The sequence below is a fragment of the Martinezella tropici genome, from assembly GCF_008370325.1.
GTDB classification, from domain to species: domain Bacteria; phylum Pseudomonadota; class Alphaproteobacteria; order Rhizobiales; family Rhizobiaceae; genus Rhizobium; species Rhizobium tropici_B.
In genome coordinates this window covers 566,323-623,703 of sequence record NZ_VNIP01000006.1, presented here as the reverse complement: position 1 = coordinate 623,703, position 57,381 = coordinate 566,323, and the positions used below count along the sequence as shown (strand labels likewise).

Below are 57,381 nucleotides of genomic sequence, written 5' to 3'. Positions count from 1 at the left end.
ATGATCCGATATTCTCATAAGATCGGAATTATATTCCGCAATTGGAGCGACGATGGATAAGCTTGGAACGCTCGGCATCTTTGTGCAGACAGCGGAAGGCGGCAGCTTCGTTGCAGGCGCGCGACGGCTTGGCCTCTCCAGCTCCGCCGTCGGAAAGGCCATCGCCCGTCTGGAACAGGAGATGGGGGTCCGCCTCTTTCACCGCTCGACCCGAAGCATGACCTTGACCGAAGAAGGCAGCTACTTTCTCAACACTTGCCGGCGCATTATCTCCGAGCTGGATACGGCTCAGGCGGAGCTTTCGAAATCACATGCGGCTCCCCGCGGCCATCTGCGCGTCAGCCTCCCCTTGGCCGGAATGCTGTTGATGCCGGCGATATCGGCCTTCATGCGCACCTATCCCGATATCACGCTGGATCTGGATTTTACCGACCGGCTGGTCGATGTGATCGAGGAGGGATTCGATGCGGTCATCCGCACCGGCGACGTCAGGGATACGAGGCTGATGAGCCGCAAGCTCGGCACATTCCGCTTTCAAATCGTCGCCGCACCCAACTATCTGAAAGCGGAAGGAACCCCGCTTGCACCCGAAGACCTGCTTCAGCACAAATGCCTGCATCACCGCTATCCCAGCACGGGCAAGCTGGAGCCGTGGCCTCTGGTGCGCAATGGGGAGGAGTTGCGGCTCGCCTTGCCGACGACGACGATCGCCAGCACCATCGAGCCGCTCATCCATCTCGCCGAGAACGGCTTCGGCATAACATGCTTGCCGCCCTTTGCCGTCAGCGCACAAATCGCCGACGGCAGGCTTCTGCCGTTGCTCGAAGAGCATATCGCGAAGACAGGCATCTTCCGCATATTGTGGCCCACAAGCCGCTATCTCTCTCCAAAAATACGGGTCTTCGTGGATTTCATGGCCGCCAATCTGTTTTCGGGTCAGTTGGCCGCCTGAAGATTCCGTCCTCGTCTACACTTGCGCTCTGGCGGCTTCGAAGAACTCCTCGGGACCATCCACTTCGACCAGCCGCTTCCGGTCGATCAGCCAGAAGCGATTGCCAATCGATCGCACGAAATTACGGTCGTGCGAGACGAGAAGGCAGCTTGCCTCATTTGCCGTCAGCTCGCCCTCCAGCGCCTCCTGGCCGTCGATATCCAGATGATTGGTCGGCTCGTCCAGCAGGTAGAAGTTGGGATTGGTCAGCCGCAGCGCCAGCATCGCCAACCGCGCCTTCTGCCCGCCCGACAGGCGGCTGATCTCTTTGTTCTGCATGTCGATGTTGATCCCGACACCGACCAGCAGCGTGCGGGCGCGCTGCTCTCCGAGTTCGAACAGGCGCGTGATCATGCCGAGCGGCGTGTCCTTCTGACCGAGATTGGAGAGCGCCTGATCGCTATAACCAAGCACCAGAGACGGCGTCGGCTTGATTGCGCCGCCGCCGGACGGATCGGCAATCGCCCTGCGGATCATCTCGACGAACCGCGTCTTGCCGGCGCCATTCTGCCCGAGCAGGACGATGCGATCGCCCTGGCAAATCCACTGCTGGCCCGTCTTGAACAGCAGCGTGCCATCAGGCGTCGCCACCGAGGCATCCTCCAGCGTCAGAAGCACCTTGGCGTGGATGCCGCGATTGGCGAGCTTGATCGAGCCGGAAGAATGCTCGCGGTAGCCCGGCCTCGCGCTATCCTCCAGCTTCTCGGCCCGAGCCTTCAATTGTTTCGTCTTCACCGTCAGGAGATCGCTGCCGGAATTGACGCCGAGATTGTGGAGCTTGGCCGCCTGCTTGCGCAATTGCTGCGCCGTCTTCATCTCCTTCTGGTAACGGCGCTCATCCGAGGCATCGACCTCGTCCAGCGCCGCACGCGCCCGACTATATGGCAAGGCGTAGGTCTGCGGCTGGTCCTGACGCAGGAACAGGGTCCGGCTGCAGACAGCATCGAGGAAGGCGCGGTCGTGGCTGGCGATGATGACGGGCACGTCCCGCGGCAAGGCGTTCAGCCAGTCCTCCAGCAGTGCGATCTTGGCGAGATCGAGATGGTTGGTTGGCTCGTCCAGCAGCAGCACGTCGGGCTCGGTCACCCAGACGCGGGCAAGCATGGCAAGCCGCTGCCAGCCGCCGCTGAGCTGAGCCAGCGTCCTCTCCCGCATCGCCGCCGGTACATCAAGCGAATCGAGAGTGACGTCGACGCGCCAGCTCTCGCTCTCCGTCTGCTCCTTGGGCAAGGCTTGAAGGACGGCCTCATAAAAGGAAACCTGGAGGAGGTTCGCCGGCACATTCTGTTCGACATAGCCGGCGCGCAAACCCCGGCTGCGGGTGATATCGCCCGTCGTCGGCTCCTGCCTGCCCGCGATGCAGTTGAGCAGCGTGGTTTTTCCGCGTCCGTTCGCGGCGACGATGCCGACGCGATCGCCGGCATCCACGGTGAAGTTGAGATTGGAAAACAATGGCGCACTCATAGTGACGCCAAGATTGCGGAGATTGATCAGAGTCATGGTCTTTTCCGGTCTCGATCGAGCATCTCAAGACATCGCCGGCGACTCCTTTTGCCGCGCTATACCGATGTCGATGGCCCGAAGCGGGCCAATGCTCGAAAACATGTCATGACGCGGCCGTGCAAATGCACAGGCTTACGTCGCCCAATGGGCAGACCAGAAGGAATGAGTGAGTAACAGCCTCTGATCAGCCCTGCAAACGCATCTGCAGGGCATGAGTCGGACCGAACTGGCGAATATGCCAGACTATTTTGGTCATACGGTCCTCCTCTCTTTTCTCTCGACGGTTAAAGACTGCGTTGCTCGAATAGCATCGAACGCTGCCATTTACAATTGCGCAGATCGTCCGATGCCACGCGAGAGAGCAAAAAAGAGGCGATACCGAAGCATCGCCCAAATTTGCTGCATCCAAGTTTGCGGCATCGACGTAGCGGCTCAGAACCTCTGCGTCAGTGTCAGCTTGAAGGTCCGGCCTGGCTCGGAATAATAGGAAGCAGGCTGGGTTAGCGTACCGCTGTAGGACGGCGCGTTGAGAGCGTCGTAATAGGTCTTGTTGAAGATGTTGTAGACGCCACCGCGAATGCTGAGGCCCTTCACCTGCTCCGGTTCCCACCAGGCGGTCAGATCGAAGATACCATAGGCAGGGGTCTGCAGGGTATCGCCCGTCTTCTTCGCCTCGCGCGCCGCGGTGATGAAGGTCAAGTCCGTTCCCCAGACTTCGGTCGCATAACCGATGGTGAAGGCGGCCTTGGCCGGAGCGACGGAATTGATCCATTGGCCGGTATCGGAGTCCTTGCCGTTTACATAAGCGACGGCCCCCTTGATATGGATACCGTTATCGAATTTCTTGTGCGCGTTGACCTCGACACCAAACATGCGGACGTTGGCGCGATTGAAGTATTCGGTAATCCCAAGCGGATAGGTGCCGGTCGGATCTCGATAGTTCAGCGTGTCGATAAAGTTCTTGTACTTATTGTAGAAGGCGCCGACATGGCCGCCGAAATCGTCATCGCCGAGATTGGTGCCGATCTCGATGCCATTGCTGGTCTCGGGCTTCAGGTTGGGATTGCCGATGTTGACGTAGCCGCCGGGCACGCCGTAGTTCACGTAGAGTTCGCTGACGTTAGGCGCACGGAAGGCCATCGCCCACTGCGCATAGAGTTCGACATTGTCCTGCGGCTGATAGGATGCGCGCAGCTTCGGCGAGAAGCGGCTGTCGGACTGGCCGGACGGCAGGCCATCGTAGTTGGCGCTGTCACGATAGGCAGCCGTGTTCTTCGGCGAGTAATCATACCAATCGAAGCGCAAGCCCGGCGTCAGATAGAAATTGCTGGAACCCAACTCGATCTTGTCGTCGATGAAGGCGCCGATGCGCTTGCCGTCGACATCGGGCATGTCGGACTGGTTGGTATGCAGGAATGCACACGTAGCGCGCCAACGCGGGTTGCTGCAACTATCCTTACCGGCTGAATACTGATGAACCTTGTCGAAGGCGACATCGAGACCGAAAGTGACCTGGTGATGCAGGCTGCCCGTGTCGAAAGACTTCGACGCGTTGCCGCTAAAGCCGATGCTGCGGTCTTCCATTTCATTGAGGCGGGAATAGTCGCCGATAACCGAAGTGTACCTGTAACCTGCGGTACCGGTTTCACGCACGAGATTCTGCCAGTAGAAAACGGCATTGGCAGTATCAAGCAGCGAATCGGCGCTATCGGCTTCATATTTGTAATCGAGCGACACGCGATTGCGCTCGATATTGTCTGTCCCATTGTAGTTGCCGGGCCGGAAGTTTCCGGTCGGGCTCTGCAGGGTCATCAAATCCGTGTCTTTATCCTTGTTGTAGTGCTCTGCCGTAATGCCGAAGGTGCCGATGTCGGTATATTGGCGGATCTTGAACAGGCCGCTTCTCTGATTGTAGTCGGCCGGATTGGCCTCGCTACGCTTGGTCGAATAGCCGCCGACATCGCCATTGTTCTCAAGCTCATGACCGTGCGTGTAGCCGCCCTGGAAGAGAACAGCCGTATTGTCGATGCGCTTGGCAACGGCTGCTGCACCGCCGACGCTCCGATCGTCGCCGTTATAACCGAACTTGAAGACGCCGCCCCAGGTGGAGCCGGGAGTGATCAGATCTTCCGGCTCCAGCGTGCGCAGCACGAAGGCTCCGCCGAGAGCCCCGGAACCGGCACGGCTGGAATCGGCGCCGCGCACGACATCGACGCTGGAAAGCGCGTTGAAATCGAAGCTGTTAATGCCACCATCGGAGTCGCGGGACGCATCGAGAAGAAAAGGAATCTGGATGCCGTCGACCGTCGTCAGCACGCGGTCGTCACCGAGACCGCGAATGTTGACGCCGCCAGTGGTGCGGTTAAAGCCGACGCCAACCTCCGTGCTGCGGCCGAGATCCTCGATGCGCGTGATCTGCTTGTCGTCGATCTCCTTCGCCGTCGTCTCGCTGGCGGTCGGGGAGTCGGCGAGCACGTCCTTGTTCGCCTTGCCCTTCCCCTTCACCACGATCGGTTTCAGGTTGGTAACGCGATCGCCCTTGGCGGCTTCACCCGCCGCGTCTTCATTTTGAGCGGCTGTTTGAGCAAGAGATGTCGTCGCCAACCCGAGGGCGACAAATGCGGTGCATGCCAAAAGAGCCGAGCGAGAGCGCGGGACAACCATAACCATTCCTTTCGAAGGCTTCACCGGGCTGGCTGGTTGCTGCGTCGAATGCAGGCAAGGGGCTGGCTAGGTCAGTTTTGTTAATGAGACGGAAATATTCCGCCTTCTTTCTGCCGCATAAAAAACATGACTATTATTGTCAATATATCCCGCCAGCAGAATCATGAATAAAATTGTCATGTTTAAAGACAGGGAACAAACGTTGCTGAATTGCAACGAAATGGCGACATCAAGCGTTCTAATGACATCATCATTAGGATTGGCTGATTTACTTGATGTTGTTTAGAACCATTTCACTAACCTCTGCCGTCATTGTACTCATGGCCGCTTCTCTTCCCCAGACTGGCCCGATACCAGAACAAAAGCCGGATCAGGAACAGGCTCAGCCGGGCGGCACACCGCCGATCCCGGCGGAGAAGCCCGCAACATCTCCGGACAAACCTGTTGTTCCGGCGGAAAAACCAAGTGCCCAACCGGAGGAAAACCCGGCAACTCCGCCAGAGGAGCAGACGACGGGCGAAATGCAAGGCCCCCCTCGCCCGCCCCTGACCGTCGCTTCCGAGCCGGACGAGGAACATCAGGCATGCGTGAAGGAACTGACCGCAATGGGAGCGATCTTCAAGGAAATCCCCCGCATTGACGACGGCAACGGCTGCGGCATCGACAAGCCGATCTCGCTTGCTTCGCCGCTGCCGGGAATCGAGTTCAAGCCTCAAGGGACGATGCGCTGCGAAGCGGCCCTGGCCCTGGCCCAATGGATGAAGGATAGCGTCATTCCATCAGCCGCCGCATTGGACAACGGCAAGATCGCCACCATCAATCAGGCCTCGACCTATATCTGCCGCCTGCGCAACAATGCCTCCACCGGCAAGATCTCGGAACATGCCCGCGGCAACGCCATCGATGTCGCAAGCTTTACCTTCGAAAACGGCAAAACCATCGCAATCGAGCCTCGGCGCGAAGATCCGACGCTGACGGGCGCGTTCCAGCGCGCAGCCAGCGCCTCCGCCTGCCTCTATTTCACCACCGTCCTCGACCCGGAGAGCGATGCGGCGCACGAAACGCATTTCCATCTCGATGTCATTGAAAGGAGTGGCGGCTTCCGCTACTGCCACTAGAGCAATTTCAGGAAAGTGCGGAGCGGTTTTCCGTCCGGAATGCGTTGGGAAATAAGGAGATAGAGCGTTTTCGCGATTCGAAGAAAAGCGGAAATGCTCTAGAAACACACCGATCAATCGATGGTTCGACCATCGTCAAAATCCCGGCCCGATCATGCTCCGATGCCGGCATTCGAGAACCAGACGTCCCGGTAGATCGCAATCGCTGTTTCATCGGGCGCGCGCTGCTCGGTCAGCCAAATAGACTGGATGGACCGAGCCTCACCGCCATTCGGGATTCTAATGGATCGGGCCGGATCCGATGCACCGATGCATGGAATGAAATAAGCGGGCATCAAAGCGCGAGCGCTGAACCCGATATCCTCTCGCGTAATCAGAACGGCAAGCCCGACTTTCTCGTTCGCCTGCCAGGGCACGATAAGCCGGCCTCCGGGTCGCAACGCCTGCAGCCATGACTTCGGCGGCGCCACCACGCCGGCACTCACATAGATCAGATCCGTATCCGGAAGCTCGAACGAAGTCGCATCGGCGCAGATGACGGAAACGTCTTTATAGGAGGCGAGGTTGTCTCGCGTGCGGCCGGCCAATGCCTCATCGATCTCGATGGCATGGACGTGCCCGCCCGGTGTCACCAGCGTCGAGAGAATGGCGGTGTAGTATCCCGTCCCCGTACCGATCTGAACGACGGTTTCGCCGGGCTGGGGCGCCACGGCACCCAGGAAGGCGGCATGGAGAAACGGCTCGCCATTGTTGATGCCCTTCGATTTGTCCAGGGAGACCAAAACATTCTGATAGAGAAAGGCGGGATCACTGCTCGGAGTTTCGAGATAGCGTCCCTTGAGCACGATCTGCCAGGGCCCCGGCCCCATGAAGGCTTCGCGCGGCACCCGGCGGAAGGCCTGCTCCAGCCTTTCATCCGCCGAGTTGCTGGCGGCCGCCATCATTTTCGCATGGAAAGCGCGTATATCGTCCAAGCTGGCACGGCTGTCTGCAGTCACGATCTGACTCCGCTCTTCCATGCGATGACATCGATGCCTGTTGTCGATCCTGTTGCCTGTGGCGTCAAGCGAACACGCGGTTTTTCTCCCTCGAACGGCATCGCAATCTGCTGCAGGTGGTGTCGGAGCGGCAGAGATCCTTGGGTTCAAACGACCTCAGTTGAATCTGAGTCTGAACTTAAAACAGTCCCTCTATGTAGCCATGATCATTGAGGAAAATTCTTTCGGCCGAGGGTGATTTCGGCAGGCCGGGCATGGTCATGATCTCGCCGGTAATGACGACGACGAAGCCCGCACCGGCCGAGAGACGCACTTCGCGAACGGGTACTATGTGGCCTTCTGGGGCGCCGCGAATGTTCGGATCGGTCGTGAAGGAATATTGCGTCTTCGCCATGCAGACCGGGAGGTGTCCATAACCTTGGTCCTCCCAGGACCGGAGCTGATCGCGGACGGATTTGTCGGCCGTGACCTCGCCGGCATGATAAATCTTCGAGGCGACGATCTCGATCTTCTCCAACAGCGAGAGATTGTCCGGATAGAGCGGCTGGAATTTCGCCTGGCCGGATTCGGCGAGCTCCACCACCTTATGCGCGAGATCGACGATCCCCGCCGAGCCCTCGGCCCAATGCCGGCAGAGGATCGCCTCGGCGCCGAGCCGCGCGACATAATTTTTCAGTGCCTCGATTTCGGCCTCGGTGTCGGAGACGAAATGATTGATGGCCACGACGACAGGCACGCCGAATTTGCGGACATTGGCGACATGCCGGCCGAGGTTGGCGCAGCCCTTGACGAGGGCATCGACATTCTCCTTGCCGAGATCGTCCTTCTTGATGCCGCCGTTCATCTTCAGCGCCCGCACGGTCGCGACGATAACGGCCGCATCCGGCGAAAGACCGGCCTTCCGGCACTTGATGTCGAAGAATTTCTCGGCGCCAAGATCGGCGCCGAAGCCGGCTTCCGTCACCACATAATCGGCAAGCTTGAGCGCCGTGCGCGTCGCGATCACCGAATTACAGCCATGCGCGATATTGGCAAAAGGGCCACCATGCACGAGCGCCGGATTGTTCTCCAGCGTCTGTACGAGGTTCGGCTGCAGCGCATCCCTCAAAAGCACCGCCATGGCGCCATCGGCCTTCAGATCGCGAGCATAGACGGGCGTGCGGTCGCGGCGATAACCGATGATGATATTGCCGAGCCGCTTTTCTAGATCCTTGAGATCCGAGGAAAGACAGAGGATCGCCATGACCTCCGAAGCAACCGTGATGTCGAAGCCGCCCTCGCGCGGAAAACCGTTGGCGACACCACCCAGCGAGGACACGATATCGCGCAATGCGCGGTCGTTCATATCCATCGCGCGGCGCCAGGTGATGCGCCTGAGGTCGATATTCTGCTCGTTGCCCCAATAGATGTGGTTGTCGATCAGCGCCGCAAGCAGATTGTGGGCCGAGGTGATCGCATGAAAATCGCCAGTGAAATGAAGGTTGATGTCCTCCATCGGAATGACCTGCGCGTAACCGCCGCCGGCCGCCCCGCCCTTTACGCCGAAGCAGGGGCCGAGCGATGCCTCGCGCACGCAGACGACAGCCTTCTTGCCGATACGGTTCAGGCCATCGCCGAGGCCGACCGTCGTGGTGGTCTTTCCCTCGCCCGCCGGCGTCGGGTTGATCGCCGTGACGAGGATCAGCTTGCCATCCTTCTTGTCGGCTTGCGATGCGATAAACCCGGCACCGATTTTTGCCTTGTCGTAGCCGTAGGGCGCGAGATCTTCCGCGGGAATGCCGAGCTTGGCGCCGATCTCGATAATCGGCAGTTTCTTCGCCGCACGAGCGATTTCGATATCCGATGCCACCGCCGCCATTAGATTCGCCCCAAACACACGGTCATTTCCCTGTCGGGATAAACCAATACGTATCAAGTGTGAATAGCAACGGCATACTGTCCTCTGCGAAACACGCCGCCTTGTCGCGGGACAGGGACATGCCCATTTTCGGCTTCCAAATGCAATCGAGAAAGAAGGAAAAGATATGAAGTCCCTGGAATTGCTGGTCGAGCGCATCATTCTCTCCAGTCGCTGGCTTCTGCTGATCTTCTATCTCGGTCTTGCCGCTTCGCTCGCCGTCTACGCCGTGTCATTCGCCTATAAGTTCTGCAAGGTCGCGATCAACGTGCTGGTCTATGACGAAGCCGACATGATCCTGGCGATCCTCGGCCTTATCGACGCCGCCCTGGTGGCGAGCTTGATCGTCATGGTGATGATTTCCGGTTACGAGAATTTCGTCAGCCGCTTCGATGAAGCCGAAGACGAGGTTTCCTTCCTCGGCAAGCTTGATTCAGGCAGCCTCAAGATCAAGGTCGCCTCCTCGATCGTCGCCATTTCCTCGATCCATCTGCTGCAGATATTCCTGAACGCCACTCAATATGACAACGCCAAGCTGATGTGGTTCACCATCATCCATCTCGCCTTCGTCATTTCGGCGGTACTGCTGGGCCTTCTGGAAAGGATCATGGCGAAAAGCAAAGCCAAGGACGCCTGACGCTGAAAGCCGCGGCTATTTGCCGGCCATAGCCGAGGCGCTGGTCATCGGCGGCGGCGGTGCGGCACAATCGGAGATCGATTGCCCATCCCCGCAATTGCGCGCGGAAACCAGCGCGTCCGCATCTGCAAGCTCCGTCGTCAATTTCAGCCTCAGCGCCTCCATCTGCGACACCAGATGGATTCCGCTCGGCTCGGTTCCAAGCATCACATCGACAAGTCCCTCGTCGACGCCCATCTTGTCTAGGAAGCGGATCAGCCGTGTCCGCTGCGCCTTGTCGAGCTTCGTCGTGTCGTATTTGCCGACGAATTTTCGCCCGATCTCCTTCTTGGAAAGCACTTTGCGCTTGCCATCCACCATTTCATATTCGGTGCGATATTGAACTCGCACCTCGCTATAGGTCGTGGTGATCTGGTGAACGCCCAGCAATGCGAAGGGGCTGGAAACACGCTGGACACCGCCCGCGAAAAACAGCGGGCATGCCGAAAAGCAGATCGCGTCTGCGGAAAAGACCTGTCCCTTGATCGAGCCGTCCTCGGCAAGGGCTGCCGGGCAGATCGGTTCGGCATAGGGGCATGCCCGCGAGCGGGTGCGGCCGACAGCGATCGAAAACTTCTGTTTGCGGATGGCACGCGCCATCTCCATCGCCGCCTTGACATCGCCGCCCGGCGAACTGACGACGATCGGCAATCGCCGATTGCCGATCTGCTTCAGGAATTTCTGCAGCTTCCTCGGCGTGTCGGGCATGATCTGACCCTCGGCGGAGATCCAGTCCGGACACGTGTTTTCGGCGCGGCATTGGCCCATCTCGCCGTGGACAAGCAGGAAGCGCATCGGCGTGCCGCCGGTGGCACCCGCCGCTTCGGCAAAGGCGGGCGCAACGAGCAGAAGCGAAACGGCCGTGACAATCCACAACACCGTTCTGCAGCACCGCACCGCAAGCTGCGGGAAAAAACGAAAATTCATGAGGTATACGCCTGGAAGCGATTGCTTTGGCAAGACGGATAGCAACCGCTTTGGGCCTTCGCAAGGCATGCCGGCGCAATGCCGCATCATTTGCGAAAACGGCCAGTCCCGAGCGGCGAAAACCGCACGCCGGAGAACCGCTGCAAGATGGAAGCAGACGGCCATACATGCATATTGTGCAGGCGTCATTTCAATTTGCTCTTCCGTTCGTCGCAATACTTAGGCGGCAAATATCGCGATGCAGGACGCCACCTCCTGTATCAAATCGCGACCCTTAGGCGGGCGCCGTCGTGGCATCTGAAGCGTCGATACAGATGGATTTTTGCTATTCCGATACCCTCCTCGGGGCTCCATCCTTGACACCGTGACACCCGCATATGTACAGCGCCGTCGTAATACGGTCAGTGGAACGGCTTTTTTTGCGCTTAATGCTCATTTTGGGCGAAGATTTATGTAACTCCACACGTCTGAATATTAAAATATATGAAAATGAAATTATTTCTGGTCCTGTGGTATTTTTGCGTCTAGCATTCACTCATAAATCCGGTATTTGATAACGATAACACGCTGTGGGCGCTTCAACCTATATGTCCTATATCATCACCGCCGAGAGACAATTGCTGCTTTCTGCCGAGCTCGCTACTGCTCGGACACAAACAGCGTTTGCGCTGGCGCTGGAGCAGGCGGGGTTGGCTTTCGGCTTCAGCTACATGGCTTTCATGAATGCCCCGGTTCCAGACGATACCATGATGACGCCGCTGCTGATCGAAGGCACCGTGCCGGCGCAATTCGTGCGTGATTTCGATCGTCAGCAGCTGGTGCGGCGCTGCCCAATGCTGCTGCGCACGCGGGACTCGGTGCTGCCACGCTCCTGGCATCTGTTGGAAAAAGACATCGAGCTCGACAGCGATCTTCCGCGCGAGCTCCATACGCTTTTGCTCAACCACAATTGCCCGATGAGCGTGATCATTCCGGTCAATTCACCGGATGGACAGCGTCTTCTCTTCTGGTTCATGGGGAACCGCAACAGTCTCGGTCAGAGCGAAATCAATGAGCTCACCCTGATCATGCTGCAGGCGCTGGATTCCTATAATTGCCTGAAACGCAGCGATAGCGCCGTGCCGCATTCGCTCTCGGCCCGCGAACTCGAAGTGGTCCGCTGGACGGCCCAGGGCAAGACCTCGGTCGAAATCGGCCAGATCCTTTCCCTCTCCGACCATACGGTCAATGCCTATATGATGAACGCCATCAAGAAGCTCGATTGCGTCAATCGCACGCAGCTCGTCGCCAAGGCCATCCGCCTCAAGTTGATCAGCTAAAGCACTTTTGCTTTCTTCAGATCGCGCCAGCGTTCTATCTTCTTGTTTTACCCATTCCGGACGGAAGACCACTCCGCACTCAGCGGCCGCCCAGCACCGTGCGGATTTCGACGAGGTTCGAACGTACCCGCAGGATGTGGAAGCCCATCGTCGCAAGGTGGCTTGGCATGAATGAGCTGTCTTCGCGGCCGTTGGAGATGATCATCGGCTGAATGCGGAGCGCCGTCTGCAACATCCCGAGCGTATCGTTCCAGAGCCTGCCGACGTTGCGTTCCGCGATCACCTGCTGAAAATCCGCGCCGGCCGCGCTCAGAATGCCGTAATTGGCATAAAGCTGGCCATAGGCAAACCAGAACCGATCGTCCGCGCGCATGTCGAACCACCCATAGCTGTAGTTTTGCGATCGGTCCGCCAGGATATTTGCCGTGCTGCCAAGGTCGCCGGCGACATGGTCGAGAAACTGCAGGAGATTGTCCGCGCGTCCGTCGAAAACCGCCTTGCAGTTGCTGAGATCGGTATTGAAGTTGCGCAGATTGATGATCGCGGCGCGATAATAGCTCGGGGTTGGCGTTTTCGGCCCGAACGGATGCAGACCGAAATACCAGCTCGATTCGTCGAACTGCAGGTTGCCGCGCGCCTTTTGCAGATCGCCGTTGATCCCGGAAGTCCCGCGCACGCGGCCGATCGTATCGACCAATTCCGCCGAGGTGCGGCGAACCACCGAGTTTACGCCTCTCTGGAAGGACGCCTTGTTGTCGAGGAAAGGCGTATCGTCCCATGAAATGCTGAAGAACCCCAGCTTGTAGAGCAGCATCGAGGAGATCCAGGCATTCTGGTTGACGTTGAAATCGGTAAGATCGGCGGCGACATCCACGACTGCCGAGGTTTGGCACGCTTTTGGCGCCACAGCCGCAGCCTGCTGCCCTTGCGCCGCCGGCAATTCCTCTCCGGCGGAGAATTTGCGTTCGGAGAACTTATAGACCTCGGGATAGGACGGATTGAACCCGGACCAGATCTGCGTCTGCCAGATGAAATAGATGTAAAGCACCGCCAGCAGCGTTACGAAAGCGACGACCGGCAGCTTGATCAGCCAGTTGCCGTGGCGATACCAGCCGCGCGCGGCAAGAAACGGCCATGCGAGCCCGACGAAAACCAGGCCCAGCCATCGTGTGATGGCGGCCCAGATCCGCTTCAAGAACGCTGTGATCGAGTCAAGCATGGACACGCCTCCTAAACCGCAACCGCGCATCCTGCCCATACGCGAAGGACGCACCACACTGAACCTGCGCACCGGCCCTTCCGAAAATCGCTTTCGATTTTCATAGGATAGGGCCTTATCGCCATTCGCGTTCCAGCAAATATGTGTTCTTGAGAAAAACAACAACCGTCTGCACCGAATTTTCGATGCCGGACAGAATTCATCCCTCCGGTTGCGTGTCGTCGGCAGTTTCACCCGCATCTTCGGCCATGGGCGGCAGGTGAGGCTCCAGCCGCCTCGTGAACACGGCATCGACATGCGCCTTGCGCGCGGCCAAATCCTGCCCGGCCAGTACATTTGCCTCGAAGGCCCGGATCAAGTTCTCGACCGCGGCCGTTCGCGCAGCCACTGTTGCAGGCCTATCCGTGCTTGACGCCAACGCCTTGAGCAAGGCGATCCGTTGCTCGATATCAACAGCCGATTTGGCTGCCATGGCGCTGACGGCGGCAATCTGAACATTAAGGGAAGCGGCCAGGCCCTCATAGATATCGATCAGGCGCTGCCCGGCCATTCGCCCCGACTGAAGACCGGCCTCCTGTCGCCGAATATCGTCCTGCTCGGCGAGCAGATCGCCATAATCCGTCTCCAAATCGGATTGCAAAAAGTCGGATTGCAAATCGGCATGGCGCGAGGAAGGACGATTACGCCGCTGGTACATGAGTTTCGCCGTCAGGGCATCGGCCCGGCGCTGCACCTCCTCAATATCGAAATCGAGTTTCCGCCGATGCTCGATCACGCCTTCGAGATGGAGCTCGCAATCATGAAAGCATCGCGACAAGGCGGGCCTTGCCTGTTTGAAAAGGAGATCGAGTTCGGCCGAAACATCAAGAACCGCTTCGAGCTCGATGATGATAGTCTGAGGCTTCGCAGGCCCGCGCGCCAGCTTTCTGCCGAGTAGGCTCGCATTTTCAAGGCCGATCTTCTCGTCGAACAACCGTCGATGCTGCAGATCGGCCTCTTGCGTTGCGCGATCGAGCTCCTTCACCAGCGACGACGAGAGCGATTTCCAGCGGTCGAGCAGCTCGACCGCCTCGCGCACCAGCACTTCCTCCATGGGAAAGTTGATGGCGTCGTTGCGCCCCTCACCCCTGGCATGGCCGGCCAGCGTCGCGACGGCCGCGTTTGCGCCGTTGACGGCGTCATCAAGTGTCGCGCTTGCCTTGTCGAGCATGCCGTCGAAGGAATGAGGTCTGACCATGCATCTCTCCCCTAGTCTGGGAATGAGACTAACCTCTTCCACCGGCGAAGAAAATGCTCGAAAGAACTATTGCGCCGCGGCGGGATTTTTCAGATAGGCGATCAGATTGTCGAGATCTCTCTCGCTCTTGAGGCCCGGAAACGCCATCCTGACGCCCTTGACCAGGAATTGCGGCCCTTGCAGGTATTTCCGCAACAGGGCCTCGTCCCAAACCTTGCCATCGGCACCGAAGGCCTTCATCGCCGGCGAATAGGCATAGTCGAGCACCCTTGCGACGGGACGGTCGACAACACCCATTAATGAGGGCCCGACGCGGTTTTCAGGCGCGGTCGCCGTATGGCAGGCGCCGCATTTCCTGAAAACGGTGGCGCCCGCAACCGCATCTCCGTCAGCAAGCGCCGAGGACGCCGCGGCAAGCATGATGACGGCCGGCGCCAAGCAAAGCAGTTTCATCGTCCCCCCGATTAAACTCCCGCTCGTCATGCCGGCCACATGCCCGGCACATGGCGGAATGACGGCACGTCACTCGCAGATGATCGCGTCTTCCCAATGATGGCGGCAGAGCGAGACATATTTGTCGCTGCCGCCGATCTCGATCTGCGCGCCTTCGCGCACGACCTCGCCGGCGGCATCCAGCCGCACGACCATCGTCGCCTTGCGGCCGCAATGGCAAATCGTCCGCACCTCGCGCAATTCGTCCGCGATGGTCAGCAGCTCCTGCGATCCCGGAAACAAGCGTCCGTGGAAGTCCGTACGCAACCCATAGGCCATGACCGGCAGGTCGAGGCGATCGACGATATGGGCGAGCTGCCACACCTGCTCGCGCGTCAGGAACTGAGCTTCATCGACGAAGACGCAGTTCAGGGGCTCGCTGGCATGCATGTCTTCGACCAAGGCATAGAGATCATCGCCGGTCTCGAACGGTATAGCGTCCATCGTGAGGCCGATGCGGGAGGCGATCGTGCCGCGGCCGGCACGATCATCGAGAGCAGCAATGAAGGCGGCGGTGCGCATGCCGCGCTCCTGATAGTTATAGGCCGCCTGCAGCAGCATGGTCGATTTGCCGGCATTCATCGTCGAATAATGGAAATAGAGCTTGGCCATGACATTCTCCTTGAATGCTTCATGGGTGCTGCGAGATGATAAAGAAAGATATCCACGGCAAAAACCACAGGATTCAGGAGCGACAGGTTTGCGGCGAATGCTCTGAAAACGATCGGCTGAAAAATGCAGGCGTCGCAATCAGCCCCCTTAAACCGCCGCAAATACACTGTGGTCGCTTGAAAATGTCGGTTATTGATGGTTGCTTGGGAACGTTGGACTGGGAGTCACGCAATGATAAAAAAGACCCTTACTGCATTCGCTTTCGCATCAGCTCTTTCCGCACTGACACTCGGCGCCACAGCCGCTTCCGCCGCCGAGCCGGCAAGCTGTAGCACCGTGCATTTCGCCGATGTGGGCTGGACCGACATCACCTCCACCACGGCCACTGCCTCCATCCTCCTGAAGGCGCTTGGCTACGACACCGACGTCAAGGTGCTCGCCGTGCCGGTGACCTATCAATCCCTCAAGAACAAGGACATCGATGTCTTCCTCGGCAACTGGATGCCCTCCATGGCTGAGAACATCAAGCCGTTCGCCGCCGACAAGTCGGTAGAAACCGTCCGCCCCAACCTGGAAGGCGCCAAGTACACGCTGGCGACCAACGAAAAGGGTGCCGCGCTCGGCATCAAGGACTTCAAGGACATCGCCGCCCACAAGGATGATCTCGACGGCAAGATCTACGGCATTGAGCCGGGCAATGACGGCAACCGCCTGGTTATCGACATGGTCGACAAGAACACCTTCGGCCTCAAAGGCTTCGAAGTGGTTGAATCCTCCGAACAGGGCATGCTCGCGCAGGTTTCCCGTGCCGACAAGGAAGGCAAGCCGATCATCTTCCTGGGCTGGGCACCGCACCCGATGAACACCACCTACAAGATGACCTATCTCACCGGTGGGGACGACGTCTTCGGACCGAACTTCGGCGGCGCAACCGTCTACACCAATGTCCGGGCCGGCTACCTGCAGGAATGCCCGAACGTCGGCGCCTTCGTTAAGAATCTCGTCTTCTCGCTGCCTATGGAAAACGAAATCATGGGCAAGATCCTGAATGACGGCAAGGATCCGGAAGTGGCTGCCACGGAATGGCTGAAGGCCAATCCGGCCGCAGTCACACCCTGGCTTGCCGGCGTCACCACCAAGGACGGCGGTGACGCCCTGGCGGCGGTAAAGGCCAAGTTTGGCCTGTAACGGGTAGACGGAGGGGCGGCTAAACCGCCCCTTTCTCTTCCTTGGATGGACTGCTTGCTTCGCGTCCCGCCACTCCAGGACAGTCGTCCGCGTGGCGTGACAGACCGTTATTCTTCGGCGGCACCTCCGGCATCATACGTAACAATCGGAAACGCCGCCCCCAATCGTGGGCAAAGACGTGAACTGGTTAACCGATTACCGCATTCCCATCGGGCCGTGGGCCAAAGCCGCCGTCGATTGGCTGACGACCAACGTCACATGGTTCTTCGACGGTCTTTCCTTCGTCGTCGCACATGTGATCAAAGCTCTGCTGTTCCTGCTGCAGGTACCACACCCGCTGATCGTCGTTGTCGTCTTCGCCGCCATTGCCTATTGGATGCGCCGCAGCGTTGCGGTCACGGCCCTGACATTCATCGGCCTGCTCATTACCATCAACCAGGGTTATTGGAAGGAAACGACCGAAACGCTCGCGCTGGTGCTGGCCTCCACCTTCGTCAGCATGCTCGTCGGCGTGCCTCTCGGGATCGCGGCAGCACGGCGCCCCTGGCTTTATGCCTTCATGCGACCGATCCTTGACCTGATGCAGACCATTCCGACCTTCGTCTATCTGGTGCCGGCAATGATCCTGCTCGGCCTCGGCATGGTGCCGGGTCTGGTCGCCACCGTCGTCTTTGCCATTCCCGCTCCGATCCGCATGACACGCCTCGGCATCATTTCCACACCGCCTTCACTGGTGGAGGCGGCCGAATCCTTCGGCGCGACGCCACGGCAAGTGCTTCGCAAGGTTGAGCTACCCTTCGCCACGCCGCAGATCATGGCCGGCCTGACGCAGACCATCATGCTGTCACTCTCCATGGTCTCGATCGCCGCGCTCGTCGGCGCGCCGGGCCTTGGTGTGCCGGTTCTGCGCGCGCTGAACAGCGTCAACGTTGCCAAGAGCTTCGATTCCGGCGCCTGCATCGTCATTCTGGCGATTATTCTCGACCGCATGTTCCGTGCCCCCGGCGAAGGAGATCGCTCATGACCGTCGCTGTCGGCTTCAAGAATGTCAGCATCATCTTCGGCGATCGCCCCGATGCCGCGTTGAAACTCGTTGACGCGGGCAAATCCCGCGATGAGATCGGCAAGACAACCGGCATGGTGCTCGGCGTCGCCAACGCCTCGCTGGAGATCGAGGAAGGCGAAATCCTCGTGCTCATGGGTCTCTCGGGCTCGGGGAAATCGACGCTGCTGCGCGCCGTCAACGGCCTTGCGCCGGTCGTGCGCGGCGATGTCGTCGTCAATACCAAGAACGGCCCGATCAACCCTTACACCTGCAGCCCCAAGGCCCTGCGCGATCTGCGCATGCATACCGTCTCCATGGTGTTCCAGCAGTTCGCGCTTCTGCCCTGGCGCACGGTCGCCGACAATGTCGGCTTCGGGCTCGAGCTTGCCCGCGTGCCGGATGCTGAGCGTAAGAAGCGCGTCGACGAGCAGCTTCAGCTCGTCAATCTCACGCAATGGGCCAATCGCAAGGTCAACGAGCTCTCGGGCGGCATGCAGCAGCGCGTCGGCCTTGCCCGCGCCTTTGCGACCGGCGCACCGATCCTGCTCATGGACGAGCCGTTCTCCGCGCTCGACCCCTTGATCCGTACCCGCCTGCAGGACGAGCTTCTGGAGTTTCAGCGCCGCCTCAAACGCACCATCCTCTTCGTCAGCCATGACCTGGACGAGGCATTCCGCATCGGTAACCGCATCGCCATCATGGAAAGCGGGCACATCATCCAGTGCGGAACGCCGCAGGAGATCGTCAAGAATCCGGCCGATCAGTATGTTGCCGATTTCGTGCAGCATATGAACCCGATCAGCATGCTGACGGCACGTGACGTCATGCAGCAGGGCGTCGGCCATTCCGCCAACGGCGGCTCCGTCACCGCCACGGCAACCGCCGCCACGCCGCTGGTCGATATCCTCGACGCTCTGACGCGGCAGCCAGGTAATATCGGCGTCGTTGACAACGGCACGATTATCGGAACGATCTCGGCGCAAGATGTGGTGGCCGGCCTCACCAGCCACCGGCGTAAGGAGTAGCCGTTCACGGCTGCTCCCCGATCCACGGAGCAGTTCATGAGCGATAAGCCATCGGTGATCAGGGAAACGGACGGGGACGCGCGCAAACAGGCGCGCGATCTCATGCATACGGCGGCGCATGCGGCGCTTGCCGTCATCGACCCTGAAAACGGCTTTCCTTCGGTGAGCCGCGTTCTAATTGCGATGGATACCGACGGCGTTCCGGTCATTCTCGTCTCCGGCCTTTCCTCGCATACCAAGGCTTTGGGGAAGGACCCGCGTGCTTCGGTGCTTTTCGGTGAACCAGGCAAGGGCGATCCCCTCGCCCATCCTCGCTTGACCGTGCGATGCGCCACACAGCGCATCGACCGGCAAGGCGAAGCGCATGAACGCATTCGGGGCCGTTTCCTCGATCGTCACCCGAAGTCCCAGCTCTATATCGACTTTCCGGATTTCTGCTTCTTTCGCCTCGTTCCGCTCGACGCCAGCCTGAACGGCGGCTTCGGAAAGGCCTACATTTTGTCCTCGAATGACCTGATGATGCCTTGAGCCGAGAGCAAAATCGGCCGACGATAAAATCATACAATAGTGCGAGAATTAGTAGGTGGACGGCTCCGCATGCCATCGACCATTATTGGTAGAATGCAACCCGGTTGTGACCAAAATTGGCATATTTGCGATCCGGAACGACTATAATCGACCTATTTTGGGCTAATTCGGGCCGTGGAGGGCACGTCAAGCGCCTTTTGCGCTATCGCCGCGACGTCATACAGACATACCTAAAATAGCATACTCGATACCTTAAATTTAGGTATATACAATCTTCGACCCGTCTTGGTATTGTTAGATATCGGTTAGGTGCCGGTTTAAAAACAGCACAATTTCTGATGTACGCTCCGCATTGGGAAGATTAACACATGAAGACAAGAAATTTGGCCGAACACTCCAATGTTGCGGCAGCATTACTATCAGCAATGGCGAACCCAAAGCGTCTTTTGATCCTTTGCAGTCTTGTTAAAGGCGAAGTTCCTGTTGGCGTTTTGGCCAATCAGGTCGGACTAAGCCAGTCAGCGCTCTCCCAGCATCTTTCGAAGCTGCGCGCTCAGAAGCTGGTGAAGACGCGCCGTGATGCTCAAACGATTTACTACTCCAGCACATCGGAATCCGTCATTCGGGTTCTTGAAACGCTGGAAGACATTTATTGTGAGCCGGAAAAAAGTAGATCGGCTGCTTAAGGGCTTTCAAGAGCTCTGCGTCTGCCGACGAACGATCCGTGGGGACACTTAAAGACCCCGAAAGATCGACTTGCTTTCATTACCAGGTGTTTTAACATTTTTAGCTGGCAAGTCCTCGGACTTGCCAGCTTTTTTCGTATCTGCACCAAGGAAGCCGCGCCGGCGCGCTTCAGCCTGTCGGACAGGCTGCGCCTTCGCGTCCATCGATCCCGCCCTTGATCCGCAGCCTCTCCCCTCTTTCGGCGCCATCTTTACCTTGACGCAAAAAGGCCGGCTGATAATTTGACCAGGCAGTAAATATAATCACGTGGCGCAGCGCCGCGATCGGGAAAATGGCCCCCGAATGGCCGTTGGAGAACAGCATGTCGGACCGTTTGAATGCCACGCCTAATGATTTGCGCGCCTTCTGGATGCCGTTTACGGCCAACCGCCAGTTCAAGAAGGAACCGCGCCTGTTCGTCAGCGCCAAGGACATGTATTACACCACCCACGACGGCCGCCAGGTTCTGGATGGAACCGCCGGCCTGTGGTGCGTAAATGCCGGACACTGCCGCCCGAAGATCACCGAAGCGATCCGCCAGCAGGCGGGCGAGCTCGACTACGCCCCCGCTTTTCAGCTCGGCCACCCCAAGGCTTTCGAGCTCGCGAACCGCCTCGTCGACATCGCGCCTGAGGGGCTGGATCACGTCCTTTATACGAATTCCGGTTCGGAGTCGGTCGAGACGGCCCTGAAGGTAGCGCTCGCCTATCACCGCGTGAAGGGCAACGGCTCGCGCTTCCGCCTTATCGGCCGCGAGCGCGGCTACCACGGCGTCAATTTCGGCGGCATCTCCGTCGGCGGCATCGTCACCAACCGCAAGATGTTCGGCACGCTGCTGACCGGCGTCGACCACATGCCCCACACGCATGTTCCCGGCAAGAATGCCTTCACGCACGGCGAGCCCGAGCATGGCGGCGATATCGCAAGCGAGCTGGAGCGCATCGTCACGCTGCATGACGCCTCCACTATCGCCGCCGTCATCGTCGAGCCGGTTGCCGGCTCCACCGGCGTCCTCATTCCGCCGAAGGGCTACCTGCAGAAGCTGCGCGAAATCTGCACCAAGCACGGCATCCTCTTGATCTTCGACGAGGTCATCACCGGTTTCGGCCGCCTCGGCACCCCCTTCGCCGCGCAATATTACGACGTGAAGCCGGACATGATCACGGCCGCCAAGGGCCTGACCAACGGCGTCATCCCGATGGGTGCGGTCTTCGTCACCTCGGAGATCCATGACGCCTTCATGCAGGGACCCGAGCATATGATCGAGTTCTTCCACGGCTACACCTATTCCGGCAATCCGATCGCCTCTGCCGCGGCGCTTGCGACGCTCGACACCTACAAGGAAGAAGGCCTGCTCACCCGCGCGGCGGAACTTTCCGACTACTGGGCCGATGCCCTGCATTCCCTCAAGGACTGCCCGAACGTCATCGACATTAGAAACACCGGCCTGATCGGCGCGATCGAGCTCGACCCCATCGCCGGCGAACCCACCAAACGCGCCTTCACCGCCTTCCTGAAAGCCTATGAGAAGGGCCTACTGATCCGCACCACCGGCGACATCATCGCGCTTTCACCGCCACTGATCATCGAGAAGCATCACATCGACGAGCTCTTCGGCAAGCTGAGAGAGATCTTGCAGAATAATATCTGAGGCATAAGCTCGAATAAATATCTGCGCCCCTCACGCCCCCTTTTGCATCAGCAAAAGAACAGGCATGAGGGGCGATCCATATGCGAGGAATGAACATGACCACCAAACTCGAACGCTATATCGACCAGGGCGTCGGCCGGGAGCCTGCGGATATCGTTCTCAAGAACGGACGCTTCTTCGATCTGGTGACGGGAGAGCTGGTTGCCTCGGATATCGCCATCTGCGGCGACCGTATCGTCGGCACCTGCGGCGATTATCAGGGTCGGGAAGAGATCGATATTGCCGGCCGCATCGTCGTGCCGGGCTTCATCGACACGCACCTCCACATCGAATCCTCGCTGGTGACCCCGCTCGAATTCGACCGCTGCGTCCTGCCCTACGGCGTGACCACAGTCATCTGCGATCCGCATGAGATCGCCAATGTGCTCGGCACCGAAGGCATTCGCTACTTCCTCGACTGTTCGCTGGAAACCATCATGGATATCCGCGTCCAGCTTTCCTCCTGCGTGCCGGCAACGCATCTGGAAACCTCCGGCGCCGATCTGCCGATCGAGAAGCTCCTGCCCTTCCGCAACCATCCGCAGGTGATCGGCCTTGCCGAATTCATGAACTTTCCCGGGGTAATCCACAAGGATCCCGTCTGCATGGCGAAGCTCGAAGCCTTCCAGGGCAGCCATATCGACGGCCATGCGCCGCTGCTGCGCGGCAACGACCTCAACGGTTACCTCTCGGCCGGCATCCGCACGGAGCATGAATCGACCACGGCAGAAGAGGCGCTGGAAAAAATCCGCAAGGGCATGCATGTGCTGGTGCGAGAAGGCTCCGTCTCCAAGGACCTGCACGCGCTGATGCCTGTTATCACGGAGCGCCTGTCACCTTACCTGGCGCTGTGCACAGACGACCGCAATCCGCTCGATATCGCCGAACAGGGTCACCTCGATTACATGATCCGCACGGCGATCGCCCATGGTGTCGAGCCGCTGGCGATCTATCGCGCCGCGTCAATCTCCGCCGCCCACGCCTTCGGCCTGCGCGATCGCGGCCTGGTGGCGCCCGGCTGGCGCGCCGATCTCGTCGTCATCGACAGCCTCGAGAACTGCAAGGCCGAGATCGTCTTTTCCGCCGGCAGAAAGGTGACGGCCGAGCTCTTCGCAACCCGCAATTCCGTCGCCGCCGTCGGCCTCGACAGCGTCAAGGCCCGCCCGATCAACGCGGCCGACTTCGGCGTGCCGGTCAGCGAGGGTGAAAGTTCCGTCATCGGCGTGACACCAGGCAAGATCATCACCGAACATCGCCGCCATCACCTGCCCGCCAAGGGCAATCAGACCGATATCGACCTCGGCAACGATATCATCAAGGTCGCTGTCATTGAACGGCATGGCAAGAACGGCAACCACGCCAACGGCTTCGTCCAGGGTTTCGGGCTGAAGAAGGGCGCGATCGCCTCCACCGTCGGCCATGACAGCCACAATATCTGCGTCGTCGGCGTCAACGAGGACGACATGGCGCTTGCCGCCAATCGCCTGAGCGAGATCAATGGCGGCTTCGTCGTCGTCGAGGATGGCGCCGTCACCGGCGAGATCGCGCTCCCCATCGCCGGGCTGATGAGCCTGGAGCCCTATGAAAACGTGCGCGATACGCTGCACCATTTGCGCCAGGCGGCCTATGCCCTGGGCGCGACGCTGGAAGAGCCCTTCCTGCAGCTTGCCTTCCTGCCCCTGCCCGTCATCCCGCATCTGAAGATATCGGACCGGGGCCTTGTCGATGTCGACAAGTTCATGCTGATCGGGTGATCAGGCGAGCTTGCCGCAATAGACGTCCAGTGCTGCAAGCGCCACCGTCGATCCCGCATCGGCGGTGGTGAAACCCGGCATGGCGATGGTCTTGCCGAGCTTGATGTCCTGCGGCAAAGCGACCTTCACCGGCTTGCGGGAAAGATTGAAGACGAACAGCAGCGTCTCGTCGCCCTTGGAACGCGTGAAGGCAAGAACATCTTCCTTGGTGTCGAGGAAGATCATGTCGCCGTCGCGCAGGGCGGCATGCTCTGCGCGGAAGGCCAGCGTCTGCCGGTAGTGATGCAGCACGGAATCTTCGTCCGCCTCCTGCTTGTCGACGGCAAGCGCTGCATGCTGATAGGGAACCGGCAGCCACGATTTGTCGGCGGTGGTAAAGCCGGCATGGGCGCGGCTGGCTTCCCAGGGCATCGGCGTGCGGCAGCCGTCGCGTCCCTTGAAGGCCGGCCAGAAGCGAATGCCGTAAGGATCGCGCAGATCCTCAAAGGCGAGCTCCGCCTCGGGCAAGCCGAGCTCTTCGCCCTGATAGAGGCAGATCGAGCCGCGAAGGGTTGATAGCAGCGCGATCGCAAGCTTCGCAACGCGCGGCTGCTCTTCCTCCGTCTCGGCAAAGCGGCTGACATGGCGTTTGACGTCATGGTTGGAGAAAGCCCAGCAGACCCAGCCATCGACGACATTATCCTGAAAATCGCCGACACAGCGGCGGAAATGCGCCGGGGTGAAATCCGGCCCCAGCAGGTCGAAGGTATAGCACATATGCAGCTTGTCGCCGCCGCTGGTATAGGCGGCCACGGTCTGCAGCGAGCGCGCACCATCCCCCACTTCGCCGACGGTCGCGCGATCCTCATATTGGTCGAGCAATGCACGGAACCGCTTCAGGAAGCCGATATTCTCCGGCTGCGTCTTGTCATAGAGATGGTTCTGCATCCCATAAGGATTGCTCTCGGGGGCATCGAGCCCGCCCGTTGCGACGAGCGCCGGCGGATTGTCCCGAAGCTTCTTGTCGCAGAAATAGTAATTGACCGTGTCCAGGCGGAAGCCGTCGACGCCGCGGTCGAGCCAGAATTTCACCGCCGCCAGCACCGCATCCTGAACCTCCGGATTATGGAAGTTCAGGTCCGGCTGCGAGGTAAGGAAATTGTGCTGGTAATATTGCCGGCGCACGCCATCCCATTCCCAGCCAGGGCCGCCGAAGATCGACAGCCAGTTGTTCGGCGCCGTGCCGTCCGGCTTCGGATCGGCCCAGACATACCAGTCCGCCTTGGGATTGTCGCGGCTCGCCCGGCTCTCCACGAACCAGGAATGCCGGTCCGACGTATGCGAGATGACCTGGTCGATGATGACCTTTAGCCCCAACTCATGCGCTGCCGCCATCATCTCGTCGAAATCGGCAAGCGTGCCGAAGATCGGATCGACGTCGCAATAATCGGCGACGTCATAGCCCATATCGGCCATCGGCGAGGTGAAGAACGGCGCCAGCCAGATCGCATCGACACCCAGTGCGGCAATATGAGGCAGGCGGCGGGCAATTCCCTTGATGTCGCCGAGCCCGTTGGCATCCGTATCCTGAAACGACCGCGGGTAGACCTGATAAATCACGGCTCCGCGCCACCAGTCGGCTCCCGCCGCTTTATTCGTCGATTTCATCAAACAGCCTCGATATCGCACCAGCCTCCTCAGTTTGCACACTCCGCCGCAAGCGGCAAGCTGCAATCAGCCGTATGGCAAACTCGGCTACCTGGGCGGGTAAATTCGCGGTATCAATTTTAGAGAATTATCAATATGAAAGTTCACACACGAAGCTCCTGCGTCTTTTAGGGGCTTGAAAGCGACGTCGCTTTCGATAACTTCGCGCATTGACCTGCACGTACAGGTCACCTGCGGATCAAAAACACCCTTGTAAAACAAGGACAAGAACTCCAGAAAGTGGGAAAACACATGGCACATATCACCAGAAAATTTATCGCTGCGGCTTTTGTCAGCACGATATTGAGCGTTTCCGCGCATGCCGCGACCCTCAATATCCACAATGGTGGCGACCCGACTTCGCTCGATCCGCAAAAAATTTCCGGCGATTGGGAGAACCGCATCGACGGCGATATCTTCGAAGGGCTTGTGACCGAAGATCCCAAGGACAACCCAATTCCCGGCCAGGCTGCAAGCTGGACCATTTCGCCCGACCAGAAGGTTTATACCTTCAAGCTTCGCGACGGCATCAAGTGGTCCGATGGCCAACCGGTGACGGCTCAGGACTTCGTCTTTGCTTTCCAGCGCCTGATGGATCCGAAGACCGCCGCGCAATACGCCTATCTGCAATATACGATCAGGAACGCGGAAAAAATCAACAAGGGCGAGATCAAGGATCCGACCCAGCTGGGCGTCAAGGCGATCGACGACAAGACGCTGGAAATCACGCTTGAAAACCCGACGCCTTACTTCCTCAACGCCCTGATGCACTACACGGCCTATCCACTGCCGAAGCATGTCGTGGAAGCCAAGGGCGACCAATGGGTCAAGATCGGCAATATCGTCACCAACGGCCCGTACAAGCCGACCGAATGGGTGCCTGGTTCGCATGTCAGCATGGTCAAGAGTGACCAGTATTACGGCGCCAAGGACATCAAGATCGACAACGTCAACTACTACACGCTGGAAGACCAGGCCGCCGCCCTGAAGCGCTACCGTGCAGGCGAATTCGATATCCTGACCTCTTTCCCCGCCGATCAGTATGAGTGGATCCAGAAGAACCTTCCCGGCCAGGCGCATGTCGTGCCGTTCCTTGGCACCTACTATTACGTCATGAATGCCACCAAGCCGCCCTTCAACGACAAGCGCGTCCGCCAGGCTCTCTCCCTGGCCGTCAACCGCGAGGTCATCGGCCCGAAGATCCTCGGCACCGGCGAACTGCCGATGTATTCCTGGGTCCCGCCGGGCACGGCCAACTATGGCGAGCCGGCCTATGTCAGCTGGAAGGACGAGCCCTACAAGCAGAAGGTCGAAGAGGCCAAGAAGCTCTTGAAGGAAGCCGGCTTCGGCCCCGATCATCCGCTGAAGGCTCAGCTTCGTTACAACACCAATGACAACCACAAGCGCATCGCCGTCGCGATCGCCGCCATGTGGAAGCCGCTTGGCGTCGATATCGAGCTCTACAACACCGAAACCAAGGTGCATTACGATGAAATGCAGCGCGGCGAGGTACAGATCGGCCGTGCCGGCTGGCTTGCCGACTACAATGACCCGATCAACTTCCTGAACCTGCTCTCCACCGGCGTCGAAATGAACTACGGCCGTTGGAGCAACAAGGACTACGATGCTCTGATCAAGCAGGGCAACGAAGAAATTGATCTGAAGAAGCGCGCCGAAATCTACAAGAAGGCCGAACAGCTGGCCCTCGACGACAGCGCCGCGATCCCGATCTACTACTACGTTTCCCAGAACATCGTCGCCCCGAAGGTCCAGGGCTTCGTCGACAATATCCAGGACATCCATCGCACGCGCTGGCTGTCGGTCAAAGAATAATTGGGAACAGGCTCCCTCCCGGACACAACCGGGAGGGAGCCGTCTAAAATCATGTTTGGCTATGCTCTCCGTCGTTTGCTGTCGACAATTCCCGTTCTGTGGATTGCCGTGACAGTGTGTTTTTTCATTCTGCGCCTCGCTCCCGGCGGCCCCTTCGATGGCGAAAGGCCATTGCCGCCGGAAGTCAAAGCCAACCTTGCGGCTCACTACAACCTCGATAAGCCTCTGGTTGAGCAATACCTGATCTATGTCGGCGACGTCATGAAGGGCGACCTTGGCCCCTCCTTCGCCAACCAGGATTTCACCGTCACCCAACAAATCATGTCCGGCTTCCCTTACACGCTGACGATCGGCGGCTCCGCCTTCGTGCTTGCGACTGTCGTCGGCATCTTCATAGGCTGTCTTGGGGCGCTCTATCAGAATCGCGCGGCCGATTACTGGCTGGGCGGCGGCCTCCTTATCGGCCTTGTCATGCCTAGCTTCCTGATCGCCCCGATCCTTCAGCTCGTCTTCGGCAACACGCTCGGCTGGCTGCCGGTCGGCGGCTGGGGCGATGGCTCGTTCAAGTTCCTGATCCTGCCCATCATCGTCCTGACGCTGCCGCATGCGGCGCGCATCTCGCGCCTGATGCGCGGCTCCATGATCGAGGTGATGGGCCAGAACTTCATCCGCACCGCCAAGGCCAAGGGTATCGGCCCGCGGCTGACCGTGATGCGGCATGCGTTGAAGCCGGCGATGATGCCCGTCGTCTCCTATCTCGGACCGGCGGCCAGCTATCTCCTCACCGGTTCGCTGGTTGTCGAAAGCATTTTCGGCCTCCCCGGCGTCGGCCGCTACTTCGTCGGCGCTGCGCTCAACCGCGATTACGGCATGGTCCTCGGCACGGTCATTTTCTATATGGTCCTGATCGTGGTCCTCAACCTGCTGGTCGACATTGCCTATGCCTGGCTCGACCCGAAAGTGAGAATGCGATGATCCTCAATTCCGCCAAGAGAGAATTGCTGGAAGCGGAATTGCTTTCGGCAGAAGGGCTCGCACCCAAGGGGCGTTCCCTCACAGGTGACGCGATGCGTCGCCTGCTCCGCAACAAGGCCGCGGCACTTTCGCTGATCGTACTCTCAGTGCTGGTTCTGGTCGCCATATTCGGTCCGTATTTCCTGCCCTTCAACTACGAGGATCCGGACTGGACCTCCTTCCGCGGTCCTCCGGACTTCGCCGCCGGCCACTATTTCGGCACCGATGGCAATGGCCGCGACCTGCTGGCGCGTACGCTTTACGGCACCCGCGTTTCGCTGACCGTCGCGCTTGTCGCGACCCTCGTCTCGGTTGTCATCGGCGTGCTCTATGGCGCCGTCGCTGGCTATTTCGGCGGCCGTGTCGATGCGGTCATGATGCGCTTCGTCGATATCATGTACGCCCTGCCCTACGTCCTCTTCGTCATCCTGCTGATGGTGATCTTCGGCCGTAACGTCTATCTGCTGTTTGCGGCGATCGGCGCGCTCGAATGGCTGACGATGGCCCGTATCGTGCGCGGTCAGACCTTGTCGATCAAGCAACGGGAATTCATCGAGGCGGCGCGGGCCTCCGGCCAGCGGTCGTTCAAGATCATCCTCAAGCACATCGTGCCGAATCTCGTCGGTCCGGTGGTCATCTATGCGACGCTCACCATCCCGGAAATCATCGCGACGGAAAGCTTCCTCTCCTATCTCGGCTTCGGCGTTCAGGAGCCGCTGACATCTCTCGGCACGCTGATTGCCGAAGGTTCGGCCGGCATGGAGACGACGCCTTGGCTGCTGTTTTTCCCGGCCGGTTTCCTGGTCGCGCTGCTGATGAGCCTGCTCTTCATCGGCGATGGCCTGCGCGACGCTTTCGATCCGAAGGATCGCTGACATGACAGAAACACTTCTCGAACTGAAAGACTACTCCATCACCTTCCGCACGCCGGAAGGCGAGGTGGCGGCCGTCTCGAAAATGAACCTCAAGATCGGCCGTGGCGAGCGCGTTGCCATCGTCGGTGAATCCGGCTCCGGCAAGAGCCAGACCTTCCTTGGCCTGATGGGCCTGCTCGCCAAGAACGGCCGCACCAGCGGCCAGGCGCTGCTCGACGGCAAGGACCTGCTGACGCTGAAACCGCGCGAACTCGACCATGTGCGCGGCAAGGACATGGCCATGGTCTTCCAGGACCCGATGACAGCGCTCAATCCGTCGCTGCGCATATCGCGGCAGCTGACGGAGCAGCTCGAGGTCCATGGAGGGCTTTCGGCGCGCGCGGCTTCGGCCGCGGCGCTCGATATGTTGAAACGCGTCGGCATTCCTGACCCGACGCGCCGCTTCAACTTGTATCCGCATGAGCTTTCGGGCGGCATGCGCCAGCGCATCGTCATCGCCATGGCGCTGCTCACCAAGCCGAAGCTTCTCATCGCCGACGAGCCGACGACGGCCCTCGACGTGACGATCCAGGCGCAGATCCTTGATCTCTTCAACGAGTTGACGGCGGAAATGCACACGGCGCTCGTCATGATCACCCATGACCTCGGCGTCGTTGCCGGCCTCGCCGATCGCGTCGCCGTCATGTATGCCGGCCGCATCGTCGAGGAGGCGCCGGTCGAGGAGCTGTTCGAGAGCCCGGCCCATCCCTATACGGCAGCGCTCCACGCCGCGATCCCACGGCCCGACCAGGATGTCGACGATCTAACCGTCATCCCCGGGCGCCCGCCGAACCTGATGCACCTGCCGCGCGGCTGCTCCTTCTCGCCGCGCTGCGCGCATGTCCAGGACGACTGCCTGGACGCCGCGCCGCCGCTCGATCCGCTCGCGCCGCGTCGCTGCGCCGCCTGCTTCCATCCCCTTTCGGCTGACCAGGAACGGAGCCGCGTCCATGGCTGAACAAACCCTTCTGAAGGTCGAACATCTGACCACCGAATTCGAACTGCCGTCGAAATCCTTCTTCAAGCCGCCATTGGTGCTGACGGCGGTCAACGACGTCAGCTTCGAGCTGAAGACCGGCCGCACGCTCGGCATTGTCGGCGAGTCCGGCTGCGGCAAGTCAACGCTCGGCCGCTCCATCCTGCGGCTGATCAGGGCGCAGAAAGGCCGCATTCTCTGGCAGGGCGGCAATCTGCTCGATCTCACCGAGGAGGAGATGCGTGCCGCGCGCCGCGACATGCAGATCATCTTCCAGGACCCGATTGCCTCGCTCGATCCACGCATGACCGTCGGCGACATCATTGCCGAGCCGCTGACCGTCTTCGAACCGAAACTGACTCGCGCGCAGCGGCAGGAGCGTGTTCGCGAGATCATGGCCGCCGTCGGTCTCGTTCCCGAGATGATCAACCGCTATCCGCATGAGTTCTCAGGCGGACAGGCGCAGCGCATCGGTATCGCCCGTGCCGTCATCACCCGGCCGAAGCTCATCATCTGCGACGAACCGGTCTCGGCGCTCGATGTCTCGATCCAGGGACAGGTCATCACGCTGCTACGCCGCCTGCGCAAGGAGTTTGGCCTCACCTTGATCTTCATCAGCCACGATCTTTCCGTCGTGCGGCTGATCTCGGACGATGTGCTGGTGCTCTATCTCGGCAAGGTAGTGGAAGCAGGCGAAGCCGCGACGGTCTTCGACCATCCGGCTCATCCCTATACGCAGGCATTGTTCTCCGCCGCCCCCATCCCCGACCCGAAGCTGGCGCGCGGCCGCGAGCGCATCCGCCTGCAGGGAGACCCGCCCTCGCCGCTCAATCCACCGCCAGGCTGCGTCTTCTCGCCCCGCTGCTGGAAGGCGACGGATGTCTGCCGCACGAAGATGCCGCCGACCGAGCATGTGCGCCCTGGCCAGACGGCTGCCTGCTATCACATGGATCGGCCGTAAAGCAGATCCAGCAAAAGTGGACGGCGGCTGCCGCCGTCCGCCTTGCTCCGACCGCTGCTTGCGCGTATGCAGCACCAGGACAAATGCAGGAGGAAGTCTTGGGCGGACGTTTTCTATCGATCGGCGAATGCATGGTGGAACTGTCACAGGCCGATGACGGACACCTGCGCAAGGGCTTTGCCGGTGATACCTTCAACACTGCCTGGTATGCCCGCGCCTGTCTGCCGAAAGACTGGTCGATCGACTATTTTACCGCGCTCGGCGACGACGCCATGTCAGACGAAATGATCGCCTTCATGGCCGGCGCCGGCATCGGCACGGCAAGTATCCGCCGCCTTCGCGGCAAGACACCGGGCCTCTACATGATCAATCTGAAGGACGGCGAACGCTCTTTCAGCTATTGGCGCGACAGCTCCGCCGCCCGCCAGCTTGCCGCCGACGGCGACGCCTTGCGCATCGCAATCGAGGCATCCGACGTCCTCTATTTTTCCGGCATCACGCTGGCGATCCTGTCGCGCGAAGATGCCTTCACTTTGCTGGCGGAACTGCGTCGCGCCAAGGCGGCCGGCAAGCTCGTCGCCTTCGACCCGAACCTGCGTCCGCGCCTGTGGTCGAGCTTGGACGCCATGCACACCATGATCGCGGAAGGCGCACGCGCCGCAACACTGGTCATGCCGAGCTTTGACGACGAGGCCGTGCATTTCGGCGACGATTCCATTGCCACGACCATTCGCCGCTACCGGCAGCATGGCGCCAATATGGTCGTCGTCAAGAATGGTGCGGAAGGTGCGACCATCGGCGATGACACCGACGAGACGCTCGTTCCCGCGGTCAAGGTCGCCAAGGTCGTCGACACCACCAGTGCCGGCGATAGTTTCAACGGCGCATTTCTGGCGCATTATCTGCAGCGTCAGGACGCGGTTGCCGCAGCCGGCTTCGCCGCCGAAATCGCGGCGAAGGTCATTCGGGAATACGGCGCGCTCGTTTCTCCCCAGAAGCTGAAAGTCGCCAAATAGACACTGTAATATTTCCATCATGGACACCCTCCACAATAAGGTGGGCGCGGGAATCATGTTTGAAACACCGCAATCGCTGGCACCGTCATCATGAGGATGTGGTGCGGATGGACTGTTTTGGGCATGTTGCAACGCTTGTCGGACATCGATCAAACCACCTGGAACCAGGCGGCGACACCTGTCGCAGTACCTGAACGGCTGCTCATCGTCAGCGATGCCTGGCATCCGCAGGTCAACGGCGTCGTCCGTTCGATCGAGAACACCAATCGCGAACTGACCCGCATGGGGATCGAAGTCTCCATGATTACGCCGGACGGTTTTCGCAATATCCCCTGCCCCACTTACCCCGAAATCCGGCTCTCGATCGCCAGCTATCGCAAGGTCGCCTCGAGAATAGAGGCGATGCGGCCGACCTACGTGCACATTGCCACGGAAGGCCCGCTCGGGCTCACGGCGCGGCGCTGGTGCCTACGAAACGGCATGCCCTTTTCCACGAGCTATCATACCCGCTTTCCCGAATATGTGTCCGCCCGCCTGCCGATACCGCAAAACTGGCTCTATGCCTTCGTCAAATGGTTTCACAATGCCGGCTACGGCTGCATGGTGGCGACACCAAGTCTTGCAAACGAGCTCAGGCAGCGTGGCATCCACAATCTGCTGCCGTGGAGCCGTGGCATCGACTCCTCGCTGTTTCGGCCGCAGCCCCAGGAAGACAATCCCTTCGGCCTGCCCCGCCCGATCTTCATGACCGTCGGTCGCGTGGCGCTGGAGAAGAACCTCCCCGCCTTCCTCGATCTCGACCTGCCGGGATCCAAAGTAGTCGTTGGCGATGGGCCTGCACGCTCGGAACTGCAGAAGCTCTATCCCGATGTGCATTTTCTGGGAGCGAAGTTCGGCGAGGAGCTGGCGCATGCCTATTCCCAGGCTGACGTCTTCGTCTTCCCGTCCAAGACCGACACGTTCGGCAATGCCATTCTGGAAGCGCTGGCGAGCGGCGTCCCGGTCGCCGCCTATCCCGTCACCGGGCCTGCGGATATTCTCGCCGGCGACAGGGCAGCCGGCGTCGTGGATGCCGATCTGGCGACGGCCTGCCTTGCCGCCCTCTCCTGCTCGCGCGAGGCGGCCCGTTCCCTGGCGCTCAGTTATTCCTGGGAAGCCGCGACCATGCAGTTCATCGGCAACGTCCGGATCGCCAACCATCGAGGCCGGGCTCACAAGCACTAAGGCCTTGTTGCGCTTGAATCCGATATTGAATTCGTCGTCACCCTGCGCCAGATAACTGAGAGCGCCCAAACGTGATCGCAGCCTGACCGTCTGGCCGGTGGGTCTTATTGCACCTGCCACAGGGGTGGATGTCGCCGCCGGGCTGGAAACGCGCCGCCATCCGAAGCCGGCTTTTCAAACCCCGAAGAAATCCATAGCCCCGGCGCCTTTTTGGCTGTACAATTATTTATCGCACGATCTACATAAGACTTCTCAGGGAGGACTTGAGATGACCGACGACCTGTTAAAGCTGGATAACTTCATTTGCTTCGCGCTCTATTCGGCGAACCACGCTATGAATCGGCTATACAAGCCCATGCTTGATGCGCTCAACCTCACCTATCCGCAGTATCTCGTCATGGTGACGTTATGGGAAGAAGATGGCCAGACCGTCGGTGGCATCGGTGAAAAGCTGTTCCTGGAATCGAGCACGCTAACGCCGCTTTTGAAGCGCCTGGAAGCCGCCGGCTTCATTCATCGCATCCGCAGCAAGGAAGATGAGCGCCAAGTGCTGATCCACCTCACCGGCGAAGGCAAAGCGCTGAAAAAGAAGGCGGCGACCGTTCCCCCGTGCATTCTGGATGCTACAGAGCAAACGCCCGACGAACTGACACGTCTGAAGGCGGAAATCACGATGCTGCGCGAGGCGCTCAGCAGGAACGCAGCCTGAATTGAAACGCGCCATCTCCGATCGCGCGCTTGAAGCGAACTACCGCTTCTTCTTGTTTTCGTAAGGATTTTCCGACGTACGGAAATGGATGCGGATCGGCACGCCGGGCATGGCGAAATCTGCACGCAGGCCGTTGATCAGATAGCGGACATAGGATTCCGGCAGAGCATCCGAGCGCGTGCAGGAGATCATGAAGGCTGGAGGTCGCGCCTTCACCTGCGTCATGTACTTCAGCTTGATGCGGCGGCCGGAAACGGCCGGTGGCGGATGCTGAACCTGCTGCGTCTCGAGCCAGCGGTTGAGCCGGGCGGTCGAGACGCGCTTGTTCCAGACCTTGTCGGTATCGACGATCGCCTGCATCAGGCGGTCCAATCCCTCGCCCGTCTGGCCGGCAATCGGTATGGCGCGAATGCCGCGCGCCTGCGGCAACAGCCGGTCGGTCTTTTCGCGCAGATCGGCGAGCACGGCCTGGCGATCCTCGATCATGTCCCACTTGTTGAAGGCGAGCACGGCGGCGCGGCCTTCGCGGACGACGAGATCGACGATCTGGAGGTCCTGCTTCTCGAAGGGAATGGTCGCATCGAAAACGATGACGACGGTTTCGGCAAAACGAATGGCGCGCAGTGCATCGGCAACCGAGAGCTTCTCCAGCTTCTCAATCACCTTCGCCTTGCGGCGCATGCCAGCCGTGTCGAACATTTTTATGGTGCGACCGCGCCAGCTCCAGTCGACGGAGATGGAATCGCGGGTAATCCCAGCCTCGGGACCGGTCAACAGCCTGTCTTCGCCAAGGAAGCGATTGATGAGCGTCGACTTGCCGGCATTCGGACGGCCGACGATCGCAACGCGCAGCGGGCGCGTCTCGTCATAGACAGGCTCTTCGTCAATCTCCTCGCCATCTTCGCCGACGGCAGGACGCGGAATGCTGACATTCGTCTCCGCTTCGTCTTCCTCTTCAGGGAAGGCGCGCTCAGGCCCGATCGCCTCGACGATCGCGTCGCGCAGATCCATCATGCCCTGCCCATGCTCGGCCGAGATCGGGCAAGGCTCGCCAAGGCCGAGCGTATAGGCGTCATAGAAGCCGCTATCGGAGCCCCGCGCCTCGGATTTGTTGGCGACAAGCACGACAGGCCGGCCGCGCTTGCGCAGCATTTCGGCGAGCGTCTTGTCGACATGGGTCAGGCCCATCTTGGCGTCGACGACGAATAGCGTCAGATCCGCCTCGTCGATCGCAGCTTCCGTCTGCGCGCGCATGCGACCCTGAAGTGATTCATCCTGTGCCTCTTCAAGACCGGCGGTATCCACGATGCGGAAGCGCAGATCGATCAGTCTGGCGTCACCGGGGCGGCGGTCACGCGTGACGCCAGGCGTATCGTCGACGAGCGCCAGCTTCTTGCCAACCAGACGGTTGAACAGCGTGGACTTGCCGACATTCGGGCGACCGACGATCGCGACCGTGAAGCTCATTTAGCGATCCTTCAGCCTTTTGCGACCGGCGCCTTGCCGGATGCCGTGATGAGATCGAGCAGCATCTGGGCACGGTTGGCAACGTTGCGCGGGCTCTGCGGATCGTCGACGATCGCCTGGAACCATTGCCGGGCCTTGGCGAAATCGCCGGCCTTGTAGGCGGCAAGGCCAAGAACGTCGCGCGCCGAATGACGGAAGGCGTCGGCCGGCACAGCCAGTTCCTGCGCCTCGGCGGCAACCTGATCGTAAGTGCCGGTATCGACAAGAAGATAGGCAGCACGCAGGCGAGCCGCATCGCGGACAACGACGGGGACATCCGTCTGCTTGCCGATCGCGGAGAAAGCGGCGATAGCAGCCGCCTTATCGCCCTTCTGCACCTGCAGCGTCGCGGCGCGCAAGCGCGCCAGGACCGGATAGGAACCGGGGCCGTTCTTTTCGATCGCGGCCAGCGCGGCGAGCGCTTCGTCCGTCTTGTTCTGGTCGGCCAGCGTCAGGGCCGCGATAAACTGGTCGCCGCCGCTGCCGGCCTGGTTGCCTGCCCAGTAGCGATAGCCGCTATAGGCCGCGGTGCCAAGAACGACGAGTACGGCTCCGCCGATGATCAGCCTGCCAAAACGGCGCCATACGAACCGTAGCTGGTCCGAACGCAGTTCCTCGTTCACCTCGCGGATGAAGCTATCGTCATTGAATGCCATTCTCGTCTCCGGCCCGGGCCAAATAATTCCAACAAGCTTAGAGCATGATGTCAAAAAGTATCAGCGGTTTTCGCGCGACATCATGCTCTATCTATTAAATTCCGAGAGCGGATTCTGATTTCGGGTGGATCTGACCTGAAATCGTCGCCGGCTCTACCATTAGTGGGGCCTTCTACTCCATTTTACGGCTGATGTAAGGGGGAACGGCAGAAATCGTCACATAACGAGCGGCGAAACCCCGATAATCCACGCATGAAGCTTCCAAACGATCAAAGCCCAGACGATGGCGCCGATGACGATTGCATAGAGATCGTATTTCGCCGAGACGAACGGACGCAGGGTGATCTCGCCGGCGCGCTCGCGTCGCTTCAGCGAAATGCGAAGGATCACGCCCCAGGCGAGGAAAGCGGCGAAGAGCAGCATCGCCGCACCATCACCATTGGAGAGCAGGTGCGCCAAGGCCCAGATCTTCATGGACAGCACCATCGGATGCTTCGTCCTGACTGCGATATGCCCCGCCGGCAGCAGCGAGGCGACAAGACAGATCATCGCGAACAGCATCAGCAGGATGGTGATATGGCTCATCCAGAAAGGCGGCGACCAGATCGGTGTCATGTCGCGCGCCTGGCCGAAGCCATAAATGAGGATGATCAGGGTTACGATGCTTGCGATCGAATAGGCGATCTTCCAGCCGGATTCGCCGAGGCTTGCGATCATCGAGCTGCGCAAGCCTGGAGCGACGACGCGGACCAGATGGATGCCGAGAAAAAGAACAATGCCAAGAATAAGCAATGCCATGAATGAAGCCCCCTACGGTCTTGTAATGACATCCTTATCGGCTGTGGCAAAAAAATGCCAGCATCACCGCAGCTTCGCCGCATTTACGCGAAAGGAAGGAGGCCATCTGGAGCACGCCATCGATATCGCAAGTCGACCTTCGCAAAACCGTGCTCGATCAAATCAATATTCGGTGCCCATGCTTCGCTTAGCTACCTGTTTCTCCGTCGCGTTTTCTCTTGTTCTTCCCGCCGCGGCGCATGCGGACGGCAAGCCCAAGCAGCTCGTCATGATTTCCTTCGACGGGGCTCATGACAATGCGCTCTGGACCAGGAGCCGGGAGATCGCTTCGCGCAACGGCGCGCACTTCACCTACTTTCTTTCCTGCACTTTCCTGATGAACAAGGCGCAGGCCAAGGCCTATCAGGGGCCGAAACAGCGTCCAGGCAAATCGAATGTCGGCTTCGCCAAGAGCGAGGACGATGTGCGCACCCGTATTGCCAACATCTGGGGCGCCCATCTGGAGGGCCACGATATTTCCAGCCATGCCTGCGGCCATTTCGACGGCAAGGGCTGGAGTGCTGCCGACTGGAGCCAAGAATTCATGGATGCCCGCATCGCCCTTCGCGACGCCTGGAAGAATGTCGGCCTTGCCGACAAGGAACCGCAGGGCTGGGAAGATTTCGCCACGAACGACGTTAGAGGATTCCGCGCGCCCTATCTTTCCACCAGCGACGGCCTTGTGCCGGCGGAGAAGGAGGTGGGCTTCCAGTATGATGCAAGCCTCGTCACCAAGGGCCCCGCCCTGCCGCAGGTGGTCGACGGCATCTACCGCTTCGGCCTGCCCTTGATCCCCGAGGGTCCGGAACACCGTCCGGTCATTGGCATGGACTACAATCTCTATGTCCGCCACTCGAAAGGCGCCGAGGACAAGGCGAATGCCAAGACCTACGAGGACCGCACCTTCGACGCCTTCGAAGCCGCCTTCAACAAGCAATATGACGGCGAACGCATTCCGCTGCAGCTCGGCTTCCATTTCGTTGAGATGAACGACGGCGCCTATTGGCGGGCGCTCGACCGCTTCGTCAGCGACGTCTGCCACAAGCAGGACGTCGCCTGCGTCAGCTATTCCGAAGCCATCCCGCTGATCGCCGCCAGAGGCAAGTCCCAGCAAGGGTGAGGAGCGGTCGGGCAAAACCCGAGCAATCGACCCAGTGGGTCGATTGCAGCGACGAACGCCCTCGTGGTTCGAGACGGCCCTTCGGGCCTCCTCACCATGAGGGCCTCACCTCCAGCGGCTCAACTCTTTGGATTTGTTGCGGGATCCACTCCATTCTCACCCTGAGCTTGTCGAAAGGCGAGGATGGCCCGGATCTTCTGACCAATGAAAAGGTCAGAACCTTTTGCCATCAACCGTCCGCGTGGATGACACCCGCTTCGCGCTCGAGATAGGTCTGATCGATCTCCGGTAACGGCTCGTCGTCAATGGCAGCTTCGAAGGCTTTCAGACGCTTATGGATCGACAGCAGCTCGATGATCGTCGTCCAGGAGCTGACGAGATACTGGAAGGAATTGCTGACCTGGCCAAAGGCCGTGGCGATCTGCTGCCAGATGCCGAGCGTGATCTTATGCGCGACGAAAGTCGGCACCAGTACGAAATAGAGGAAGATCGCATCGAGCTGACCGTAGGAATAACGAGCGACGTTAAAATAGGCGTAGTGGAAGTACATGCGGAAATAGTTGCGTCGAACGTTCGAGAAGAGTTCCTTCACGGTAGGCGGCTGCGCGCGGTCTTCACGGTCCTCGCCGTAAACAAGCTCCTTTCGGTAGGCCGCCTCTACGCGCTGATTGCGGAAGTTCAGCCCCGGCAGCTTGATCCCGAAGAGTGCAAGCAGGAAGGTACCGAATACCGACCAAATCAGCGCCAACCAGACGAGCGAATACGGAATTACGCCGATAATCGGCAGGTCAGTCACGTATTTCGACAGTTCCAGCAAGATCGGCAGGAAGACGATAAGCGTCATGACGGAGCCGATAAGGCTGACGCCGAGCCCTTCGAGGTTCGTTGCAAAGCGCATCGTGTCTTCCTGAACACGCTGCGATGCGCCTTCGATGTGCCGAAGCTTCTCCCATTTCGACATGTAGAAATTGTTCATCGCCCAACGCCAGCGGAAGAGATAGTGGCTTAGGAAAAACGATGAAATGACGCTGACCGCAACGCCCACCAGACCAAGCTGCGTGAACGCCCACAGCAATCCGTAGAAATCCCCATCCGTAACACCGGGCTTTCCGCCGAGCGCATTTTGCAGGAGGTCAAAGAAAGGCCGGCGCCACACGTTTACCGCTACGTCGATCTGAACACCGAAATAGGTGATGAAGACGATGAAAGCTGAGCCCCACACGGACCATGCGATCCAGGGGTTGCTCTTCGAAACCACATGCCAAAACCCGCAAAAGATCGCGGCGCAGAGAATAAAATAGAGGTAAAACAAGAAATTAGTGGGAGCAACAAAGAACGCCGCCCCTACGGGCTGCTGATCCTCGGGCAACGGCGGATACCCCATCGAGGCGACCACATGCGTGCCGAGAAGGTACCAAACGAAAACGCAGACGAGCGCCCAGATGACCGATGAGGAAAAAAACAATCTCGGATTCGGGAAGAAAGAATGAAACACGACGGTTAGGCTTCCTGTTGGTTCGAACGACCACAAATGACGTCAATTTGAGGCGAGCCTAGGACAGTTCGCCTGGAGCGGCAACCGCCGGATGCCTATTCTTACGTAGATGTAATCGCTTATCCCACGATCGTGATGCAGTTGTTCAGCTGCGAATTTTCACCCATTGGATGAATTCCTTTCCCATATGGGCGTACTCCCTTTCGAACTATCCATTGGGAAATCCGCTCCCCCTTGCGCAAAGCTATCTTACGATATATATCTTACGACATGACGAACGATATAAACCCTCACACCCAACAAGGAGAAACGATATGAGAGGTTTCAGAGATCGCATGTTCGGAGATGGCTTTGACATCGTCGAGGCATATATCCTACGACATGGCCGAGGCCGTGAATCGCACGGCGAGCACAGGAGAGACTTCATGAGAGGCTTCAAGGGCGGCATGTTCGGCGGCGGATTCCGTACCGGACGCAAGTTCGATGCGGCCGATCTGCAGCTCATCATCCTCGCCCTGCTTTCCGAGCAGCCGCGCCACGGCTATGAACTGATCAAGACTTTTGAGGAGCGCTCCGGCGGCTTCTATGTGCCGAGCCCGGGCGTCATCTACCCAGCACTCACCTATCTTGAAGAGACGGGACAGGCCGAAGTCGAGGTGAGCGGCACGAAGAAACTCTACCGCATCACTGAAAGCGGCCAGAAGCGTGTCGACGACAACCGTGATCTGGTCGAGGTCACGCTCGCCAAGCTCACCTCCATCGGCGAGAAGATGGCGCGCGTCCGGCAGGTTTTCGGTGGCGAAGATGAGGACGAGCGCGACAACCCGTTCGATCGCCATGGCGCTGGCGATGTGCATCGCGCCCGCCACCTGCTGCGCTCCGCGCTTCGCTCGAAATTCCCGTGGAGCAAGGCCGAAGGCGCACGCATCGCGGCAATCCTCGAGCGGGCCGCCGCCGATATCATCCGCGGCGAAACGAAAGCCCAGGAAGAGCCGAAGTCCGGCGATTGAGCTGCAGCATGCCGCGCAAAAGTGCGCAGCGGTGTTGCGACAAAGGCATGCGCAAAATCAAAGACCTCAAGCGCGACAAGCGAATCTGAAAGATTCGCGACGCGCTTCAGGACGTCACTTGTCCGGCAATGTCAGGATGATCGGCCCATTGCGGGTGGCGATGATCGTGTGTTCGTACTGGACCGTTGGCGCCTGCGGTTCGGCATAGAGCGTCCATGCATCGTCGCCCCCCTCCGCCCAGCTCGCGCCGAGCGAGAGAAACGGCTCGACGGTGAAGACCAGGCCATCCTCTATGATCCGGGTCTCATCAGGGTCCGCCCAGGTGGAAACCTCGGCGGGCTCTTCATGCAAAGAGCGTCCGATGCCGTGGCTGGCGAGATTGGCGATCAGCGTGTAGCGGTTCTTCTGCGCAAAGGCGCCGACGGCCTGCCCGATCTTTGAAAGCGGCGCGCCACTGCGCACCTGATTGAGACCGACCCAGAGCGCTCGCTTGCCGTCGCGGCAGAGGCGCTCGATCTTAGGCTTGACCGGCGGCACGGCAAAGGATGCGCCGGTATCGGAAAAGAAGCCGTCTTTCTCGGCCGAAACATCGAGATTGACCAGATCGCCCGCCTGGATCACGCGTGCACCGGGGATGCCGTGGGCCACTTCCTCGTTGACGCTGATGCAGGTCGCACCGGGAAACTTGTAGACCAGCTCCGGCGCCGATTGCGCGCCGGCATCCTCCAGCACCTTGCGGCCGATCGCATCCAGCTCCAGCGTGGTGATGCCCGGCTCGAGCGCAGTCGCCATGGCCTGCAATGCATTGGCGCAGATGCGACCGATATCTTTCAGCTTGGTCAGTTCTTCTTCGGTCGAGACGATCATTTACAGCTTCCGGCACTCCCGCGCTCTGCGCAACGGTTCGGCGAGAGGCTCAAGGTCGCTTTCGCCCCTTCGCTTCGCGCAGTCAATATCTTTTTGGGCTTTCTGCCAGATAGCGCGCCTTTCGAATTCCGAAAGAGCTCAAGAGCGCGGATCGTCTGACAGCAATGCCCAGCGCTCGTGGTCACACCAGACCCCGCCGATCTTCAGATATTTGGGCGAAAACCCTTCCTTGCGGAAACCCAGCCGCTTGACCAGCGCTATCGACGGATGGTTGCCCGGCTGGATATTGGCCTCGAGCCGATGCAAGCCGATGGCATCGAAGCCATGCGCCACGGCCAGGCGAACCGCCTCCGTCATGAAGCCCTGGCCGGCAAAACCCACCATGCCGTGATAGCCGAGGAAGGCGCTGCGGAAGCCGCCCCAAACCATCTGGCTGATATTGACGACGCCGACGATAGCGCCGGAGCCGGGATCGCGCGCCACCAGACCCAAGTTCGGCCCCGTCACCGTCTGGCCGAACCATGTGTCGAAACCGTCGCGATCGAGAAAGGGATAGGCCCAGGGCACATGATGCGCGCGGCTGGCGATATTGGCGGCGATCAGCTCGTCCGCATCGGATTGCCTGACCGGCGCGATAATCACTTGCGGCATGGCTCACCCCTTTTTTCGAGAAGCGAGCCTTAGCAAATCGAATCTGAAATCAAAAGCTTCGATCAAAGAACGGAATCATTTTGCGAACCGCTTCATAACGAAGATAAAGCCCGCCCCAGGCGATAACGCCGAGATAAACGCCGAACAGCAGATGCGAGAAGATCGGACTGCCGATCCGCAGATGCGTCGCGATTGCGCCGCCGAGCAGGCCCGTCAACAGAATTGCGCCAAGGATTGACGTCCTCGGGATCGCATAGAGAATGGCGCAGCCGAGCGTGATGACACCGAGAAGCCGAGCCAGCGCCGGATCGGCGGAATAGCCGAGAGCCGCCATCGTCTCCGTGACGACTGGAAGCGGAACGAGCTTGATCACGCCATCGAACAGCAGGAAGGCAATGACCAGTCCGCTCAGGATCATGCCCGCCACGCGCTGAGCCCGCGTGACCGAAGGTGTGGATGAATCGACTGCATAAGACATGTTCGTATCCCCCGGAATTGATTAGGAATTCAGATTCTGGCCGCTAGCGCGGCAAGCTGATCGGCGCACTGCCCCCATCCCTGATGGAAGCCCATGTTCTCATGCGCTTCGCGATCCTCGGCCGACCAATGCAGGACAGTCGCGGTATAGCGCGTCTTGCCGCCGCCAAGATCGTCCAGCTGGATCGTCACGACCATGAAGGGCTTTGCCGATGGCACCCAGGCGCTGACGAAAGCGTCCGTGAAAACGATCCGCTCGTTCGGAACGACTTCGAGATAGACGCCGTTGCCTGGATAATCCTCGCCCTCCGGGCTGCGCATGGTGACCGAACTCGAGCCGCCCGCGCGAACGTCGACACTGGCGGCGGACACCGTCCACGGCCGCGGCGCGAACCACTGCTTCAGCAGCTCCTCCTCCGTCCAGCAGCGAAAGATCTTGTCGCGCGGTACGTCGATGATGCGGGTCAACGAAAGTTCATGGCGCGGGGCCTGCTCGGTCATGGTCCTCTTCCTCTTTCCATTTTGACGCGGCCTGCTCGGCCTATATCTTAACGACGTTCATAGCCGTCGCTTCCCGACATGGGAGACACAAATTTTCCGATTATTTTGCAGCCGCAAGAGCATCCGCGCTCAGACGATCGAGCTGATGGCGGATATGGGCGGCCTCGGCGGGCGAACGGGCAAGCGCGATAGCCCTGTCGAAGGCGACGCGTGCCTCCTGCGCGCGGCCAAGCTGTGCAAGCAGGCCGCCCCTCACCCCATGAAAATAGAAATAGCTGTCGAGCTGCGCTTCCAGCGGCGCAATCAGCGTCAGGGCCGCCTCCGGCCCCTTCCGTTTGGAGAGCGCGACCGAGCGATTGAGCGTGACGACCGGCGACGGCGTCAGTCTCTCCAGCATCTGATAGAGCAGATCGATCTCCTCCCAGTCCGTATCCTCAGCCCTCTTTGCTCGGGAATGCAGCGCCGCGATCGCCGCCTGCACCTGATAGGGACCGGGCTTGCGGTGGCGGATCGCCTTGTCGAGCAGCGCCAGCGCCTCGTCGATCAACGTGCGATCCCAGAGCGTACGATCTTGATCTTCCAGCAGGATGATCTGTCCACTGGTGTCGAACCGTGCCTCCTTGCGCGATTGCTGCAGGAGCATCAGCGCCAGCAGCGCCATGGTCTCCGGCTCGGAGGGAAATATCCGCAACAGCAGCCGGCAAAGCCGGATCGCCTCGTCGGCGAAGGCAGCAGCCTCGCGATGCGTTCCGCCGGCCGAATAGCCTTCGTTATAGATGAGGTAGATCATGGCGCTGACGAGCGCCAGCCGTTCGCTGCGCTCGACCGCACCCGGCGTCTCGAAGGGAACGCCTGCTGCGGCGACACGCGCCTTAGCCCTTGTAATGCGCTGCTCCATCGCGCTGTCGCTGACGAGGAAGGCACGGGCGATCTGCTGCACCGAAAGGCCGGAAACAATGCGCAAAGCCAGGGCGATCTGCTGCGTCGCCGGCAAATCCGGATGGCAGCAGATGAATAGCAACCTCAAAATATCATCGCGATATCCGGAGCCATCGAGCCGTTCGGCCAGATCGCTCTCCGCATCACTCGTATCGGAGATCGCCTCCTCATCCGGCAGGCTCTGCAATTTCGCCTGCTTGCGCACCGTATCGATGCCGCTGTTGCGGCCGACGAAGATCAGCCAGGCAATGGGATCGCGCGGCGGCCCCTTGTCGGGCCAGGTCTTCAAGGCCCTGAGGCAGGCCTCCTGAAAGGCCTCCTCGGCAATATCGAGATTGCGGAAATAGCGCAGCAGAGCGCCCATGACCTGCGGCCGGGCATTGGTAAGCGCGATGTCGATCCAGGCAATATCGGTCATGTCGCGACTGCTCCCGGCCGGAAAACGTAAAGCGGGCGGATTTCATAGGAGCCAACGCCAGGATTGGCCGCGGCAAGCTCCTTCGAAAAACCGATGGCTTCGTCGAGGGTTTCGAAATCGACCACATAGAAACCGAGCAACTGCTCCTTCGTTTCCGCAAAGGGACCGTCAATGACGATCGGCTCGTTCTTACCCTTGCGCAAGGTCGTCGCCGCCGTCGTTGGCATCAAGCGTGCCACCGGGCCGAGCTTGCCAGCCTCCCTGAGCGGCTCCTGCACGGCAATCAGCCGCGCCATGGTTGCCTCCTCCTGCTCCTTGGACCAGGCGAATACGGTATCTTCGTCGTTGTAGCATAGGATCGCATAAAGCATGAGGATTCCCTTCTCCCTTTAAAGACGAAGGAATATCATCTGCTCCGACAGGCCGCGTCAAAAAATTTGTTCTGGAAAGACATCAGGTTCGGTCACGCCGAACCACCAATGTTCCCGCTTTGGCGTCGAACTCCGCGACGGCACCTATCAAAGCGCTTGCCGGACGATCGCCGTGCCCAAGCGGCAAGCCGCCGAGGATCGGCACGTTCAACTCGGCCAGATGTTCGCGCAGAATATCGATTACCGAATAAGGACGATCGAACTCGAAATCGGTGAACTGTCCAATGGCGATCCCCGCCAGACCATCCAGATGCCTCGCCTTGCGCAGCATCGTCATCTGCCGGTCCACCTGACCGGGATACAGACCGATGGCCTCAAGCAGCAGGATGGCGCCGTGCATGTCCGGCAACGCCCAGCCGGCGGATGTCGCCACCATGTCGAGATTGCCGCCGATCAGCCGACCTCTGGCCGCACCGTTTGTCGTCAGCCGCGAGGTCGCTTCTTCCGGGCGCGCAGTGATGACGATATCCTCGGTCGTCATCAACGCCTGACGCAACGAGTCATGCGTATAGGGACTGATATTCTCTTCGTTCGGCCCGATAGAGAACGCGCCGTGAATGCCGACTTGATGACAATGTCTCAGCAAGCTCAAATGCAATGCGGTGATATCGCTGAAGCTGATGACGAATTTTGGGTCCCTTCGCGCCGCCGCGAAATCCAGCTGATCGGCAATACGATAAGATCCTTTACCGCCGCGCGTGGTGAAGATCGCACGAACATCCGGATCGCGAAGCGCAGCGTTGAGATCCGCCAGCCTCTCCTCGTCGGTCCCGGCAAGATAGCTCCACTTGCGAAAGACGTGTTCGCCGAAGTCGACCTTCAGCCCCCAACCTTTGAGGATTTCGGCGTTCCTCAGAACTCTATCCCTATCGGGCGAGCTTGCGGGCGATACAAAACGCACCTTATCGCCCGGCCGCAATGGCGGCGGCATCGATATCCGACTGGTCTCTGTGCGATCGAGTGATTCCATGCCGCGATCTTGGCACGGAATCACGACAAGCGTCAGCCGCAGATTGACCGTCGGTAAGCCCCTAGCTCAAGGGTTGATGACAGCCGCAGCCGTTATCGGTGCCGGCCGCTTGGCCTTGGCATCGGCCTCCACGGTCCGGCCGGCCTTCGCCTTGCCCGCCCATAGCGGCAGCCCGACAGATTGCGAGACGCCGGGATCGGTGGTGAACACAGGGTAGCCGCGTTCGAGAAGCCGCTCGAGAACCTCACGGTCCTTGCGCACATGCAGTCGCGCGAGGTTTTCCGTGTTGTAGACATGCCCGCCGGAATCGGGGTTGATGCCGGTGATGATCACTTCGGTTGCGCCATTATAGAGCGCGAACAGGACGGCGTTAATGCCGTTGGAGCATTTGTCGTCCGCGCCGAGCTCGCTGCACTTTACCCCGCCGACCCGGTCCAGCAGCGCCATGCGCTTGTAGCGGTCGACGATTTCAAGCCTGTCGTAGCCGTAGTTGAAGGCTTTCAATCCGTCTTCCAGCCGTTGAAGTTCCTTCCGCCACAGCAGCACATAGAGCATCTTCGTCCGCTCGCCGTTCAGAACGCGACGCACCTCGACGGCATTGGTGTTCGTGCCTTCGATCTGGTTGAACTGAACGAGCGTCACGTCGGGCGTCTCTATTCCCCAGTCTTTCGTTACGACCTGCGATCCATTGATGGTGATCACCCGGAAAGTTCTGTCGAAATCCGCCGGCTTGTTCGACACTGGCGCCGATCCGACGACGAGAACAGGCCCATCGAACCGTTCGGCCAGCATCGGTGGCTTCGGTCGGGTCAGATGATACTTGATCTGCCGGTAAACGTGTTTCTTCACTTCGCTAAATTGAGCAGCCATTATCCCCGTCGTCGTCTCTCAGAAGGCATTCATTCCAAAGGAAAAAACTTTCGAAGATGGCTCGGAACATCCCCTCCGAACCAATGACGGCGTGAGTATCGCTGCGTGCCCTTATATAAGCAAAATAAAGAAATCTTACACAGCATAACCTAAGGTGAGCCGTGGCATCATGGCCATCGCCTCTACCGTGTACTCAAGGTGCGCGACACCGCGTTCTTCCACCCCTTCATTTTCGCGTTTCGCGTCTTGTCATCCATCTTAGGCTCGAACCGCCGGTCCCGCGCCCAGGCCTTGGCAAAGCCGGCGCGATCCGGCCAGACGCCGGCGCGGCTACCGGCAAGCCAGGCGGCGCCGAGGGCCGTCGTTTCCAGAATGGTCGGACGATCGACCGGTGCATTGAGCAGATCGGCAAGCCGCTGCATCGTCCAGTCGGAAGCGACCATGCCGCCATCGACGCGCAGCACCGTGTCCTGTCCACTCCCATTGCGCCAATCCTTGTGCATGGCATCCAGGAGATCGCGAGACTGATAGCAAACGGCCTCCAGCGCCGCCCGCACGATTTCTTCCGGCCCGGTGTTGCGCGTGAGGCCGAAGATCGCGCCACGGGCATCCGGATCCCAGTAGGGCGCGCCGAGACCGGTGAAGGCCGGCACGAGATAGATCTCCTGCAACGGATCGGCCTTGGCCGCCAGTTCGCCGGAGTCCGAAGCGCGCTGGATGGCCTTCAGCCCATCGCGCAGCCATTGCACCGCGGCGCCTGCAATGAAGATTGAGCCTTCTAGCGCATAAGTCGTCTCGCCGTTCAGCCGGTAGGCGATAGTGGTCAGCAGGCGGTTCTTCGAGCGCACCATGTCCGCGCCGGTATTGAGCAGCGCGAAGCAGCCGGTGCCATAAGTGGATTTCATCATGCCGCGCTCGAAGCAGGCTTGGCCGATCGTCGCCGCCTGCTGATCGCCGGCAACGCCGAGGATCGGGATTTCCGCGCCGAAATGCGTGGCATCCGCGACGCCGAAATCCGCAGCACAATCCTTCACCTCGGGCAGCATCGCGGCCGGCACGCGCAGGATATCCAGCAGCGCATCATCCCATTCGTTCGCGTCGATATTGTACATCAGCGTCCGCGAAGCATTGGTGGCATCGGTGACGAAGCTCTTGCCGCCAGTCAGCCGCCAGATCAGGAAGGTATCGATGGTGCCGAAGCAGAGGCCACCCCTGGCGGCGCGGGCGCGGGCGCCCTTCACGTTGGTGAGCAGCCAGGAGAGCTTGGTGCCAGAGAAATAGGGATCGAGCAGCAGGCCGGTACTGCGGGTGAAGAGCTTTTCCAGATCCTGACGCTTCAGCTTCTCGCAATAGCCTGCCGTGCGGCGATCCTGCCAGACGATGGTATTGTGGATAGGCTTGCCCGTCTCGCGATCCCAGACGACGACGGTTTCACGCTGATTGGTAATGCCGAGAGCGGCAATATCCTTGGCGGTGATGCCGGCGGCCTCGATCGCCCTGCGGACGGTGACGAGGACAGACGACCAGATCTCCTCCGGATCGTGCTCTACCCAGCCGGGTTTCGGATAATGCTGGGTGAATTCTTTCTGTCCGACACCGGCAACCTTCATCTTGCCGTCGAAAACGATAGCCCGCGTCGACGTCGTTCCCTGATCGATCGCCAAGACATAACCGCTCATGCGTTCCTCCCGCCTGTTGCATCCCGAAGCAACAGATACGCGAGCAAAACGAATGTGAAAAGAAAGCAAAACGAAATTTTTCGCTGAAATATGCGCTTTCCTGTTCACGGCATCGTGGGTCAAGGTGCCGCAAAAGGGACTGGCAGCAATGTGATTGCCATATCCGCAGGTTTGGGACTACAGCACCGCGCGTCACATGTGACGGGCAAAGGTCGCTGTAGCACTTTAAAGCTGCTGCATAATTTTATCCCTAAAATCGATCCCGATTTAAGGAATTATGCAGTAAGCTCAAGCCGTTTTGCACTGCAGCAGGAAGCTGCGCTGTCCAAGGAGAAGATCATGGCAAGAACAGTTGTCGTCACCGGTTCCACGAGCGGTATCGGCCTCGCCATCGCGGCCGCCTTCGCCGCCAAGGGCGATAACGTCGTCATCAACGGCTTCGGAAAGCCCGAGGAAATCGACACGATCAAGACCAAGCTCGAAGCCTCCGGCGGCGGCAAAGTGATCTATCATCCGGCCGACATGACGAAGCCCGCCGAGATCGCCGATCTGATCGCGACCGCCAACTCCACCTTCGGCAGCGTCGATGTCCTCGTCAACAATGCCGGCATCCAGCATGTCGAGAAGATCGAGGATTTCCCGATCGAGAAGTGGGACCAGATCATCGCGATCAATCTTTCCAGCTCCTTCCACACCATCCGCGCCGCCATTCCGCTGATGAAGGCCAGGAAATACGGCCGCATCATCAACATCGCTTCGGCGCATGGTCTGGTCGCCTCGCCCTTCAAATCCGCCTATGTCGCGGCAAAACATGGTATATTAGGCCTCACAAAGACGGCAGGACTCGAGCTTGCCGAATTCGGCGTGACGGTAAACGCCATTTGCCCCGGCTACGTCCTGACCCCGCTTGTCGAAAAGCAGATCCCGGATACCGCCAAGGCGCGCGGGATGACCGAGGAGCAGGTCAAGAACGAAGTCATCCTCAAGGCCCAGCCCACGCATGAGTTCGTCAAGGCTGAGGAGATCGGCGCCCTGTCGCTCTACCTTGCAAGCGACGAGGCACGCCAGGTAACCGGCACGCACGTCTCGATTGACGGTGGCTGGACCGCGGAATAACCATAGACGGTTAGGGCCGGATTCGTCTGCGCATCCGGCCCCACCAAGAAATTATAAACGGGAACGACATGAGCGACAGCATCCGCTTTATCCTCAACGGCGAGGATATTACCCTATCCAGCCTGCGCCCAACTGAGACGCTGCTCGACTTCCTGCGCCTCCAACGGCGCCTGACGGGAACGAAGGAAGGGTGCGCGGAAGGGGATTGCGGCGCCTGCACGGTACTTGTGGGACGGCTGATCGATGGCGGGCTGCACTATGAATCCGTCAATGCCTGCATCCGCTTCGTCGGCTCGCTGCACGCGACCCATGTCGTGACAGTCGAGCATCTGGCCGCCCAGAATGGCACGCTTCATCCGGTGCAGCAGGCGATGGTCGATTGCCATGGCTCGCAATGCGGTTTCTGCACGCCGGGCTTCGTCATGTCGCTCTATGGTCTTTGGCTTTCGACGGAGAAGCCGAGCCGGGCGCAGATCGAGAAGTCGCTCCAGGGCAATCTCTGTCGATGCACGGGCTATGAGCCCATCGTCAAGGCGGCCGAGCAGGTCAGCCAGAAGCGGCCGAGCGCGCTCTTCGACCCGCTCGAAAAGACCAGGGCCGATATCATCGCCCGCCTCTGGGCAATGCAGGGCGGCGACACCATCGAGATTGCCGAGGGCGAGGATCGCCTTATCGTGCCCGGTTCCGTCTCGGCGCTGGTACAGGTGCTCGCCGGCGAGCCGCAGGCGACCATCGTTGCCGGCTCGACCGATGTCGGCCTCTGGGTCACCAAGCAGATGCGCCGGCTCAATCCGGCCGTCTTCATCAACCATCTGACCGATCTGCAGAAAATTACCGTTGAAGATGCGGGCCTGACCATCGGCGCCGGCGTCACCTATAGCCGTGCCTTTGCTGTGATCAGTGAAAAGATCCCGGCTTTTGCCAACCTGATCAATCGCATCGGCGGTGAGCAGGTGCGCAATATGGGCACCATCGGCGGCAATATCGCCAACGGCTCGCCGATCGGCGACATGCCGCCGCCGCTGATCGCGCTCGGCGCGACGGTAAAGCTACGCTCGACGGCGGGCACGCGCAGCCTGCCGCTGGAGGATTTCTTCATCGAATACGGCAAGCAAGATCGCAATCCGGGGGAGTTCGTGGAAGATATCTTCGTGCCATACCCAGCCGAAGATGCGCATTTCGCCGTCTACAAGATCTCCAAGCGCCGCGATGAGGATATTTCAGCCGCTTGCGGCGCCTTCCATCTATCCTTGGATGCAGACTGCAAGGTCGCCGATATCCGCATCGCCTTTGGCGGCATGGCCGGCACGCCGAAACGCGCCCGCACCGTCGAGGCGGAATTGATCGGCAAGCCCTGGACGGAGGCGACAGTTACCGCCGCGCGCGATGCCTTCGACAGCGATTACACGCCGCTCTCCGACTGGCGCGCTAGTGCTGAATACCGGCAGCTGACCGCCAAGAACCTTCTCATCCGTTTCTACCTGGAAACATCGGGTGCGCCGCAGGAATTGAGCCGCTTCGAGGTGCTGGCATGATGAGGGCTACAGAATATGCCGCATTGCCCCTCACCCTAACCCTCTCCCCGTTAAAACGGGGAGAGGGAACAACCTCTGTACCCTCGCGAGCTGATAGGCTGGAAGGAAGGCTGCGAGCTCGCCTATCTCCTTCTCCCCGTCAAAACGGGGAGAAGGTGCCCGACAGGGCGGATGAGGGGCTAGTCGCGATCGGTTTTGCCATCACGAACATTCTCGAAGAAGGAGGACAATAAATGGACAAATCCACCTTCGAAGAGCGCAAGGTCATCAACGGCTCAATGCATGGCTCGCTGCGTCATGACTCCGCCCATAAGCATGTGACCGGAACCGCCGATTACATCGACGATATTCCCGAACCCGCCGGCCTGCTGCACGGCGCGCTCGGCCTTTCCGACCGTGCCCATGCCGAGATCGCCAGCATCGACCTCTCGGCCGTTCGGGCTTATCCGGGCGTCGTCGGGGTCTTCACCGCCGCCGATATCCCCGGCGTCAACGACACCAGCTCCAACGGCATGCATGACGAACCGTTGCTTACCGAGATTAAGGTCGAATTCCACGGACAGCCGATCTTCGCCGTCATCGCCGAAACCCGCGATGCCGCCCGGCGTGCCGCACGCCTTGCCAAGATCAACTACCGCGATCTGCCGCATTGGAGCGATATCGACGGTGCGCTCGCCAATGGAGCACCGCTCGTCTACGAGCCGATGACGCTGAAGCGCGGCGAGCCCGAAACCGAGATGGCGAATGCCAAGCATCGCATCAAGGCGCAGATGCGCATCGGCGGCCAAGAGCATTTCTATCTCGAAAGCCACATCGCCATGGCGATCCCCGGCGAGGACGATGAAGTTACCGTCTGGTCGTCGACGCAGCATCCGAGCGAAATCCAGCATATCGTCGGTCACGTCCTCGGCACCCCGTCCAACGCCGTGACGGTCAATGTGCGCCGCATGGGCGGCGGCTTCGGTGGCAAGGAAACGCAGGGCAACCAGTTTGCGGCGCTCGCCGCCGTCGCCGCCAAGAAGCTCGGCCGCGCCGTGAAATTCCGGCCCGACCGCGACGAGGACATGAGCGCCACCGGAAAGCGGCACGACTTCCTCGTGGATTACGAAGTCGGCTTCAACGATGAGGGCCGCATCCATGCCGTCGATGCGACCTATGCCGCCCGCTGCGGCTTCTCCTCCGATCTCTCCGGCCCGGTCACCGACCGCGCGCTGTTCCATGCGGATTCCAGCTATTTCTACCCGCATGTGCATCTGGTCTCGAAGCCGTTGAAGACGCATACCGTCTCCAACACGGCCTTCCGTGGCTTCGGTGGCCCGCAAGGCATGGTCGGCGGAGAACGCATGATTGAAGAGATCGCCTATGCGCTCGGCAAGGATCCGCTCGAAGTGCGCCGAGCCAATTTCTATGGCCAGCCGGGCTCCGGCCGGACGCTGACCCCCTATCACCAGGAGGTCACCGACAATATCATCAACCGCGTCGTCGACGAGCTGGAACAAACGTCCGACTATCAGGCGCGCCGAAACGCCATCATCGAGTTCAACCGCTCCAGCCGCTTCATCCGCAAGGGCATCGCGCTGACGCCGGTGAAGTTCGGCATCTCCTTCACCATGACCGCCTTCAACCAGGCCGGCGCGCTGGTGCACATCTATCAGGATGGCTCCATCCACCTGAACCACGGCGGCACCGAGATGGGGCAAGGCCTTTATACCAAGGTGGCGCAGGTGCTGGCCGATAGTTTCCAGGTCGATATCGACCGCGTGAAGATCACGGCTACGACGACCGGCAAGGTGCCGAACACCTCGGCAACAGCGGCGTCGTCCGGCTCCGACCTGAACGGCATGGCAGCCTATGACGCCGCGCGGCAGATCAAGGAGCGGCTCGTCGCCTTCGCGGCCGAAAAATGGGGGGTGGGCGCCGAGGAAGTGCAATTCCTGCCGAACCGCGTGCGCGTCGGCGAAGAGGAAATTCCCTTCCCGGATTTTGTCAAACAGGCGTATTTCGCTCGCGTGCAGCTTTCCGCCACCGGCTTCTACAAGACGCCGAAGATCCATTGGGATCGCAAGGCCGGCCGCGGCACGCCCTTCTACTACTTCTCCTATGGTGCCGCCTGCTCGGAAGTGTCGATCGATACGCTGACCGGCGAATATCAGATCGACCGCACAGACATCCTCCACGATGTCGGCCGCTCCCTCAATCCGGCGATCGATATCGGCCAAGTCGAGGGCGCTTTCGTGCAAGGCATGGGCTGGCTGACGACCGAAGAGCTCTGGTGGGATGCCAAGGGCCGGCTGCGCACGCATGCACCGTCGACCTATAAGATCCCTCTCGCCTCCGACCGGCCGAAGATTTTCAACGTCCGCCTGGCGGAATGGTCCGAAAATGCGGAGGCAACCATCGGCCGCTCGAAGGCCGTCGGCGAGCCGCCCTTCATGCTCAGCATATCCGTGCTGGAGGCACTCTCGATGGCAATCGCCAGTGTCGCGGATTACCGCGTCTGCCCGCGCCTCGATGCCCCGGCCACACCGGAACGGGTGCTGATGGCGGTCGAACGGCTGAAGGGGATGTGATTGCCCGCCATGTCGAAGATGGTAGGTAACCGAAAGTCACAAAAGGAAATCGTGCCTCTCGCAACCTCCTCTACCACATTGTGGTAGAGGATAATCGTCAGATTCTTGGCGACCCTTGCCGATTACAGTGGCGCTCTATCGTCATAACGCGGCTCCCGCCCATCGAGAAATCCAAGGTCACGCTTCAGGCGGTCCGGCATCTCGTCGAGATCGAGATGCGTCGACGGCTCCGCATGCTTGACGAAGGCCTGCGTCAACGATTCCAGAACACGTGCCAGGACCGTAGGCCTGGCTGCTTGCACTTGCTCTACAACATAGCAATCCATGACAACACCTCAATCAGATCAGCGATATGAGTTGAAGTTTGGCTCGAAAAATGCTGAAATTCCAATCGAACTATCATCTACATACATAAAGAGAACTTATCCATGAAGCTGTCGAAGCGCTTCCCGCTGAATGCCCTGCGCGTTTTCGAAGCCGCTGCCCGGCTCGGCAGTTTCACCCGTGCCGGCGAAGAGCTCGGCATGACGCAGACGGCCGTCAGCTATCAAATCAAGTTGCTTGAAGAGACGACGGGCGAGCCTCTATTCCTGCGCCGTCCGCGGCAGATTTTATTGACCGAGGCCGGAGAGCAACTCGCACCGAAAGTCGCGGAAGCCTTTGCCATGTTGCAGGAGGCCATGGCCTCCATCAGCGGCGACGCCGAGACCACTCTCCATATCCATTCTACCCCCACCTTCGCGTCCCAATGGCTGGCACGCCATATCGGTACGTTCCAGCTCAAGCACCCCAAGATCGCCGTTCGCCTCGCCACGTCAGCCTCGATCATCGACTTCGCCCGGGAGCCCGCCGACATTGCCATCCGCGTCGGGCGCGGAAACTGGCCCGGCTTGCGCGCGCACATGCTGATGAAGATGCATTTCACGCCCATGCTGAGCCCGGCCCTGGCTGCGACGATCGGCGGCGTGCACGAGCCGGCCGATCTCCTCAAACTGCGCATCATCGATGCCGGTGATCCATGGTGGGTCCAATGGTTCCAGGAGGCGGGCGTGGCGGATCCCGGCCTTCAGGGCAGGCCGCGCAGCCGGCTTGGCGCACAGTCCTTCGAAGCAAGCGCCGCCATAGCCGGTCAGGGCGTCGCCGTGCTGACCCCCGAATTCTACGCGGATGATTTGGCCTCCGGACAGCTGATCCAGCCCTTCGATCTTCTTTCGACCGACGGTTCCGATTATTGGATCGCCTATCCGGAGAACAGGCGCCATACACTGCGCATTCGTGCCTTCAGGGACTGGATCCTCGGTGAATTCGGCATGCCGCTGGAGTAGAGCAATTCCGGGAAAAGCGTTCAGTAAGCCATGTCAGGGGCATAAAAGCAGCGCGGCGTGTTTTCGTCCGGGAACAGGCAGAGATGATAGGCTCCGTCCGGCGAGCGCATCGTTTTCCGCTGTGGTAGATTGAAGATATGCGCGTGCGTTACGTAGCGATGGTCGCCGGGATTGAGCGTCACTCGGTAGCCCCCCGGCACGATGGTGACGGTGCGTGACGGAATCATCTCGCAATCACCTGTCTTGCTGTCGCCACTGCAGCAATATGGGTCGTAGGACCAGCCGGAGGGCGCCTCATGCGCCAAGGCAGAGGCTGCGGAGAGAAGAAAAAATACGAACGCCAGAATACCACGCATGGGCAATTCTCCGTCGAAAAAATAGACGGCAGCCGCGGACACGGCCCGCTCCAAGCAGCCGAGGGCATTTTATTAAAAAACTTCCATAATCTGATCTAATGCGCCCTGGGCGCTAGACAAGGCCACGGCTTTTTACCGACACATCAAACACCCCTCTTCCATACGCTCTCAACATTCTGCAAGGTGTCGAGTCGGAGGAAGAAGAAGGGGAACTGAATGTATGAATACGCCATAGCGTGGGAGTGGCTGGCCTTTGCTGCCCGCTGGTTCCACGTCATAACCGCCATTGCCTGGATCGGTTCGTCCTTCTACTTCATCGCGCTCGATCTCGGGCTGGTGAAGCGCCCGCATCTTCCGCCTGGCGCCTATGGCGAGGAATGGCAGGTTCACGGCGGCGGCTTCTATCATATCCAGAAATATCTCGTCGCACCCGCGCAGATGCCGGAGCATCTGACCTGGTTCAAATATGAGAGCTATTTCACCTGGCTTTCCGGCTTCCTGATGCTGTGCATCGTCTATTACGGCGGCGCCAATCTCTTCCTGATAGACCGGCATGTGCTCGATGTCAGCGTTCCCGTCGCGATCCTGATTTCGCTGGCCTCGCTTGCCGGCGGCTGGATCGTCTACGATCTGCTCTGCAAATCGCCGCTCGGCAACAATACCTGGGGGCTGATGATCGTGCTCTATGCCGTGCTGGTCTTCATGGCCTGGGGCTATACGCATCTCTTCACCGGCCGCGCCGCCTTCCTGCATCTCGGCGCCTTCACGGCAACGATCATGTCGGCCAACGTCTTCATGATCATCATTCCCAACCAGAAGATCGTCGTCGCCGACCTGATTGCCGGCCGCACGCCGGACCCCAAATACGGCCGCATCGCCAAGCAGCGCTCGCTGCATAACAACTACCTGACGCTGCCCGTCATCTTCTTCATGCTGTCGAACCACTATCCGCTGGCCTTCGGCACGGCCTACAATTGGGTGATCGCGGCGCTGGTGTTCCTGATGGGCGTCACCATTCGCCACTGGTTCAACACGACGCATGCTCGCAAGGGCCGCCCGACCTGGACCTGGATCGTCACAGTCGTCCTCTTCATCGTCATCATGTGGCTTTCGACCGTTCCGAAGATACTGACCGGCGAAAAAGAAGCCAACGCCGTCTCGCCTGCCTTCCAGCAATTCGCCTCGGACGCCCATTTCCCGGCGGTCAAGCAAATGGTCTCCGCGCGCTGTTCCATGTGCCATGCGGCCGAGCCCGTCTTTGAGGGGATTGTGCGCGCGCCGAAAGGCGTAACGCTGGAAAATGACGCGGAAATCGCTATGCATGCCCGGGAGATCTATATCCAGGCCGGCCGCAGCCATGCCATGCCGCCCGGCAACGTCACCGACGTCACGCCGGAGGAGCGCAAGCTGCTGGTCGCCTGGTTCGAAAGCTCCATCGGAGAAAAGAGCCAATGACCACCCTTCTGCGCGGCCGCCTGCTTTCCTTCAAGCGCCTGCCGCAAAGCCTCGACGACGCGGACAGCTACGCGTATGAAAGCGACGGCGGCCTGCTGGTCGAGAACGGCACGATCATCGCGGCCGGCCCCTATGCTGGTATCAAGGCGCAGGCGCCGGACGATGTCGTCGAAATCGACCACCGTCCGCACCTGATCCTGCCGGGTTTCATCGACATGCACCTGCATTTCCCGCAGATGCAGGTGATCGCCTCCTATGCCGCCAACCTCTTGGAATGGCTGAATACCTATACTTTTCCAGAGGAATGCCGCTTCGTCGAAAGCGCGCATGCGCAGCGTATCGCCACGCATTTCTACGACGAGATGATCCGCCACGGCACGACGACGGCCGTCGCCTACTGCTCTGTGCATAAGACCTCCGCCGACGCCTATTTTGCCGAAGCCATGCGTCGCAACATGCGCATGATCGGCGGCAAAGTGATGATGGACCGCAATGCCCCGCAAGGCCTGCTCGATACGCCCGAGATGGGGTATGACGAGACCCGCCAGGTGATATCAGACTGGCACGGCAAGGGCCGCAACCACGTCGCCATCACGCCGCGCTTCGCCATCACCTCCACTCCGGCACAGATGGAGGCGACCGCCGCCCTCGCCCG

The 57,381-nt window shown here is 59.9% G+C and carries 53 protein-coding genes (1 of these 53 only partly in view); 27 read left to right on the top strand and 26 right to left on the bottom strand.

Annotation, left to right across the window (positions count from 1 at the left end; genetic code table 11):
* Positions 1-52: 52 nt before the first annotated feature.
* Entirely contained in the window at positions 53-952 is a 900-nt protein-coding gene (locus FP026_RS11410) for a LysR family transcriptional regulator (RefSeq protein WP_149634727.1), read from the top strand.
* 15 nt (positions 953-967) lie between these two features.
* Here FP026_RS11410 and FP026_RS11405 read toward each other — a convergent pair whose 3' ends face one another.
* Together FP026_RS11405 and FP026_RS11400 are read right to left on the bottom strand one after the other, a co-directional pair.
* Positions 968-2,491: an ABC-F family ATP-binding cassette domain-containing protein gene (locus FP026_RS11405; protein ID WP_149634726.1), complete on the bottom strand. Its 1,524-nt coding sequence runs from the start codon at positions 2,489-2,491 to the stop codon at positions 968-970.
* A gap of 435 nt (positions 2,492-2,926) precedes the next feature.
* On the bottom strand, positions 2,927-5,158 hold the full coding sequence (locus FP026_RS11400) for a TonB-dependent hemoglobin/transferrin/lactoferrin family receptor (protein WP_149634725.1): 2,232 nt from the start codon (positions 5,156-5,158) through the stop codon (positions 2,927-2,929).
* 275 nt (positions 5,159-5,433) lie between these two features.
* Here FP026_RS11400 and FP026_RS11395 point away from each other — a divergent pair, with 275 nt between their 5' ends.
* Positions 5,434-6,276, top strand: a complete 843-nt coding sequence (locus FP026_RS11395) for an extensin family protein (protein ID WP_149634724.1) — start codon at positions 5,434-5,436, stop codon at positions 6,274-6,276.
* A gap of 152 nt (positions 6,277-6,428) precedes the next feature.
* On the opposite strand, the gene FP026_RS11390 is transcribed toward FP026_RS11395, so the two are convergent.
* Positions 6,429-7,274, bottom strand: coding sequence for a protein-L-isoaspartate O-methyltransferase family protein (locus tag FP026_RS11390; RefSeq protein ID WP_149634723.1), 846 nt, complete (start codon positions 7,272-7,274; stop codon positions 6,429-6,431).
* A gap of 178 nt (positions 7,275-7,452) precedes the next feature.
* Positions 7,453-9,132, bottom strand: coding sequence for a formate--tetrahydrofolate ligase (locus tag FP026_RS11385; RefSeq protein ID WP_149634722.1), 1,680 nt, complete (start codon positions 9,130-9,132; stop codon positions 7,453-7,455).
* A gap of 166 nt (positions 9,133-9,298) precedes the next feature.
* Here FP026_RS11385 and FP026_RS11380 point away from each other — a divergent pair, with 166 nt between their 5' ends.
* Entirely contained in the window at positions 9,299-9,808 is a 510-nt protein-coding gene (locus tag FP026_RS11380) for a TIGR00645 family protein (RefSeq protein ID WP_149634721.1), read from the top strand.
* Between the two features lie 15 nt (positions 9,809-9,823).
* Here the strand turns inward: FP026_RS11380 and FP026_RS11375 are convergent, their stop codons facing one another.
* On the bottom strand, positions 9,824-10,774 hold the full coding sequence (locus FP026_RS11375) for a hypothetical protein (protein ID WP_149634720.1): 951 nt from the start codon (positions 10,772-10,774) through the stop codon (positions 9,824-9,826).
* 587 nt (positions 10,775-11,361) lie between these two features.
* Between FP026_RS11375 and FP026_RS11370 the strand changes: the two genes are divergently transcribed.
* Positions 11,362-12,093, top strand: coding sequence for a helix-turn-helix transcriptional regulator (locus tag FP026_RS11370; protein WP_149634967.1), 732 nt, complete (start codon positions 11,362-11,364; stop codon positions 12,091-12,093).
* Positions 12,094-12,172: 79 nt separating this feature from the next.
* On the opposite strand, the gene FP026_RS11365 is transcribed toward FP026_RS11370, so the two are convergent.
* From FP026_RS11365 to FP026_RS11350, 4 genes are all read right to left on the bottom strand, one after another.
* Positions 12,173-13,312, bottom strand: coding sequence for a DUF2333 family protein (locus FP026_RS11365; RefSeq protein WP_149634719.1), 1,140 nt, complete (start codon positions 13,310-13,312; stop codon positions 12,173-12,175).
* A gap of 199 nt (positions 13,313-13,511) precedes the next feature.
* Complete coding sequence (locus FP026_RS11360) at positions 13,512-14,549, bottom strand: hypothetical protein (protein ID WP_149634718.1); 1,038 nt, start codon at positions 14,547-14,549, stop codon at positions 13,512-13,514.
* A 66-nt stretch (positions 14,550-14,615) separates the two neighbouring features.
* Positions 14,616-15,002, bottom strand: coding sequence for a c-type cytochrome (locus tag FP026_RS11355; RefSeq protein WP_149634717.1), 387 nt, complete (start codon positions 15,000-15,002; stop codon positions 14,616-14,618).
* Positions 15,003-15,071: 69 nt separating this feature from the next.
* The gene (locus tag FP026_RS11350) at positions 15,072-15,653 is read right to left on the bottom strand and encodes a thymidine kinase (RefSeq protein WP_149634716.1); all 582 of its coding nucleotides are present in this window, start codon (positions 15,651-15,653) and stop codon (positions 15,072-15,074) included.
* Between the two features lie 231 nt (positions 15,654-15,884).
* On the opposite strand from FP026_RS11350, the gene FP026_RS11345 reads away from it, so the two are divergent.
* The 5 genes from FP026_RS11345 to FP026_RS11325 all read left to right on the top strand — a co-directional run bounded on the left by FP026_RS11345 (position 15,885) and on the right by FP026_RS11325 (position 20,125).
* On the top strand, positions 15,885-16,841 hold the full coding sequence (locus tag FP026_RS11345; RefSeq protein ID WP_149634715.1) for a choline ABC transporter substrate-binding protein: 957 nt from the start codon (positions 15,885-15,887) through the stop codon (positions 16,839-16,841).
* A gap of 178 nt (positions 16,842-17,019) precedes the next feature.
* Positions 17,020-17,865: a choline ABC transporter permease subunit gene (gene choW / locus FP026_RS11340; RefSeq protein WP_246665308.1), complete on the top strand. Its 846-nt coding sequence runs from the start codon at positions 17,020-17,022 to the stop codon at positions 17,863-17,865.
* Positions 17,862-18,911 (top strand): choline ABC transporter ATP-binding protein, encoded by a 1,050-nt coding sequence (choV, locus tag FP026_RS11335; RefSeq protein WP_149634713.1) that lies wholly within the window; start codon positions 17,862-17,864, stop codon positions 18,909-18,911. Before choW ends, choV begins: the two co-directional genes overlap by 4 nt.
* A 36-nt stretch (positions 18,912-18,947) precedes the next feature.
* Positions 18,948-19,439 (top strand): HugZ family protein, encoded by a 492-nt coding sequence (locus tag FP026_RS11330; RefSeq protein WP_149634712.1) that lies wholly within the window; start codon positions 18,948-18,950, stop codon positions 19,437-19,439.
* Positions 19,440-19,807: 368 nt separating this feature from the next.
* A complete protein-coding gene (locus FP026_RS11325; protein WP_004116664.1) occupies positions 19,808-20,125 on the top strand; it encodes an ArsR/SmtB family transcription factor in 318 nt (105 codons plus the stop codon).
* Between the two features lie 169 nt (positions 20,126-20,294).
* Here the strand turns inward: FP026_RS11325 and FP026_RS11320 are convergent, their stop codons facing one another.
* Positions 20,295-20,489, bottom strand: coding sequence for a hypothetical protein (locus tag FP026_RS11320; protein WP_149634711.1), 195 nt, complete (start codon positions 20,487-20,489; stop codon positions 20,295-20,297).
* On the opposite strand from FP026_RS11320, the gene FP026_RS11315 reads away from it, so the two are divergent.
* Positions 20,488-21,816, top strand: coding sequence for an aspartate aminotransferase family protein (locus FP026_RS11315; RefSeq protein WP_149634710.1), 1,329 nt, complete (start codon positions 20,488-20,490; stop codon positions 21,814-21,816). The two genes, FP026_RS11320 and FP026_RS11315, sit on opposite strands and share 2 nt — an antisense overlap.
* 95 nt (positions 21,817-21,911) lie before the next feature.
* Positions 21,912-23,609 (top strand): adenine deaminase, encoded by a 1,698-nt coding sequence (gene ade, locus FP026_RS11310; RefSeq protein ID WP_188112549.1) that lies wholly within the window; start codon positions 21,912-21,914, stop codon positions 23,607-23,609.
* On the opposite strand, the gene FP026_RS11305 is transcribed toward ade, so the two are convergent.
* Positions 23,610-25,256 (bottom strand): alpha-glucosidase family protein, encoded by a 1,647-nt coding sequence (locus tag FP026_RS11305; RefSeq protein WP_149634708.1) that lies wholly within the window; start codon positions 25,254-25,256, stop codon positions 23,610-23,612.
* 291 nt (positions 25,257-25,547) lie between these two features.
* Here FP026_RS11305 and FP026_RS11300 point away from each other — a divergent pair, with 291 nt between their 5' ends.
* The 8 genes from FP026_RS11300 (at position 25,548) to FP026_RS11265 (ending at position 33,942) form a co-directional block, all read left to right on the top strand.
* On the top strand, positions 25,548-27,128 hold the full coding sequence (locus tag FP026_RS11300; protein ID WP_149634707.1) for a peptide ABC transporter substrate-binding protein: 1,581 nt from the start codon (positions 25,548-25,550) through the stop codon (positions 27,126-27,128).
* Positions 27,129-27,179: 51 nt separating this feature from the next.
* Entirely contained in the window at positions 27,180-28,103 is a 924-nt protein-coding gene (locus tag FP026_RS11295; RefSeq protein ID WP_149634706.1) for an ABC transporter permease subunit, read from the top strand.
* The gene (locus tag FP026_RS11290) at positions 28,100-29,017 is read left to right on the top strand and encodes an ABC transporter permease (RefSeq protein ID WP_149634705.1); all 918 of its coding nucleotides are present in this window, start codon (positions 28,100-28,102) and stop codon (positions 29,015-29,017) included. Before FP026_RS11295 ends, FP026_RS11290 begins: the two co-directional genes overlap by 4 nt.
* A gap of 1 nt (position 29,018) precedes the next feature.
* A complete protein-coding gene (locus tag FP026_RS11285; protein ID WP_149634704.1) occupies positions 29,019-30,014 on the top strand; it encodes an ABC transporter ATP-binding protein in 996 nt (331 codons plus the stop codon).
* Positions 30,007-30,993: an ABC transporter ATP-binding protein gene (locus FP026_RS11280; protein WP_149634703.1), complete on the top strand. Its 987-nt coding sequence runs from the start codon at positions 30,007-30,009 to the stop codon at positions 30,991-30,993. Before FP026_RS11285 ends, FP026_RS11280 begins: the two co-directional genes overlap by 8 nt.
* A gap of 98 nt (positions 30,994-31,091) precedes the next feature.
* Positions 31,092-32,009 carry a sugar kinase gene (locus FP026_RS11275; RefSeq protein WP_149634702.1) on the top strand — a complete coding sequence of 306 codons (918 nt, stop codon included), beginning with the start codon at positions 31,092-31,094 and terminating at the stop codon, positions 32,007-32,009.
* Positions 32,010-32,132: 123 nt separating this feature from the next.
* Positions 32,133-33,233, top strand: a complete 1,101-nt coding sequence (locus FP026_RS11270; protein ID WP_149634701.1) for a glycosyltransferase family 4 protein — start codon at positions 32,133-32,135, stop codon at positions 33,231-33,233.
* 268 nt (positions 33,234-33,501) lie between these two features.
* Positions 33,502-33,942, top strand: a complete 441-nt coding sequence (locus FP026_RS11265) for a MarR family winged helix-turn-helix transcriptional regulator (RefSeq protein WP_149634700.1) — start codon at positions 33,502-33,504, stop codon at positions 33,940-33,942.
* Positions 33,943-33,981: 39 nt separating this feature from the next.
* Here FP026_RS11265 and der read toward each other — a convergent pair whose 3' ends face one another.
* From der to FP026_RS11250, 3 genes are all read right to left on the bottom strand, one after another.
* Positions 33,982-35,409 carry a ribosome biogenesis GTPase Der gene (der, locus tag FP026_RS11260; protein ID WP_149634699.1) on the bottom strand — a complete coding sequence of 476 codons (1,428 nt, stop codon included), beginning with the start codon at positions 35,407-35,409 and terminating at the stop codon, positions 33,982-33,984.
* Between the two features lie 11 nt (positions 35,410-35,420).
* Positions 35,421-36,104 (bottom strand): tetratricopeptide repeat protein, encoded by a 684-nt coding sequence (locus FP026_RS11255; RefSeq protein WP_149634698.1) that lies wholly within the window; start codon positions 36,102-36,104, stop codon positions 35,421-35,423.
* A gap of 216 nt (positions 36,105-36,320) precedes the next feature.
* Entirely contained in the window at positions 36,321-36,902 is a 582-nt protein-coding gene (locus FP026_RS11250; protein ID WP_149634697.1) for an NnrU family protein, read from the bottom strand.
* A 178-nt stretch (positions 36,903-37,080) separates the two neighbouring features.
* Between FP026_RS11250 and FP026_RS11245 the strand changes: the two genes are divergently transcribed.
* Entirely contained in the window at positions 37,081-38,061 is a 981-nt protein-coding gene (locus FP026_RS11245; RefSeq protein WP_432444107.1) for a polysaccharide deacetylase, read from the top strand.
* Between the two features lie 229 nt (positions 38,062-38,290).
* On the opposite strand, the gene sbmA is transcribed toward FP026_RS11245, so the two are convergent.
* Positions 38,291-39,556 carry a peptide antibiotic transporter SbmA gene (gene sbmA / locus FP026_RS11240; RefSeq protein ID WP_149634695.1) on the bottom strand — a complete coding sequence of 422 codons (1,266 nt, stop codon included), beginning with the start codon at positions 39,554-39,556 and terminating at the stop codon, positions 38,291-38,293.
* A gap of 425 nt (positions 39,557-39,981) precedes the next feature.
* On the opposite strand from sbmA, the gene FP026_RS11235 reads away from it, so the two are divergent.
* The gene (locus FP026_RS11235) at positions 39,982-40,566 is read left to right on the top strand and encodes a PadR family transcriptional regulator (RefSeq protein ID WP_149634694.1); all 585 of its coding nucleotides are present in this window, start codon (positions 39,982-39,984) and stop codon (positions 40,564-40,566) included.
* Positions 40,567-40,680: 114 nt separating this feature from the next.
* Here the strand turns inward: FP026_RS11235 and map are convergent, their stop codons facing one another.
* From map to glpK, 9 genes are all read right to left on the bottom strand, one after another.
* Positions 40,681-41,433, bottom strand: a complete 753-nt coding sequence (gene map, locus FP026_RS11230; protein ID WP_149634693.1) for a type I methionyl aminopeptidase — start codon at positions 41,431-41,433, stop codon at positions 40,681-40,683.
* 138 nt (positions 41,434-41,571) lie between these two features.
* Complete coding sequence (locus tag FP026_RS11225) at positions 41,572-42,084, bottom strand: GNAT family N-acetyltransferase (protein ID WP_149634692.1); 513 nt, start codon at positions 42,082-42,084, stop codon at positions 41,572-41,574.
* Positions 42,085-42,133: 49 nt separating this feature from the next.
* Positions 42,134-42,562, bottom strand: coding sequence for a DoxX family protein (locus FP026_RS11220; protein WP_149634691.1), 429 nt, complete (start codon positions 42,560-42,562; stop codon positions 42,134-42,136).
* A gap of 29 nt (positions 42,563-42,591) precedes the next feature.
* Positions 42,592-43,062, bottom strand: coding sequence for an SRPBCC family protein (locus FP026_RS11215; protein WP_149634690.1), 471 nt, complete (start codon positions 43,060-43,062; stop codon positions 42,592-42,594).
* A 100-nt stretch (positions 43,063-43,162) separates the two neighbouring features.
* Positions 43,163-44,419 (bottom strand): RNA polymerase sigma factor, encoded by a 1,257-nt coding sequence (locus FP026_RS11210; protein WP_149634689.1) that lies wholly within the window; start codon positions 44,417-44,419, stop codon positions 43,163-43,165.
* Entirely contained in the window at positions 44,416-44,790 is a 375-nt protein-coding gene (locus FP026_RS11205) for a YciI family protein (protein WP_092711824.1), read from the bottom strand. The genes FP026_RS11210 and FP026_RS11205 overlap by 4 nt, the downstream gene beginning before the upstream one ends.
* Before the next feature lie 82 nt (positions 44,791-44,872).
* Complete coding sequence (locus tag FP026_RS11200; protein ID WP_246665307.1) at positions 44,873-45,820, bottom strand: S66 peptidase family protein; 948 nt, start codon at positions 45,818-45,820, stop codon at positions 44,873-44,875.
* A gap of 66 nt (positions 45,821-45,886) precedes the next feature.
* On the bottom strand, positions 45,887-46,690 hold the full coding sequence (locus FP026_RS11195; protein WP_149634688.1) for a membrane-anchored protein: 804 nt from the start codon (positions 46,688-46,690) through the stop codon (positions 45,887-45,889).
* 182 nt (positions 46,691-46,872) lie between these two features.
* Entirely contained in the window at positions 46,873-48,369 is a 1,497-nt protein-coding gene (gene glpK, locus FP026_RS11190; protein ID WP_149634687.1) for a glycerol kinase GlpK, read from the bottom strand.
* A gap of 339 nt (positions 48,370-48,708) precedes the next feature.
* On the opposite strand from glpK, the gene FP026_RS11185 reads away from it, so the two are divergent.
* The 3 genes from FP026_RS11185 (at position 48,709) to xdhB (ending at position 53,590) form a co-directional block, all read left to right on the top strand.
* Positions 48,709-49,485 carry a 3-hydroxybutyrate dehydrogenase gene (locus tag FP026_RS11185; RefSeq protein WP_149634686.1) on the top strand — a complete coding sequence of 259 codons (777 nt, stop codon included), beginning with the start codon at positions 48,709-48,711 and terminating at the stop codon, positions 49,483-49,485.
* Positions 49,486-49,553: 68 nt separating this feature from the next.
* A complete protein-coding gene (gene xdhA, locus FP026_RS11180) occupies positions 49,554-51,020 on the top strand; it encodes a xanthine dehydrogenase small subunit (protein WP_149634685.1) in 1,467 nt (488 codons plus the stop codon).
* A gap of 233 nt (positions 51,021-51,253) precedes the next feature.
* On the top strand, positions 51,254-53,590 hold the full coding sequence (gene xdhB, locus FP026_RS11175; RefSeq protein ID WP_149634684.1) for a xanthine dehydrogenase molybdopterin binding subunit: 2,337 nt from the start codon (positions 51,254-51,256) through the stop codon (positions 53,588-53,590).
* 122 nt (positions 53,591-53,712) lie between these two features.
* Here xdhB and FP026_RS11170 read toward each other — a convergent pair whose 3' ends face one another.
* The gene (locus FP026_RS11170) at positions 53,713-53,916 is read right to left on the bottom strand and encodes a hypothetical protein (RefSeq protein ID WP_149634683.1); all 204 of its coding nucleotides are present in this window, start codon (positions 53,914-53,916) and stop codon (positions 53,713-53,715) included.
* Between the two features lie 102 nt (positions 53,917-54,018).
* Between FP026_RS11170 and FP026_RS11165 the strand changes: the two genes are divergently transcribed.
* Entirely contained in the window at positions 54,019-54,915 is an 897-nt protein-coding gene (locus tag FP026_RS11165; RefSeq protein ID WP_149634682.1) for a LysR substrate-binding domain-containing protein, read from the top strand.
* A gap of 20 nt (positions 54,916-54,935) precedes the next feature.
* Here the strand turns inward: FP026_RS11165 and FP026_RS11160 are convergent, their stop codons facing one another.
* Positions 54,936-55,271, bottom strand: a complete 336-nt coding sequence (locus tag FP026_RS11160) for a hypothetical protein (RefSeq protein ID WP_149634681.1) — start codon at positions 55,269-55,271, stop codon at positions 54,936-54,938.
* Between the two features lie 216 nt (positions 55,272-55,487).
* Between FP026_RS11160 and puuD the strand changes: the two genes are divergently transcribed.
* Positions 55,488-56,726, top strand: coding sequence for a urate hydroxylase PuuD (gene puuD, locus FP026_RS11155; RefSeq protein ID WP_149634680.1), 1,239 nt, complete (start codon positions 55,488-55,490; stop codon positions 56,724-56,726).
* Positions 56,723-57,381 carry the 5' portion of a guanine deaminase gene (guaD, locus tag FP026_RS11150; RefSeq protein ID WP_149634679.1) on the top strand. 649 nt of this gene lie beyond the right edge of the window, so the window shows 659 of its 1,308 coding nt (coding positions 1-659); its start codon is at positions 56,723-56,725; its stop codon lies off the right edge, out of view. The genes puuD and guaD overlap by 4 nt, the downstream gene beginning before the upstream one ends.

Bases quoted from the DNA above. Each gene is read 5' to 3' on its own strand.
- FP026_RS11410 (WP_149634727.1), top strand. From the start codon at position 53: ATGGATAAGCTTGGAACGCTCGGCATCTTTGTGCAGACAGCGGAAGGC.
- FP026_RS11405 (WP_149634726.1), bottom strand. From the start codon at position 2,491: ATGACTCTGATCAATCTCCGCAATCTTGGCGTCACTATGAGTGCGCCA.
- FP026_RS11400 (WP_149634725.1), bottom strand. From the start codon at position 5,158: ATGGTTGTCCCGCGCTCTCGCTCGGCTCTTTTGGCATGCACCGCATTT.
- FP026_RS11395 (WP_149634724.1), top strand. From the start codon at position 5,434: ATGTTGTTTAGAACCATTTCACTAACCTCTGCCGTCATTGTACTCATG.
- FP026_RS11385 (WP_149634722.1), bottom strand. From the start codon at position 9,132: ATGGCGGCGGTGGCATCGGATATCGAAATCGCTCGTGCGGCGAAGAAA.
- FP026_RS11380 (WP_149634721.1), top strand. From the start codon at position 9,299: ATGAAGTCCCTGGAATTGCTGGTCGAGCGCATCATTCTCTCCAGTCGC.
- FP026_RS11375 (WP_149634720.1), bottom strand. From the start codon at position 10,774: ATGAATTTTCGTTTTTTCCCGCAGCTTGCGGTGCGGTGCTGCAGAACG.
- FP026_RS11370 (WP_149634967.1), top strand. From the start codon at position 11,362: ATGTCCTATATCATCACCGCCGAGAGACAATTGCTGCTTTCTGCCGAG.
- FP026_RS11365 (WP_149634719.1), bottom strand. From the start codon at position 13,312: ATGCTTGACTCGATCACAGCGTTCTTGAAGCGGATCTGGGCCGCCATC.
- FP026_RS11360 (WP_149634718.1), bottom strand. From the start codon at position 14,549: ATGGTCAGACCTCATTCCTTCGACGGCATGCTCGACAAGGCAAGCGCG.
- FP026_RS11355 (WP_149634717.1), bottom strand. From the start codon at position 15,002: ATGAAACTGCTTTGCTTGGCGCCGGCCGTCATCATGCTTGCCGCGGCG.
- FP026_RS11350 (WP_149634716.1), bottom strand. From the start codon at position 15,653: ATGGCCAAGCTCTATTTCCATTATTCGACGATGAATGCCGGCAAATCG.
- FP026_RS11345 (WP_149634715.1), top strand. From the start codon at position 15,885: ATGATAAAAAAGACCCTTACTGCATTCGCTTTCGCATCAGCTCTTTCC.
- choV (WP_149634713.1), top strand. From the start codon at position 17,862: ATGACCGTCGCTGTCGGCTTCAAGAATGTCAGCATCATCTTCGGCGAT.
- FP026_RS11330 (WP_149634712.1), top strand. From the start codon at position 18,948: ATGAGCGATAAGCCATCGGTGATCAGGGAAACGGACGGGGACGCGCGC.
- FP026_RS11325 (WP_004116664.1), top strand. From the start codon at position 19,808: ATGAAGACAAGAAATTTGGCCGAACACTCCAATGTTGCGGCAGCATTA.
- FP026_RS11315 (WP_149634710.1), top strand. From the start codon at position 20,488: ATGTCGGACCGTTTGAATGCCACGCCTAATGATTTGCGCGCCTTCTGG.
- FP026_RS11320 (WP_149634711.1), bottom strand. From the start codon at position 20,489: ATGCTGTTCTCCAACGGCCATTCGGGGGCCATTTTCCCGATCGCGGCG.
- ade (WP_188112549.1), top strand. From the start codon at position 21,912: ATGACCACCAAACTCGAACGCTATATCGACCAGGGCGTCGGCCGGGAG.
- FP026_RS11305 (WP_149634708.1), bottom strand. From the start codon at position 25,256: ATGAAATCGACGAATAAAGCGGCGGGAGCCGACTGGTGGCGCGGAGCC.
- FP026_RS11300 (WP_149634707.1), top strand. From the start codon at position 25,548: ATGGCACATATCACCAGAAAATTTATCGCTGCGGCTTTTGTCAGCACG.
- FP026_RS11295 (WP_149634706.1), top strand. From the start codon at position 27,180: ATGTTTGGCTATGCTCTCCGTCGTTTGCTGTCGACAATTCCCGTTCTG.
- FP026_RS11290 (WP_149634705.1), top strand. From the start codon at position 28,100: ATGATCCTCAATTCCGCCAAGAGAGAATTGCTGGAAGCGGAATTGCTT.
- FP026_RS11285 (WP_149634704.1), top strand. From the start codon at position 29,019: ATGACAGAAACACTTCTCGAACTGAAAGACTACTCCATCACCTTCCGC.
- FP026_RS11280 (WP_149634703.1), top strand. From the start codon at position 30,007: ATGGCTGAACAAACCCTTCTGAAGGTCGAACATCTGACCACCGAATTC.
- FP026_RS11270 (WP_149634701.1), top strand. From the start codon at position 32,133: ATGTTGCAACGCTTGTCGGACATCGATCAAACCACCTGGAACCAGGCG.
- FP026_RS11265 (WP_149634700.1), top strand. From the start codon at position 33,502: ATGACCGACGACCTGTTAAAGCTGGATAACTTCATTTGCTTCGCGCTC.
- der (WP_149634699.1), bottom strand. From the start codon at position 35,409: ATGAGCTTCACGGTCGCGATCGTCGGTCGCCCGAATGTCGGCAAGTCC.
- FP026_RS11255 (WP_149634698.1), bottom strand. From the start codon at position 36,104: ATGGCATTCAATGACGATAGCTTCATCCGCGAGGTGAACGAGGAACTG.
- FP026_RS11250 (WP_149634697.1), bottom strand. From the start codon at position 36,902: ATGGCATTGCTTATTCTTGGCATTGTTCTTTTTCTCGGCATCCATCTG.
- FP026_RS11245 (WP_432444107.1), top strand. From the start codon at position 37,081: ATGCTTCGCTTAGCTACCTGTTTCTCCGTCGCGTTTTCTCTTGTTCTT.
- FP026_RS11235 (WP_149634694.1), top strand. From the start codon at position 39,982: ATGAGAGGCTTCAAGGGCGGCATGTTCGGCGGCGGATTCCGTACCGGA.
- map (WP_149634693.1), bottom strand. From the start codon at position 41,433: ATGATCGTCTCGACCGAAGAAGAACTGACCAAGCTGAAAGATATCGGT.
- FP026_RS11225 (WP_149634692.1), bottom strand. From the start codon at position 42,084: ATGCCGCAAGTGATTATCGCGCCGGTCAGGCAATCCGATGCGGACGAG.
- FP026_RS11220 (WP_149634691.1), bottom strand. From the start codon at position 42,562: ATGTCTTATGCAGTCGATTCATCCACACCTTCGGTCACGCGGGCTCAG.
- FP026_RS11215 (WP_149634690.1), bottom strand. From the start codon at position 43,062: ATGACCGAGCAGGCCCCGCGCCATGAACTTTCGTTGACCCGCATCATC.
- FP026_RS11210 (WP_149634689.1), bottom strand. From the start codon at position 44,419: ATGACCGATATTGCCTGGATCGACATCGCGCTTACCAATGCCCGGCCG.
- FP026_RS11205 (WP_092711824.1), bottom strand. From the start codon at position 44,790: ATGCTTTATGCGATCCTATGCTACAACGACGAAGATACCGTATTCGCC.
- FP026_RS11200 (WP_246665307.1), bottom strand. From the start codon at position 45,820: ATGGAATCACTCGATCGCACAGAGACCAGTCGGATATCGATGCCGCCG.
- FP026_RS11195 (WP_149634688.1), bottom strand. From the start codon at position 46,690: ATGGCTGCTCAATTTAGCGAAGTGAAGAAACACGTTTACCGGCAGATC.
- glpK (WP_149634687.1), bottom strand. From the start codon at position 48,369: ATGAGCGGTTATGTCTTGGCGATCGATCAGGGAACGACGTCGACGCGG.
- FP026_RS11185 (WP_149634686.1), top strand. From the start codon at position 48,709: ATGGCAAGAACAGTTGTCGTCACCGGTTCCACGAGCGGTATCGGCCTC.
- xdhA (WP_149634685.1), top strand. From the start codon at position 49,554: ATGAGCGACAGCATCCGCTTTATCCTCAACGGCGAGGATATTACCCTA.
- xdhB (WP_149634684.1), top strand. From the start codon at position 51,254: ATGGACAAATCCACCTTCGAAGAGCGCAAGGTCATCAACGGCTCAATG.
- FP026_RS11170 (WP_149634683.1), bottom strand. From the start codon at position 53,916: ATGGATTGCTATGTTGTAGAGCAAGTGCAAGCAGCCAGGCCTACGGTC.
- FP026_RS11165 (WP_149634682.1), top strand. From the start codon at position 54,019: ATGAAGCTGTCGAAGCGCTTCCCGCTGAATGCCCTGCGCGTTTTCGAA.
- FP026_RS11160 (WP_149634681.1), bottom strand. From the start codon at position 55,271: ATGCGTGGTATTCTGGCGTTCGTATTTTTTCTTCTCTCCGCAGCCTCT.
- puuD (WP_149634680.1), top strand. From the start codon at position 55,488: ATGTATGAATACGCCATAGCGTGGGAGTGGCTGGCCTTTGCTGCCCGC.